46 protein-coding genes (1 of these 46 only partly in view) are annotated in these 57,671 nt (G+C 39.8%); 9 read left to right on the top strand and 37 right to left on the bottom strand.

From position 1 onward, the window contains the following. Window positions 1-75 precede the first annotated feature (75 nt). The gene (locus M8E35_RS16550; RefSeq protein ID WP_252470331.1) at window positions 76-675 is read right to left on the bottom strand and encodes an HPP family protein; all 600 of its coding nucleotides are present in this window, start codon (window positions 673-675) and stop codon (window positions 76-78) included. A 214-nt stretch (window positions 676-889) separates the two neighbouring features. Between M8E35_RS16550 and M8E35_RS16545 the strand changes: the two genes are divergently transcribed. Further along, window positions 890-2,461, top strand: coding sequence for a ClC family H(+)/Cl(-) exchange transporter (locus M8E35_RS16545; protein ID WP_252470330.1), 1,572 nt, complete (start codon window positions 890-892; stop codon window positions 2,459-2,461). Window positions 2,462-2,747: 286 nt separating this feature from the next. On the opposite strand, the gene M8E35_RS16540 is transcribed toward M8E35_RS16545, so the two are convergent. The 17 genes from M8E35_RS16540 to M8E35_RS16460 form a co-directional block, all read right to left on the bottom strand. Further along, the gene (locus M8E35_RS16540; RefSeq protein ID WP_252470329.1) at window positions 2,748-3,854 is read right to left on the bottom strand and encodes a 4Fe-4S dicluster domain-containing protein; all 1,107 of its coding nucleotides are present in this window, start codon (window positions 3,852-3,854) and stop codon (window positions 2,748-2,750) included. Between the two features lie 23 nt (window positions 3,855-3,877). Beyond that, the gene (locus M8E35_RS16535; protein ID WP_252470328.1) at window positions 3,878-5,890 is read right to left on the bottom strand and encodes an oxidoreductase; all 2,013 of its coding nucleotides are present in this window, start codon (window positions 5,888-5,890) and stop codon (window positions 3,878-3,880) included. A gap of 95 nt (window positions 5,891-5,985) precedes the next feature. After that, complete coding sequence (locus tag M8E35_RS16530; protein WP_252470327.1) at window positions 5,986-6,423, bottom strand: MarR family winged helix-turn-helix transcriptional regulator; 438 nt, start codon at window positions 6,421-6,423, stop codon at window positions 5,986-5,988. 215 nt (window positions 6,424-6,638) lie between these two features. Continuing rightward, entirely contained in the window at window positions 6,639-8,534 is a 1,896-nt protein-coding gene (locus M8E35_RS16525; RefSeq protein ID WP_309446478.1) for an ABC transporter ATP-binding protein, read from the bottom strand. Then, window positions 8,531-10,258 (bottom strand): ABC transporter ATP-binding protein, encoded by a 1,728-nt coding sequence (locus tag M8E35_RS16520; RefSeq protein WP_252470326.1) that lies wholly within the window; start codon window positions 10,256-10,258, stop codon window positions 8,531-8,533. The genes M8E35_RS16525 and M8E35_RS16520 overlap by 4 nt, the downstream gene beginning before the upstream one ends. 23 nt (window positions 10,259-10,281) lie before the next feature. Further along, on the bottom strand, window positions 10,282-10,731 hold the full coding sequence (locus M8E35_RS16515) for a MarR family winged helix-turn-helix transcriptional regulator (RefSeq protein ID WP_252470325.1): 450 nt from the start codon (window positions 10,729-10,731) through the stop codon (window positions 10,282-10,284). Window positions 10,732-11,312: 581 nt separating this feature from the next. After that, entirely contained in the window at window positions 11,313-12,437 is a 1,125-nt protein-coding gene (locus M8E35_RS16510) for a toxic anion resistance protein (protein WP_252470323.1), read from the bottom strand. 135 nt (window positions 12,438-12,572) lie between these two features. Further along, window positions 12,573-14,987 carry a YceG family protein gene (locus M8E35_RS16505; protein ID WP_289710880.1) on the bottom strand — a complete coding sequence of 805 codons (2,415 nt, stop codon included), beginning with the start codon at window positions 14,985-14,987 and terminating at the stop codon, window positions 12,573-12,575. Between the two features lie 77 nt (window positions 14,988-15,064). Further along, window positions 15,065-15,406: an arsenate reductase family protein gene (locus M8E35_RS16500; protein WP_252470322.1), complete on the bottom strand. Its 342-nt coding sequence runs from the start codon at window positions 15,404-15,406 to the stop codon at window positions 15,065-15,067. 347 nt (window positions 15,407-15,753) lie between these two features. Beyond that, window positions 15,754-17,208: a TerD family protein gene (locus M8E35_RS16495; protein WP_252470321.1), complete on the bottom strand. Its 1,455-nt coding sequence runs from the start codon at window positions 17,206-17,208 to the stop codon at window positions 15,754-15,756. 389 nt (window positions 17,209-17,597) lie between these two features. Beyond that, complete coding sequence (locus M8E35_RS16490; protein WP_252470320.1) at window positions 17,598-18,146, bottom strand: universal stress protein; 549 nt, start codon at window positions 18,144-18,146, stop codon at window positions 17,598-17,600. Between the two features lie 186 nt (window positions 18,147-18,332). After that, window positions 18,333-18,905 (bottom strand): universal stress protein, encoded by a 573-nt coding sequence (locus M8E35_RS16485; protein WP_252470319.1) that lies wholly within the window; start codon window positions 18,903-18,905, stop codon window positions 18,333-18,335. Window positions 18,906-18,935: 30 nt separating this feature from the next. Continuing rightward, the gene (locus M8E35_RS16480) at window positions 18,936-19,562 is read right to left on the bottom strand and encodes a hypothetical protein (protein WP_252470318.1); all 627 of its coding nucleotides are present in this window, start codon (window positions 19,560-19,562) and stop codon (window positions 18,936-18,938) included. A gap of 219 nt (window positions 19,563-19,781) precedes the next feature. Further along, window positions 19,782-20,495, bottom strand: a complete 714-nt coding sequence (locus M8E35_RS16475; RefSeq protein WP_252470317.1) for a hypothetical protein — start codon at window positions 20,493-20,495, stop codon at window positions 19,782-19,784. Further along, on the bottom strand, window positions 20,492-21,793 hold the full coding sequence (locus tag M8E35_RS16470) for a sulfite exporter TauE/SafE family protein (protein ID WP_252470316.1): 1,302 nt from the start codon (window positions 21,791-21,793) through the stop codon (window positions 20,492-20,494). The genes M8E35_RS16475 and M8E35_RS16470 overlap by 4 nt, the downstream gene beginning before the upstream one ends. Window positions 21,794-22,706: 913 nt before the next feature. Further along, window positions 22,707-23,213, bottom strand: coding sequence for a universal stress protein (locus M8E35_RS16465; RefSeq protein WP_252470315.1), 507 nt, complete (start codon window positions 23,211-23,213; stop codon window positions 22,707-22,709). A gap of 2 nt (window positions 23,214-23,215) precedes the next feature. Continuing rightward, window positions 23,216-23,686 carry a hypothetical protein gene (locus tag M8E35_RS16460; RefSeq protein ID WP_252470314.1) on the bottom strand — a complete coding sequence of 157 codons (471 nt, stop codon included), beginning with the start codon at window positions 23,684-23,686 and terminating at the stop codon, window positions 23,216-23,218. Between the two features lie 341 nt (window positions 23,687-24,027). Between M8E35_RS16460 and M8E35_RS16455 the strand changes: the two genes are divergently transcribed. Next, entirely contained in the window at window positions 24,028-24,267 is a 240-nt protein-coding gene (locus tag M8E35_RS16455; RefSeq protein WP_252470313.1) for a hypothetical protein, read from the top strand. 17 nt (window positions 24,268-24,284) lie between these two features. Here the strand turns inward: M8E35_RS16455 and M8E35_RS16450 are convergent, their stop codons facing one another. The 3 genes from M8E35_RS16450 to M8E35_RS16440 all read right to left on the bottom strand — a co-directional run bounded on the left by M8E35_RS16450 (window position 24,285) and on the right by M8E35_RS16440 (window position 28,829). After that, a complete protein-coding gene (locus M8E35_RS16450; protein WP_289710876.1) occupies window positions 24,285-24,950 on the bottom strand; it encodes a hypothetical protein in 666 nt (221 codons plus the stop codon). 87 nt (window positions 24,951-25,037) lie between these two features. Beyond that, window positions 25,038-26,495, bottom strand: a complete 1,458-nt coding sequence (locus M8E35_RS16445; RefSeq protein ID WP_252470311.1) for an SLC13 family permease — start codon at window positions 26,493-26,495, stop codon at window positions 25,038-25,040. An 816-nt stretch (window positions 26,496-27,311) separates the two neighbouring features. Then, window positions 27,312-28,829 (bottom strand): ATP-binding protein, encoded by a 1,518-nt coding sequence (locus M8E35_RS16440; protein WP_252470309.1) that lies wholly within the window; start codon window positions 28,827-28,829, stop codon window positions 27,312-27,314. Window positions 28,830-29,171: 342 nt separating this feature from the next. Between M8E35_RS16440 and M8E35_RS16435 the strand changes: the two genes are divergently transcribed. The 3 genes from M8E35_RS16435 (at window position 29,172) to M8E35_RS16425 (ending at window position 32,352) form a co-directional block, all read left to right on the top strand. Then, a complete protein-coding gene (locus M8E35_RS16435) occupies window positions 29,172-29,339 on the top strand; it encodes a hypothetical protein (protein WP_252470307.1) in 168 nt (55 codons plus the stop codon). A 146-nt stretch (window positions 29,340-29,485) separates the two neighbouring features. Continuing rightward, a complete protein-coding gene (locus tag M8E35_RS16430; protein WP_252470305.1) occupies window positions 29,486-30,094 on the top strand; it encodes a hypothetical protein in 609 nt (202 codons plus the stop codon). A 533-nt stretch (window positions 30,095-30,627) separates the two neighbouring features. Beyond that, window positions 30,628-32,352: a SulP family inorganic anion transporter gene (locus M8E35_RS16425; protein ID WP_252470304.1), complete on the top strand. Its 1,725-nt coding sequence runs from the start codon at window positions 30,628-30,630 to the stop codon at window positions 32,350-32,352. 153 nt (window positions 32,353-32,505) lie between these two features. Here the strand turns inward: M8E35_RS16425 and M8E35_RS16420 are convergent, their stop codons facing one another. The 15 genes from M8E35_RS16420 to M8E35_RS16350 all read right to left on the bottom strand — a co-directional run bounded on the left by M8E35_RS16420 (window position 32,506) and on the right by M8E35_RS16350 (window position 51,582). Then, window positions 32,506-32,772 carry a hypothetical protein gene (locus tag M8E35_RS16420; protein ID WP_252470302.1) on the bottom strand — a complete coding sequence of 89 codons (267 nt, stop codon included), beginning with the start codon at window positions 32,770-32,772 and terminating at the stop codon, window positions 32,506-32,508. A gap of 87 nt (window positions 32,773-32,859) precedes the next feature. Further along, window positions 32,860-34,215 carry a sigma-54-dependent transcriptional regulator gene (locus tag M8E35_RS16415; RefSeq protein WP_252470300.1) on the bottom strand — a complete coding sequence of 452 codons (1,356 nt, stop codon included), beginning with the start codon at window positions 34,213-34,215 and terminating at the stop codon, window positions 32,860-32,862. Between the two features lie 122 nt (window positions 34,216-34,337). Then, a complete protein-coding gene (locus M8E35_RS16410) occupies window positions 34,338-34,970 on the bottom strand; it encodes a hypothetical protein (RefSeq protein WP_252470298.1) in 633 nt (210 codons plus the stop codon). Between the two features lie 689 nt (window positions 34,971-35,659). Beyond that, window positions 35,660-36,277 carry a hypothetical protein gene (locus M8E35_RS16405; protein ID WP_252470296.1) on the bottom strand — a complete coding sequence of 206 codons (618 nt, stop codon included), beginning with the start codon at window positions 36,275-36,277 and terminating at the stop codon, window positions 35,660-35,662. A gap of 351 nt (window positions 36,278-36,628) precedes the next feature. Next, window positions 36,629-37,168 (bottom strand): universal stress protein, encoded by a 540-nt coding sequence (locus M8E35_RS16400; RefSeq protein WP_252470294.1) that lies wholly within the window; start codon window positions 37,166-37,168, stop codon window positions 36,629-36,631. 37 nt (window positions 37,169-37,205) lie between these two features. After that, window positions 37,206-39,017 carry a SulP family inorganic anion transporter gene (locus M8E35_RS16395; RefSeq protein ID WP_252470293.1) on the bottom strand — a complete coding sequence of 604 codons (1,812 nt, stop codon included), beginning with the start codon at window positions 39,015-39,017 and terminating at the stop codon, window positions 37,206-37,208. A gap of 868 nt (window positions 39,018-39,885) precedes the next feature. Continuing rightward, a complete protein-coding gene (locus M8E35_RS16390) occupies window positions 39,886-40,233 on the bottom strand; it encodes a YlbF/YmcA family competence regulator (RefSeq protein ID WP_073031602.1) in 348 nt (115 codons plus the stop codon). Window positions 40,234-40,464: 231 nt separating this feature from the next. After that, entirely contained in the window at window positions 40,465-42,354 is a 1,890-nt protein-coding gene (gene aprA / locus M8E35_RS16385) for an adenylyl-sulfate reductase subunit alpha (protein WP_252470292.1), read from the bottom strand. 40 nt (window positions 42,355-42,394) lie between these two features. After that, entirely contained in the window at window positions 42,395-42,832 is a 438-nt protein-coding gene (gene aprB / locus M8E35_RS16380; RefSeq protein ID WP_073031598.1) for an adenylyl-sulfate reductase subunit beta, read from the bottom strand. Window positions 42,833-42,911: 79 nt separating this feature from the next. After that, entirely contained in the window at window positions 42,912-44,081 is a 1,170-nt protein-coding gene (gene sat, locus M8E35_RS16375; RefSeq protein WP_073031595.1) for a sulfate adenylyltransferase, read from the bottom strand. Between the two features lie 249 nt (window positions 44,082-44,330). Continuing rightward, window positions 44,331-45,500 (bottom strand): (Fe-S)-binding protein, encoded by a 1,170-nt coding sequence (locus tag M8E35_RS16370; RefSeq protein WP_252470291.1) that lies wholly within the window; start codon window positions 45,498-45,500, stop codon window positions 44,331-44,333. 81 nt (window positions 45,501-45,581) lie between these two features. Beyond that, window positions 45,582-47,804, bottom strand: a complete 2,223-nt coding sequence (locus M8E35_RS16365; protein ID WP_252470290.1) for a hydrogenase iron-sulfur subunit — start codon at window positions 47,802-47,804, stop codon at window positions 45,582-45,584. A gap of 4 nt (window positions 47,805-47,808) precedes the next feature. After that, window positions 47,809-49,050 carry a CoB--CoM heterodisulfide reductase iron-sulfur subunit A family protein gene (locus tag M8E35_RS16360; RefSeq protein WP_252470289.1) on the bottom strand — a complete coding sequence of 414 codons (1,242 nt, stop codon included), beginning with the start codon at window positions 49,048-49,050 and terminating at the stop codon, window positions 47,809-47,811. A 756-nt stretch (window positions 49,051-49,806) separates the two neighbouring features. Next, window positions 49,807-50,697, bottom strand: coding sequence for an NAD(P)-dependent oxidoreductase (locus M8E35_RS16355; RefSeq protein WP_252470288.1), 891 nt, complete (start codon window positions 50,695-50,697; stop codon window positions 49,807-49,809). A gap of 501 nt (window positions 50,698-51,198) precedes the next feature. Beyond that, window positions 51,199-51,582 (bottom strand): desulfoferrodoxin, encoded by a 384-nt coding sequence (locus tag M8E35_RS16350; RefSeq protein WP_252470287.1) that lies wholly within the window; start codon window positions 51,580-51,582, stop codon window positions 51,199-51,201. 242 nt (window positions 51,583-51,824) lie between these two features. Here M8E35_RS16350 and M8E35_RS16345 point away from each other — a divergent pair, with 242 nt between their 5' ends. The 4 genes from M8E35_RS16345 to M8E35_RS16330 all read left to right on the top strand — a co-directional run bounded on the left by M8E35_RS16345 (window position 51,825) and on the right by M8E35_RS16330 (window position 56,996). After that, window positions 51,825-53,540, top strand: a complete 1,716-nt coding sequence (locus M8E35_RS16345) for a long-chain-fatty-acid--CoA ligase (protein WP_252470286.1) — start codon at window positions 51,825-51,827, stop codon at window positions 53,538-53,540. Between the two features lie 160 nt (window positions 53,541-53,700). Then, the gene (locus M8E35_RS16340) at window positions 53,701-54,834 is read left to right on the top strand and encodes a 2-hydroxyacyl-CoA dehydratase family protein (RefSeq protein ID WP_252470285.1); all 1,134 of its coding nucleotides are present in this window, start codon (window positions 53,701-53,703) and stop codon (window positions 54,832-54,834) included. Between the two features lie 15 nt (window positions 54,835-54,849). Continuing rightward, window positions 54,850-56,091, top strand: a complete 1,242-nt coding sequence (locus tag M8E35_RS16335) for a 2-hydroxyacyl-CoA dehydratase subunit D (protein WP_252470284.1) — start codon at window positions 54,850-54,852, stop codon at window positions 56,089-56,091. 125 nt (window positions 56,092-56,216) lie between these two features. Continuing rightward, window positions 56,217-56,996, top strand: coding sequence for an acyl-CoA dehydratase activase (locus tag M8E35_RS16330; RefSeq protein WP_252470282.1), 780 nt, complete (start codon window positions 56,217-56,219; stop codon window positions 56,994-56,996). Window positions 56,997-57,027: 31 nt separating this feature from the next. On the opposite strand, the gene M8E35_RS16325 is transcribed toward M8E35_RS16330, so the two are convergent. Continuing rightward, window positions 57,028-57,671 carry the 3' portion of a M14 family zinc carboxypeptidase gene (locus M8E35_RS16325; RefSeq protein ID WP_252470280.1) on the bottom strand. 409 nt of this gene lie beyond the right edge of the window, so the window shows 644 of its 1,053 coding nt (coding positions 410-1,053); the start codon falls outside the window, past its right edge; its stop codon occupies window positions 57,028-57,030.

The raw sequence follows: 57,671 nt of genomic DNA, 5'->3' as shown, positions 1-57,671 counted from the left end.
AGCTTCAGCTTTCGACTGAGGGCCCAAACAGGACTCTAACTTCAGTACATTCTACGCTCGATCATTAATATCGAGTTAGTACCAATACCTGGGGTAGTTCCTATTGGGAGACAAGTTATTGACAAGAAGTCCGATTATTACCAGTATTACGGCGCCAGCCATAATCGGCGTCAAAATATAGCTCGGTTGGGCTTGACTCAAGATGGCGAATAATGCCGTTGCCCCCCCTGGTGGATGAGTTGTCTTTGTAATAAGCATGATGAGCAATGCCAGTGCTGTGCCTAAGGCAGGTGTCCACCAAGTTAACCCAAACATCAGAAACGTTGCAACGCCCGCTACAGCTGAAAGAGTATGTCCGAAGATAACATTACGGGGTTGGGCCATTGGAGCATCAGGAACACCATAAATTAGAACAGCGGATGCTCCAAACGATGCCACAACAGAAAGGTTATACTTTTGAGCAAAAAATGCTATTGCTATTATCCCAAGAAAAGCACCTAGACATGTAATGATTACATCTAAAGGCGGCGGAGACACAAGGGGAGTTGTCCTTTTGTAGCCTTTCATTTTGCATATGTACCTTATCAGCAGGGATTGTATTTTAGGTATTAAGACATGCTTATTTCTTGGTTCATCCGGATCTGCGTTTTTTTCCAACTTTCTCAATTCATCCATTTTGACTCAACTCCCCGCTTAAATAAATATACCTAATAATAACTCGGTGTCAGTCGGGAAGCTGTGAACAGTATCACACTTTATATTCTTGTACGACCTTAAATTAAGAAGATACTTTACTTTCGCGAATAATTTACGTTATAATTTTGTAGAACAAAATGAAATTTTGACATTTAAGATATGATATTATGAAATAATTAACGGAGGTAATAGTTTGACGAATAAGACATTCGACCATTTAATTCATTGGCGTGACTTTAAACTTAAGGTTTTTTTTGAAGGAATAATTATTGGACTTTTTTCCGGCCTAATAATTGTAGCTTTTAGATACTGTTTAGAACGCGCAGAGTCATTAAGAGAATCTATTTACAACTCAGCAAATATGTACAGTGTCAAGATTATCCTCTTAATTCTTGGACTTGGTCTTATTGCATTCTTATTGAATCTAATTGTCAAGAATGAGCCTCTTGTAAGCGGTAGCGGTATTCCACAAGTCAAAGGCGTTTTAACAGGTCATCTAAAAATGAAATGGTTAAAAGTTCTTTTGCTTAAGTTCGTCGGCGGTATAATTGCCATTGGCGCTGGTTTATCTTTAGGACGTGAAGGGCCTTCTGTACAAATAGGAGCTACAGTAGGTCAAGGCGTAAGTCGAATTTTAGGTCGTTTAAAAATTGAGGAAAAGTTCTTAATAACCAGCGGAGCAAGTGCGGGTCTGGCGGCTGCCTTCAACGCACCTCTATCTGGTGTTATTTTTGCAATGGAAGAACTTAATAAAAACTTTTCCCCAGCTATTTTAATGTCTACCGTTGCAGCCTCCCTTTCGGCAGACTTTATTACGAAACTTTTCTATGGGTCATCTTCAGCCTTTGATTTTCCTGAAATTCCGATTTTACCCGTTAACTACTACTTTTACTTAATTGGACTAGGTTTGATAATTGGCTTGTTCGGTGGTCTTTTCAACCGCTCATTAATGAAAACCCTCGAATATAAGGATAAATTAGTTGGTATTCCCAACACAATAATAATCGCAATTCCTCTATTGATCGCCGGATTATTGGGATTTATTTTACCTGAAGTGCTTGGTGGAGGTAATCAGTTAATAGACTCTTTAAACCAAAATTATTTTCCCATAAGCTTCCTGGTCCTTTTAGTATTAGTAAAGTTCTTTTTCACATTAATCAGCTATGGTTCAGGGGTTCCAGGGGGGATATTTTTACCCATCTTAGTGATCGGCGCATTAACAGGAAATATATATAACGATCTGATCGTAAATCTTTTCCACGTTAGCTCACATTACAGTAATAATTTTATTATCTTCGCTATGGCTGCCTACTTTACAGCCGTTGTAAAAGCGCCCATCACCGGAAGTATACTTATTACAGAAATGACCGGCTCCTTTAGTCACTTATGGGCGCTCATAACTGTTTCTACTGTGGCTTATCTTGCCAGTGACTTATTAAAAACCAAGCCAATTTATGAGGCACTTTATGATCGAATTTTAATGCAAAAACAAAGCCCCATAGACCAAAAAGATACTATGATCCTTATCGAGACTGTCGTTTGTTTAGGGTCTGAAATTAGCGGTAAAAGTGTTAAATATATTATTTGGCCTAAACATTGTTTGTTAGTAAATATTAAACGAGGGGATCAAGAAATAATTCCCCTGGGAGATACGAAGATTTATGCGGGAGACCATATCTTCGCCCTAGTCAACAAGAACCATGCAACGGAAATTGAGCAATCCTTTTGTTCGCTTGCTATGGAATTAAATAATTTGCCTCAATAAATATCTCTAACCATAATTCATTTTAGACTTCTCATCAGTTATACTTTTATCCTCCGTACTTGATCTTATACTTTCGCTGTTTTCGAAATACCCTGGATACAAAGTCATAATAGGCCTGTCTACGTCTGATAAACCGTAGACAGGCTTTCGTTATTGTTCTCGTTCATATCCCAGTCCCCCTGCACCGGAAACTCAAATGAAAAACAAGCCTGTTTCCGTGTGATGGAAACAGGCTTGTTTAGAGCAACTTCTATTCTATACTTTAATAATGAAGAAGTTCTTCTTTTTATCGGCCTTTCTCTAAAGCCATTCTTTTAAATTTTTCCCTGACGTTTTCCGGGGGTACTGACAACACTGATCGGCGAGACATGGTCAGCAATTCGCTTGGACAAGCAGCAGAACACGCTCCACAACCAATACAGACCTCACTATTCAAAACCGGTATTTCACTTCCACCCTCTCTGTCTGACATAGTAATTGCATGGATTTGGCACTTTTCAGCGCAAATACCACAGCCGATGCAACTGTCTAATTCTAGGAGAGGCATGAAGTTACTAGGATGGGTGGCAAAGACTTGTTGTTCATTGATGCCGCGGAGAACTTTGCAACAACAACCACAACAGTTACAAATGTAGGTCGGTTTATTCAGCACGTTATCACACAGATGAACTAAACCCAGTTCCTGCGTTTGCTTAAGTACCTTCAACAGGTCATCGACAGATGCTGGCTTTCCTAGACCTTTGCGTATTATCCATTCGGCTGCACCTCCAAGGGACATACAGACTTCTGTTGGTGCATCACAGGCTGTACCAAGATGAGATGCCTCATGTCGACAAGCGCATATGCTGATAGCACCACCACCGGATTGCCGGATAATTTCTGTAGCCTTCTCATAGTCTAAGACTTCAGTCTCTACTGCCAAAGGTATGACATTTTCATAAATCAGGGTTCTCATGACTTTGGTATCCATACCGGCAATTTCTTTCATCACACCTGGGCTGTGAAAGTAGGTTTCAAATAACTCTGCCAGCTCTTTTAAGTTAACCTTATCCCCCGTCCTCATAAAAGTGTATTCAAAAAAACCAACTAACATCGGGGCTAACATATAATAGAAGGTATCCTTACGTGGAATGTCCAATACCAACCCTTTGTCCGACATTCCATCCAGTATTACTTTCAATTCTGATTCTTCAATGCCGGAAAGAGACGAGATCTTGCTCAAAGGCATCGGTATGGACGAGAATTTGCTGCCCACTAAAGCTTCGCTTTCCGTATAAAGACGATGGAGAATTTCCATGAGATGTTCGTTGATTGGCGCTCCTTCCGGAGTCTTACTTAAGCGTTCGGCTAGTGCAAAGTATATCTCTTCTTTAGCGTTAATAATATGGCCCAAGCTTTATATCCCCCTCCTTTTAACTACTTGATCCCCTCAGCATAAGCCTCATGGATAGCATCGAGGACTTTGCGCGGTTTTGCCGCATCTCCGATAATGCTTAAATTCTCTAACTTACCTTGCAGATTATTGTAGAGTTCATTCTGAGAACAGGAACCTATAGCTAAAACGACGGTGTCCGCCGGAATTACTTTTTGAGTACTGTCACCGGTGCTTTCCACTAACACTCCATCCGCACGTATTTCGAGCACAGTATGATTGTCCAAACAATTGACCTTGTGGCGTTTTAAATCTGCCAACATAGACCAGCGGGTACTAGCACCGATATCTCGTCCAATTCCTTTCACCATCTCTAAAACTGTAATCTTTTTACTTCCTTGTGTCAATAAGCTATAGAGTTCTTGATCTGTTTCTGCGTGTTGCAACATGAGAAAACGTAAAGTTTCACTATTCAGTGTGCCAGCTTCTGCCAGAAGCAGAGCAGTATCCACCCCAACAGCTCCACCGCCAACAATTATAACGTTCTGCCCCGTTTTTTCACGACCTAATAATACATCCCAAGCCTGAAGTACCCTTACTCCTTCTTCTCTTTTGATAGACGGAGTAATGGGTCGGGCTCCGGTAGCAATAACTACCCTGTTAAACCCTTCGTTCTGTACAGCGGTCAGAATCATATCTGAGGTAGCCTTAACATTATACTTAATTGCTACTCCAAGTTTCTGGCAAGCACTGGCCAAGTAATTTGCTAAGTAACCGAAGTCTTGTCGGTCCGGAGGAGCTGCAGCTAGGGCTAATTGTCCCCCCGTCTGTCCACTCTCTTCCCAAATAGTTACCTTATGACCCCCAAGTGTTGCGACTCGTGCAAACTCCATTCCTGCGCATCCAGCCCCAATGACTAGAACTTTCTGAGTTTGAGCAGATTGAGGGATTTGACCTAGTTCGAACTCTCGTCCGGCTTCAGCATTTACTAAACAGCTGACTGGTTTCAGGCGAAATATATTGTCTAAGCACCCTTGATTACACCCTATACAAGGACGAATGCTATCTGTCTCTCCAGTCATGGCTTTATTTGGCAGTTCGGGATCCGCTAGCAACGGTCGGGCCATACCGACAAAATCTGCCAGTCCCTCTTCTAAAATGTTCTCAGCCAATTCAGGCGTGTTTATCCGATTACACGCTATTACAGGAATAGAAACCGCCTGTTTAATGCCATGAGCGAGGTAAGCATAAGCTCCAGGGGGAACATTCATGGTAATTTGAGGAACTTGAGTTTCATGCCATCCCCCAGTTACATTAATTGCATTAACTCCAACCTTTTCGAGAGCTTGGCAAAAGGCACGTGATTCTGTATTCGTGTTGCTGCCTGGAACAAAGTCATTCCCAGCAACCCTAACAATGATAGGAAAGTCAGGTCCGACCGCTTTACGAATTGCCTCTACAACCTCGAGTCCAAAGGTCATCCTAGCTTCAAGGTCTCCACCATAACGATCTGTACGTTTATTAGTAACAGGAGAAAGAAATTGGGATATAAGATAGCCGGCACTCGCTATAATCTCCACACCGTCAAATCCTGCTGTTTGGGCCCTTTTTGCAGCGTTGCTAAAGGAATCTATCACTTCTTTAATCTTTTCCTCGGTAAGCTCTTCAGGAGTCTGCCCTGTTAATTTAGAAGGGATTGGAGAAGGAGCCACGGATGGCTTACCTGTAAGGGCAGAATGTGTATATCGCCCGGCTTGATAAAGCTGAGGCACAATTTTTGCACCCTCAGCGTGTACCGCATCAACTAATTGACGCAATCCCGGAATGTAACGGTCATCATCAATTTGAGTCATTCCAAATGCATTTCCAATCCTGTCGATACCGCACCCGCCAACTATAATTAAGCCAACCCCGCCACGAGCTCGCGCTCGATAAAACTCGATTAGCTGGTCATTAACCTCTCCTTTAGGACTATATCCTAAATGCATAGGTGTCATCACCAGACGGTTGCGAAGTTGGAGTGTGCCTATCTTAGCGGGAGAAAAAAGAATTGACATTATAAAGTCCTCCTCTTAATTAATATTTCTTTAACAAAAATTTAATTATACCTAAACAAATGGTTGAATATTCTAACAGTTAATATTAAAAAAATTTATTCCTGGGATAGTTTTTCAAGTACTCTTTCAAACGTCGCGTACTCTTCTTCCGAAAAACGTTCTTTGATTTCCTGATTAAGCTTTTCCGCCAGACAGGTTATCTCGACAATACTCTGGTTAGCCTTTTTAGTTAGAAAGACCAAGAGTGAACGCCTGTCTTCTGGGTCGTCTCTCCTCTCGAGTAAATCCTGCCGTTCTAACCTGTCAAGAATGGAGGTAAGAGTCGAGCCATCCATCTCTAGGCTTTTAGCAAGGTCTTTAAACTTGACTCCATCATTTTCCCACACTGCGCTAAGTACATAGAATTGAGCAGGAGTAATACCGTATTGTGAAAAGCTGCTTTCGTAATAACGATGGACCTTTCTCATCACCCTGCTGAGTTTGTAGCAGACATACTTTGACGGCCTGCTGCTGTTAGTCTTAATCTCGTTCACTAATTACACCTCAATATTGTTGGTAAGACATTTATTTGTATATCATTAATTGTATACAAACGATTCATGAGTAAATTATATCTCAGTTTCTTTTTTTTGGCAATATGAATTTCTATTCATTCTTTGAATATTTTGACTGTAAGCAAAAAAGATGCTGTCTCTTACCCTGACAGCATCTTTTTTTAATAATGGGCTAATTGGTTGCAACTATATTTTTATACTACATCATTAGCTAAATTCGCTCCAGTGAACTGACTGTTGTAAAGATCTGCATAGAAACCGTTCTTTGCAAGAAGCTCAGCATGATTACCCATTTCAATAATACTTCCTTTGTTCATAACCAAGATCAATTCTGCCTCTCTAATCGTCGAAAGTCTATGGGCAATTACAAAACTGGTTCTTCCTTGCATTAGTTCCGTCATCGCTCTTTGAATATAAACCTCAGTTCGCGAATCAACACTGCTTGTCGCTTCATCCAGAATTAAGATCGCCGGATCTGCCAGGATTGCCCGAGCAATCGTGAGCAGTTGTTTTTGACCCTGAGAAATATTAGACGCTTCCTCATTTAAGAGGGTGTTATAGCCATCAGGCAGTGTTTTAATAAAGTGATGAGCATGAGCAGCTCTGGTTGCTTGTATAACCTCTTCTTCTGTAGCTCCTTCACGACCGTAGGCTATATTCTCCATAATTGTACCGTTAAAGAGCCAGGTATCTTGCAACACCATGCCAAACATACTGCGTAAAGCTCCACGCTTAATATCTCGGATATCAACTCCATCAATCGTGATTTTACCGGCATCTAGTTCATAAAACCGCATTAATAGATTAACAAGAGTCGTTTTACCGGCACCCGTTGGTCCAACGATAGCGATTGTATTTCCCTGTTTGACATCAATATTCACGTTCTTGATCAGTGGTTCTTCTTCTTTATAGCTGAAATCTACATTTTCAAATCTCACTTCTCCCTTAGGGAAAGCAATAATTTTGGCATCAGCACTATCCGGTAATTCTTCGACCTCATCAAGAAGTTCAAACACACGCTCAGCTGACGCCACCGTCGATTGAATAATATTAGCTATATTGGCGGTCTGAACGATTGGCATCGTAAATTGTCTTGAATATTGAATAAAGGCTAGAATATCACCAATAGTAATCGAACCATTAATGGCAAAAAGAGCGCCTACAACACTGACAATCACATACCCCAAATTGCTGACTAATCTCATTAAAGGCATTATTATCCCTGAAATAAACTGTGCTTTATAGCCAGCAGTATATAGGCTGTCATTAATAGCATTAAAGGTTTCGATGGAATCACCTTCACGTCCGAAGGCTTTAACAATTCTATGCCCAGTGTACATTTCTTCAACATGCCCATTAAGTTCTCCCAGTGACTTTTGCTGAGCAGCAAATTGTTTCTGAGAGTGTTTGGCAATATTCATAGTCACTACAACATAAAGTGGCAGAGTTAAAATAACAATAAGTGTTAATATAGGGCTTATTGAAAGCATCATAACAACTACACCGATAATAGTTGCGATAGAAGTTATCAGTTGGGTAAGACTTTGCTGCAACGTTGTTGAGATATTGTCAAAGTCATTAGTTACCCGGCTCAAAATTTCGCCATGTGTTCTGGCATCAAAGAACTTAAGCGGTAAGCGAGAAAGCTTCTCATCAACTTCCTTACGCATATTATAAACGGTTTTTTGGGAAACTCCCGCCATAATATATTGTTGCAAATAACTGAATGCTGCACTAATAAGATATAATCCTAATAGAATTAACGCGATCTGGCCTATATACGTGAAATCCATAGGTGGAACAGGCTGATTCATCTTTTGGGCCATCATTTTACCCGTAAAGCCTTCACCTATTTTTGTAATCGCCTTACCCATGACTTTGGGTCCCACAATACTGAAAATTGTGCTCAGGAGGGCAAAGATAAACACTGCAATGAATTTGGTTCTCTGAGGCTTTAAATATTTCAGCAACCTGAAAAGTGTCCCCTTAAAATTCTTTGCTTTTTCCACCGGTTTTCCCAGAGATCCTGCCGGGCCTCCTGCCTTTCCACCAAACCCTTGAGATTTATCTGCTTTACGTTCTTCGCTCACGCTAATTCCTCCTCTGACAGCTGGGAAGCTACAATCTCTCGATATACCTTACAGGTATTTAGCAGTTCTTTATGCGTTCCAATGCCAGAGATCTCCCCCTCATCTAAGACTATAATTCGATCAGCATCCCGAACTGTTGAGACACTTTGAGCAATAATAAAAACCGTAGAGTTTGCAATTTCAGGTTTAAGCGCCGCCCGCAACTTGGCATCCGTTTTAAAATCCAGGGCGGAAAAACTGTCATCAAAAATATAGATCTCAGCTTTTCTGATTAAAGCACGGGCAATTGAAATCCGTTGCTTCTGTCCACCCGAAACATTAGTACCTCCCTGGGCAATAGGATGATCAAAGCCTGCTTCCAACCCAGTGACGAACTCTGTTGCTTGGGCAACCTGCGCCGCATGTTCAATCTCTTCCTTAGTAGCATCTTGTTTTCCGTATTTTATATTTTCAGCAATGGTACCCGAAAACAGCACGGTTTTTTGAGGAACGAACCCGATCTTGGCACGAAGCGCTTTCTGACTCATTTCCCGAACATCGACTCCATCGACCAAAACACTGCCGCTTTCAACATCGTAGAAACGTGTCATCAAATTAATCAATGTGGATTTACCTGAACCGGTACCTCCAATAATCGCTGTCAGCTCACCTGGTTTGGCACTAAAGGTTATATTGTTAAGAGCTGGTTGGTCTGCACCAGGATATCTAAAGGAAACTTCCTTAAATTCAACAAAACCTCTTTCATCATTCACTTCTTTTGATTTTTCGGGATCAATAATGTCTAGATCCGTATCAAGGACTTCATTGATTCTTACTGCTGAAACCTGAGCACGAGGTACCATAATAAATAACATTACCAGCATGAGCAAGGAGAATAAGATTTGAGTAGCATATTGAATAAAGGCTAAAAGTGACCCAATTTGCATTGATCCCTCGTCGATTCTAAGAGCACCAAACCAAACGAGTGCTACAGTGGTTAAGTTCATAATTAGCATCATAGCCGGCATTAAGACAGCCATAATTAAATTGACCTTGATTGCGTTGTCCATGAGGTCTGCGTTGGCCTCATCAAATCGAACTCTTTCTTTTTCGATGCGATTAAAAGCACGTATAACTCTAATTCCGGTAAGTTTTTCCCGTAGAACAAGATTTAATCTGTCGATCTTTTCCTGCATTACCTTAAATAAAGGCAACCCTCTCTTCAAGGTTAGACCGATAATAGCGAAAAGTATTGGAATTGCAACCACAAGTACCCAAGCTAATGATGTATCCTGTTGCAAAGCCATAATAACTCCCCCAATACAGGTTAAAGGCGCAGTAATCATCATACTAAGGATCAAAACAGATACTTGTTGAATTTGAGTTACATCATTTGTCGTTCTTGTAATCAGTGTGGCAGTTCCTAATTTATCGAACTCATGCAAAGAGAAACTTTCAACTTTAGCGAAAATCTTTTCACGTAAAATCTTGCCAAAACCGACGGCTGTTTTTGAGGAGAGATAGGTCGCGATAATCGCGCATATAGTTCCTCCGGCTGCAATGAACAGCATGAAACCACCAATTTTAATTATATAATTAACATCTTTGTTAGCTAAACCTTTATCAACAATATCAGCCATTAGGGTAGGTAAATAGAGATCTGAAAGTACTTGTACAAAAAGAAGTACAATCACAACTGCTATCTGTACTGTATATTGTTTTAATAATTTAAACAATTTAATCATATCTGTCTCCTCGTCATTTAATGCTATTGATTGTTTTTTCCAGTGTCACTTAAAAGATTTTTTAGGGTATTAAGACCCTTAAAAATCTCATTGAGATCTTCTTGGGTTCCTTGTTTCAAGACTTTTTCAATATTAGACTTCAAATTATTATGCATTTTTTGATGAACGTCCTTAAAGTGGGGAGAAATACTCACATAGACGACTCTCCGGTCCTCTAAACTTCGTTCTCTGACTACCATTTCTTGTTTTTCAAGCCGATCCAGAATCCCTGATAAAGTACTATTAGGCAAGCTAAGTTTACTGCTGAGTTCGGTTATCTTGACCTTTTTTTCCATACTTATAATTCGAAGCACCATACTTTGCAACGCTGTAATTCCTGAATCCTCAAAAACTTTACTCATACTCTGCTTAAAAAGGACCATCACTTCCTGAAAAAGGTTTGCAACTTTAGTGCTTTCATCAAAATTGTCCATTTCTTCTCACTCCTCAAACATTTCGCACACATACATTTCCATCCCGAATATTTCGTTAACGTTTATTTCGCACATGAAGTATATTACTCTCAAAATTATCTATAGTCAACAAAGAAACCCTTTCATCATTTAAGATATTGAATAATTTTACAGATACTATATTTGTCCCTTAAAAAATACTGCTTCATTCCAACAATCGGAAATTAGTGCTTGTTTTCTAATTACCAATTATTTCAATTAAAAGAATTTCTATCACCAAGCCACATGCGGGGTATTGACCTTAATTGTCGTTTATGCGCTGGCGATAACTCGAACAGGACTTCGGGATTATATATGGACTATTACAACAATGACCGTTACCAATGGAACCTATCAAAACGGTACCTAATCAATATGCCACTTACTTGAAAAGCAGTGAGTATTCAATAAAATACAGAAGAATACCCTCACATCATAATTATGACATGAGGGTATTCTTCTGTATTTTAGCCTCTTTTCTAAATTGCCCTTGACACATGGTCCATTTTATAAACAATGTGATTACCCCTATTTTATACTTGTCAGACCCCCGGGCGACTGCGCTATCTTACAATCCCGCGATTAACAAAGTCTTGTTTTAGCACCTCTAATCTTTTTGTTCCATCCAGACGTTTTTGTCTCATTTCTTCTTGGATCGCTTTTGTTTCCTCGATGCCGTTGACGATCGTTTGCCATGATTTCTCAAGGGTTTCAATACTTACAGAACTTCCTGAAGCCAGCTTGGCAACCATCTTTGATTGCAACGCGGTATTTTCAGCATTTCGCAGTAAAAGCTCATTGGTCTTCTCATCTAAGGCACTCATCGCTTTTGCTTGAACGGATTGGCGTTTTAACATTATAGCTTGTACCAAGCATTGCTTAAAGATTGGCATTGTGATCACAAAAGCAGAATTAATCTTGCGAACCAAGTTATAATTACCATATTCAATGGCCTTAATGGTGGGCATGCTTTGGACGGCCACATTTTCAGCAAGTTGTAAATCATAAATTCGTTGTTCCATAATCTCTTGTACCTGCATGAGGTTATTAACCGCAATTTGGTCCAGCCTTTCGCCAGTCTGGTTGGCTTTTGCTTGGGCGGTAGGGATAATATTATTCTTAAGCTCAGCTAGAACGACTTGACCGGCGTATATATATTGCCCTAATTGCTCGTAATACTCGCTATTTTTGTTAAACATATCTTCTAAATGTTTGTTAGCAACGCCAATTTCCGCTTCGTATTTTTTCAGGGTGACAAAAACTTTATCAACTTCATCACCCATTGAGTTGTATTTCTTAAAGAGCGCATCCACTGAATTTTTAGCTTTAGAAAATATTTTTTCTAAAAAGCCGGGAGGTTTATCCTCAAAGTCCTTTATGTCAAACTTTTCCATAATTTTATTGAGTTGAATTAACAGTTCCCCTGAGTCTTCGACTTTAGTCGATTGCATAGAATGAAGAATAGCATCTGAAAACCTCGAAACCTCTTCTGCAGTGTTTTTTCCAAACGTCATAATAGAATTTACATCTTCTATATTAATTTGGCGTACAATAGAGCGAACCTCAGGGCTTTCCATAACTTTAGCCATAACTTCATTTTTCTTCTTTTCAAGATCAAATACTGGAATGGGTGCCGGAACTAAGCTTTTATCCTCAGTTAGTTTCGTTGTAAAACCTTGAATCTCCATTTACGCTCCCCCTTTAATTTAAATTGATTTCATCTGCTAAATCTAATGACCTAAAGATTCGTACACAAAGCTGTAGAAGTTAAGCCAATGGTCTGTCCCAAATCCTGTCTATTAATAATTAGGCAACAGGATTGATCAACGAAGTTTAAAAAGCCGAGATAAAAGCCCGGGTTTCTGGCTGAGAGCCGTCGGAATGTTGTTTAAGGCCGGAAGTACTAAGTCGTATTTTACTTGTGGAAGCTGATACAGATCGAAAAGACTCGGCTTAATGAAATGCTCAATAGTCCTGTAATTAGTTGGGGTAAAGATGAGAATATCAAGGCCGATAAGATTAAAATAGGCAAGCAGAATGGAATCGTTTTCAGTGAAAGATTCTTTTTTATTATCATAGATAATGATTTTGGGTATTTCTTGAGGATAATCAAATACTTCAATGAGTTTGAGCATTTCATCATCCAAGGTTAAAATTGTCATGATTATTTTTAGTTTAAATTTTTCATCTACCGATGTTAAAAACAATCCTGAACAAAATAATTCGTTGATTTTCATAATTAGAAAATGCTGTAGCGGTGCTTTAAGATAGCCAAACTTGTAATGACTGCTCTTTACTGCCTTGAGCTCATCCAAAAGACCCTGTTCGTCCAATAAATAATTTGAGTGATATAGTTCTTGTTTGGTGTAATTGATCTTCGTAAACGGAACATTTTCCATGAGCCTGGTATTAGGAGCTGTGGAAAGTTCTTTTAGGTCTTGCCAATAAGCATTTAGCTCCTCGCTAACTCCATTGATTTTTGCAAATAAATTAGGTACATACACCTTTTTATTCTGAATTTTAAACTCTGGACGAAGTTTAGATGGTTCTCTCCAAAGTATTTTGAGTTCGTCATAGGTGGTTTTAAGGGTAATAGGCTGTGTCACGTAATTTTCAAACTGCCACGGTTTAAAAAGCCCCACCTCTTCACTATAAATCACTTCCTCAATCTCTTTAGAAGCACTATAGGCAATTGTGCTTTTACGAATCAATCTCTCCCCTTTTGGAAAGGGTTCCAAGGGCAAATTATGCTTATTCCTAATAAGATGGGTCAACGTATTCTCCTCATCAAAGATTTGAAACGGCCTGTCTCCATCTTCATCAGAATGCATAAAAAGCACATCGCATCCTAACCTGTGAAAAGCGGTTAGCAGAAAGATTTCATGAGCTTTAATATGTCCATAGAACAAGATTTTGGGGTTATGTTCATAATTAAAGGCCTCGATCCCAGCGTTATTGTTTAGATTACCTTTTGGAAATAGTTGGGGAAGATATCGATTGAACCAGCTAATTATTTTCAACGAGAAATTTAAAACTATAGAAATGTTAACATTTTTGCTCTTCTCTGCAAAAAGATTAACTATCTCAACAAAGGTATTTCTGATTGTATTATCCAATAGCTCATCGTGCGTTTGAGGAAGTATTTTGGCCATAAGAATTTGTTCAATAATCTCAAATCGATTTTGGAACCGATAACATACAAGCCTATTGGGAATCATATCACTTTCCTCTGCACTCGGAGCAGCAATGCCTTCCATGAATTTAAGATAACTGCCCGACATCTGCAATGATCTGTCCAAATTATAAAGACTATTGTAATATTCTGCCTCCCAATCATCTGAAGAGGCGGGTACCCCAATATAACGAACAAAATATGCCGGAAGTATGGGATATGGTTTACCAATATAGCCGCTTCGTTTGCTTAAGGGAACAAGTATCTCCTCCAAAATCGTCTCAGTTCTCTTAAGTTTTACCACTGCTGCCGGATCACTCAAGAAGCTATTATCCAGTTCATTTTGTTGGGTTGGCTGTTCAGTTTTCTTCTTCTCCGATTTAGGCTGGGCAGTCTCAATCTTCACTTTTTCTAGAGTGTTCTGTGCGGGAAAGGCTCCGATCGGAAGTTCATTGGGATATTTAATAATCATGGAAAATTCATTGTATTTATCTATATTATCGAACTTATCTCTTAGAGAGGTATTTAGTACAAGAACATCACACCCTATAAGGGACATTAGGATAAGAAAATAAATTTCATGTTTTTTGGGACTTCCCCAGTAAACCACCTTAGGATTAAAGGGTGATTTCTTGCGAATTTGTTTACCATAATCTCCAAACCAGAGCAAGATTTTAGTACCAAAGTTTACAGCAATACTTAAATTAATCACTTTCTCATTTATTATATAGAGATTAAGAATTATGCCAAATGCATTTTTTATCTTTCGATTAACTTGGCTATCTGAGCTTAATGAGAAATAGCCCTTTGAATCTAACAGATTTAAAAGTGCTCCATTGCTATAATCCTTAAGCGGGACTGGCTCAAACAACTTTCTTGCACGGTCGATTATTTTAGAATCAGTACTGACAGGAATTGATTTTTCAAACAAAATGTAGTTGCCCGTTAATTTTAGTTCTTCATCTAAACTAATAATCTCAGATAGGTACGCTCTCTCGTCATTACATCCAACAATACGATAGAAATAAACATAGGGTTGTGAACCCCTTTCTGTTAAAGGAGACAGTATATCTTTAAAAATATCATTGGATTGTTTTAAGACAGTTCTAGTTTCCTTACTTGTCTCCGTATCTTCTCACTCCTTTATTCTTGCCACGACTCCCAAATCCTCGGTACATAACCTACTGTCGCTTGTTTTCCATTGCGTACGATAGGAGTATTATAAAGACTGGGATTATTCAAGATCATTTCCTCCCTGCCAGACTCAGAAATAATGTGATCCATATTTAACTTTTTGTAATCCTTAGCGTTAAGATTAATCAAATTCTTTAATCCAACAGCGGTTTTGACACTTTGTAGTTCTCCTTTACTCAAGCCTTTCATTGTCAAATCAACAAATTGATATTTTATCTTTCTCTCTTTAAAATAACGTTCAGCTTTTTTAGTGTCAAAACATTTCTTGACTCCAAATATTTGAATGTTCATTCTTAGTTCGTCTAACTCCTCAATTCAATTCTCTAATTAGATTATGGCAATATTCATTCTAAGTAATACTTCATCTCTCTAATTATTCTACAGTAATATATCTAATTCCTTTATATATGTGAGAAAATAAGGTTTTACTGGATAAAATAGCATTAAAATACCCCTAGCCCTTATGGAGGCCAGGGGCACTTTTTGCTATTAAGCTCAATTGTCTATACAGGTTAATTATTGCATGCTAATGGTATTTACTCCCCTGACAGGCATAGTAGCTGCAACCCGTTGCTGCCCAAATCACGGTATCACCGAACTTTTGCACCTTCTGGCTAGAAGCCGAATCCAAGGGAGACCTAAAATATAAACTCCCTAGGGTCTAAGCGAACCTCGTAGCAAATCTCCTCTACAACTTTCTTTTCCACTGGAGCAAATTCCCCGTCGGCAAAACCAATTGCACAGCACAACCGAACCACCAAACGTGCCGCTTCAGGTTTACTCGCTAATTTCCCGATCGCTCTCAAGGCTTCGGCCTTACCTAACATACGATCACTCTGAATTCGTTGTACATAGTAATTAAAACGAGAATCTACTTCATTAATATTAATCCCACGCATTTCCTGACTGGTACGGAAATAATCAATGAGCTTTTCCCTCTCAGAAGGTTCGAGAACCCCGTCCGCTATAGCTACCAATGCGCTGCCGGCAACCAAGGCTTCTGTGAGATCTTTCCCCATATATTTGTTCACAATGCTTTTAGCATTTTCAGTTTGCTTTTGCAACCACTCAGCGGTATTTGTATTACTGCCCGAATTCCAGCGTTCCTTGCAGCTTAAACAGACAAATTCCACATTTTTGCTTCCAATAAACCCAGCCAACAACCCTACTGGACCTAACAAAACACCGCCAATTGCAGCCTTGCCTAGACCAAACCCTTTCTTACCCGCAGTTACCTGATTCGAATGGCAACGGGGACAGGCCATTCCACCTTGATGGCCGGCATTCTGAGCTTGTCCATAGGATTGTGAATTATTCTGGCTAAAGGACTGAGAGTTATTCTGGCCATATGATTGAGGACTGTTTTGTCCATAAGAATTATTTTGGTTGTTTTGGGGACCGCCGTAAGGCACAGCAGAGCTGCCTGTTCCCTGATTTCCAAAGTTAGCATTTCCAGTATTTCCATAACCAGAGTTAACTGAAGGATTAGCACCTGCAGAGGATTTTTGTTCTTCTTCAACCTCCAACCCAAAATTATGGCAAAGAGCAGCTAACCCCCCTTGAAATCCACTTCCAATAGCATTGAATTTCCACTCCCCGGCATGGCGGTAAATTTCAGCGGCAACAATAGCCGTTTCCACGGAGAATTCCTCGCCAAGTTCATATTTGAGCAATAATTCGTTCGTACTGGCATTTAGAATCCTTACATAAGCATTCTTGATATCTCCAAAACTTTGCCGTTTCATTTGCGCGTCATTAATAGTAATAGTAAAAGAAATTCTCTCGATATACGCAGGTACTCCTGACAGATTGATGCGAATCTGCTCGTCATCACCCTCCCCGGAACCCTTCTTATGATCCCCGCTGTGATTTACGGAACCTTGACCGCCAGATGGATTATTATAGAAGACAAAGTCACTTTCATCCTTTACCTTACCATTAGATCCAATCAAAAAAGCCGATGCATCTAAATCAAAATTATAACTACTTGCTGACGGATTTGAAGCCCAACCTAACCCGACAATTATTTCCTTTAAGTTAGGATTGCTTTTTGTAAGGTCTACTTTTTGCCCTTTGCTAAGTCTTACTGCCATTGCTCTTCCACCTTTCTATTCATACCAGTAGTGCTTTAACTTGCACAATAAATGTCCGTATATAAGATTCAAGGTAAAATAAACCCTTCTAACAAGTGCATTTTACCATATTAAGCCAAGCACAAGCAAACTTCGAAGCAAAGACATCTCAGTGCCTGAATTTACATCTTCATATTTCCTTCACTAAATTATTTTGTATGTGTATTTATATCATATAAAATTAACGTGCTTGGTATTAGGAATGGGCTCTTGAAATTCTAGGAATATCTTGACGCGATCAAATAAGCCCAGAAGAGATGCAGTATCTCTCCTGGGCTTATTGACACATAATATAAAAGTCATCTAATACTACTATTAGAATATATATTATTTAAGATTAGCAACATTCGTTACTCATCGTCGACAGAGCGATAATTATCAATAAATTCTTGAGGGAGCTTCTTAATCAATAAGACCGGTATATCCGACTTGTTAAGCACACTGTGAGCCAAACTTCCATAAATCAGACCTTTTAAACTATTAAGTCCTCGCGTTCCCATTATTATTAACTCAAAGTTCTTTTTTGTTGCGTAGCTAAGAATTGCCTCAGTGATATCCGGTATATTGTAATTGGAATAAATCACCTGACGATTGACATTTTGTCCTTGTTTAGAAAAAATATTATTGGTTGTTGCAAGAATTTCAGAGTACTCCCTTCCTTGATCCGAATCTTCATCTATTAAGTGTTCTACCCAATCTGTGTTAGGGTTAGAAGACCAAGTTTCCAATAAATTATAATCTCCTTCAATAGACCCTTGAGCACTTTCATGTATATGCAATATTGTTAATTGCATTTTGGATAAACTAGAAAATAAACTGGCGGCATATACAGTCGCAGAAAAAGAATGCGGTGAACCATCCGCGTAAAGAAGTACCTTTAGAGATTTCGAGTCAGTCATGATAATTCCACCTTTAAAACGATTTAAATTTAATTATATCATAATTTAGTATATGTTATAATAGTAAATTAATGTTATATGCTTGACATAAATCAAGAACGGAACCAAAAATAGCACATACCCTTCGGAATTCCGTAGGCATGTGCTTAATCAGTTCTGATTCTTTATGAGTATTGTTAACAACAATTAATGCTTCATAAAACCTTGGGGGAGCTTCTTTATTAGCATCATTGGTATAGAAGAATTGTTGACTAAACAACCGAAAAGCAAAACTTTTAAAGTGGTAAGTCCCCTTGTACCCATAATAATCAAATTATATGAATTCTTTGCTGCATAATCATAAAGTGCCTCAATAGTATCGGAAATACCTGGATTACAATATATCACAACATGACTGACATCCTCTGCCCTTTCAAAAAATACTTCGTTAGTTTTGGAAAGAATCTCATTATATCTATTCTGAACGGTGGAATCAGCTCCCTCAAAAACTCGATTTATCCAATCCGAGGTTGCGCTTATTGGCCATCGATATTCAGTTCCTTTGACATTGCTTCTTGTCATGGCCCAATTAACCAGGTCCTTTGTATCGATCCAACTATATTCTGTAATCTTAGAATCTTCACAGCCATCTCGTGCTTGCACTACGGTCAAATGCATATTGGGCATATTTCTCAAAAGTGTTGCCGTATGAACAGCCGCATAAAAGGCCTGCTGTGAGTCATCAAAGTAAAGGAGCACATTAAACTTTGAATCATTCATATCAATCACCCCTTCCCTTAAGATGATGCGCTATGGTGCAATGCAGGTGGCATTAATTGAACCTGACGTTTTGTTAATCCAAATATTTAGTTGATCCTTGTTCTCAATAATCTTTGCACCTAATTTAGATCCTACATAACGGTAGTAATTTTCGTCGTCTTTCCTGCAAAAATAATTGTGAGTGTCGATAAAATTAGCACTTGCTCCAACTCGATGGAGCAAAGGAATTATATTGGTTTTGCTAATATCAAAGTTCTCGATGGATCTTTCAAATTCTTCTCCCAGGTTAGCCGTACTCCATGCCTTTGGCCCCTTTTCAGGCTTGATTTCATAGACACGTCTTAGAAATTCATAGGCAAAAGCACCTAAAGAAATTAAGATTCTCGGTTTATATTCTAAGGCAATATCCCTGAACAACTCGATTTCTTTTGCTACTTCAGGTCCCCACCAATTTAGAGTATTAGGAACTATTCTGCTGTCGCTAACGGCATTCCTGAAATAAATATTCGAAGTTTCAATTCTAGTGTTCATTTCTCTATAGACTTTGTCCTGAATTTCATCTAATACAGGTGTCCAATTGTCGTGGCTAATAGGGTGTTTTGGATTAATTAATACCCAAATGGGATAATTTCTATCTCCCGAATCTCTCTTCATCATCTCTCAATCCCCTCATCAACAGAGTTAGGCTATCAAAAATAACGGGATATTAAAATGCCTTTCATGCTAGAAAAATGAAACCTTCTGCTGCAACTAATGAGTTTCCAGTTGTGCTTCTAGTTGCAGCAAAAGGTTAAGTCTCATGAATAACTGAACCGGCAGATCATATCAATAAATCATTCGCCAACAAAAGGACAACTAAAGGTCCACTATTCTGACTCAGGCTTCCTTCTTCTTCGATTTGGCAATAACAATACCAAGACCATCAAAGAGATAATAGAGACCAAAACCATACCACACGGTATATATCAGGTAAAAGCAGAGCAGAAAGGCGAGACTGAATTTATTCTCACTAACCTTTTTGATTTCAACTCCGTAATAATTGTAGGCTGGCTCAAGGGCCTTTTGCTGAACTTTAACCAAGTCAAATTCTTCTTTAAATTGCGATTTAGCTTTCAGTTCTGCGTCAATTTTTTTAAGAGAACTGTTCCAGTTGTAGGTTGCTTCACGACCATTGTAACCATATTTATTTTCTAGTGATTTACTGTCATTGTGATACATGAAGTCGCTGTCAGCCACTACGGCGCCAAGAATTTCACCATAATCTCCATCGATAGTCACCGAAGATTCTTTAACAGTTACAGTTGCACCTGCTGTAGTGTACAACGCACCCCATTTCACAGCATCTTCATGTGATGAAGCTTTAATTGTAAGGTTGATGTTTTTTCCCTTTTGACCATCTGCAACTTTCTGAGCGTCCTCAATAAAATAAGCTGAGCCCTTAGACAAAGAGTTAAACATATCATCAGCGTATTGCAAACCATTTCTGCCATTACCAAAGTTTGGGGACATCATGCCCACATAACATAGTACAAAGCTAAGGAGCATTAAAAGACCAATAGAAAAAGTCTTTTTATTTCGAACTACACTCATTGGGAAACACCTCCTTTGGTGACGATAGCATCATGCTCTTCAGCAGCCTCAGCCCGAAGCTTCGGGATATTTCTGATAAAAGTACTTATTATCCAGAAGGCAAAGATAGATACCAGTCCAAAGAATAACCATACCCCTAATTTGGTAATTAAAGCTCCAGAGGAAGCGGACAAGGTGATATACCCCATCTGAGTTAATTTTTCAGGCAGTGCGAAGAGTCTATTGACAAAGCCTGCCAAAATAGCTAACGCATAGAAAGCCTTGATTTGCGTGCCAGGGACTACTTTAGTCGTAATGGCACCGATTTGGATGCCGAATAACGAACCCAGCAACATACCCATAGCTAAGGTATAAAACACATATCCATAGATGGCATACTGGGCAATAGAACCATATCCAGCTGTAAAAATAATCTGGAATATATCTGTTCCGACAGTGGTTGCTGTGGAAATTCCCAGTCCGTATACAAACATAGGGAAGGTCACAAAACCGCCGCCAACACCTAGTATAGAAGCTAGAAAGCCCGTCGCTGCGCCGCATATTGCAACAAAGAAACCAGAAATCCTTCTCCCGCCAGGGACTACGTGACTATCAAATTTAATCATCGGAGCTAGGTTAATCGATTGGAGTTTAGCTCCAAGCGCTGTAATTTTTTCTGGGCCGCCATGTGCATCTCCACCAGCTTTAGGAGCGCTTTTTCTCATAGTTAGATACTCGCTCATAGCAAAGATGCCAAGGAATCCAAGTAGAATCACGTAGATAGAACTTATTACAAAGTCGCTCATTATGGGGTTGAAATTATACAATGCACGATTTATCATACCGCCGCCTGTAACCCCTAGTCCAGAACCAACCAGAAAGGCGATGGCTAGACCAGCATGGACGTTACCCATTTTCTTATGCAGGGTTGTTCCCATGATAGCCTTAGCAAAGATGTGAAACATATCAGTACCTACTGCTAATATCCCTTTTACTCCCAAGCTCATCAGTGCCGGAGTAATTACAAAGCCTCCGCCAGCCCCTATACAACCAGTAATAAGGCCTGCAATAACGCCCACGGCAATAGAGCCGTAAAACGTAGAGGGTGAAAAAAAGGACGGACCGAAGGCGGCTTTACCACCGATAAAGGCAGGCAGAGTTGCTGCCGCATGAGCCATCGCCGGAATGAGTAAGGGCAGAGCCATTACGAACAATATCAATAGCTTCTTCCGGTTTTTTATAATGTTAAATGAAGTCTCAATCTCCCACTGGGCATGGGCCCTGGCTGCGTACATTAAAGAGTTATATAAATTTTTCATAGTCGTCTTTTCCTCCTCCATTGATCTTCACTTTCGATCGGAGCTTAGAATTTTAGTGATTATTCACCCTCACTTTTTCGAAATTTGTGATATAATTACTATAAGAAAATTTCTTTTGCGGCCTTTTATAGGCTGCTTTTTTTCTTGAAGAGGTATCACTTTACATCGTAGTGGGACTGATTGATAGTCACTCACAATCTTTTATCTTTCGGAACAATACTTAGATTACCCACTGCGAAATGCAGACAATGTTATTCGATCCTCTTCAATTATATTGATAATCCCAAATTCAAAAGCTGTTTACTTACCTCTCCTTTCTTTAAGATTGCTTTCACAAGTAAAGAGTAGCATTGCATGAGAAAGGTGTCTATAGTGTATCCATATCCCTATAATCAGTCATTCTTATATCAAGACTGCTTAATAACCATAAAGATGTTGAAATTGTGCTTTTTTGAAATACTGACAAGCTCAGTTACTATTTGATTGATATTTTGACAATAGCAATATTAATGCTATTTCTTCATGAGCTTTTATGTCTTTACATATATCAAAGTTCTTCCTGCGAGTTAGGCCTTCATGTCTAAAACATGATAAGATACGCCACGTCAGGCACATAGTTAATATCCCAATGACTTTTTACACAAAGAATTGGATGCACGATTCTCGATAAAGAAGAATTTTCATACACTAGTTTATTAAATACAGAAAACAATTCATTGTAATTAAAATTCCCAATATAAACCCTGTACAATTTTAGAATTTAATTAGTAAAACAAGTAGCACCGTTCATTTGCTTCTCTTAATTTGCTTGTGATTTCTTACAGCAGCCGAACTATTCGTGTATAATTTTCTTGACACAAAAAAGAAGTGCAGCAATGCCACACTTCTGTAAAGCTCGAATTTCTGTATTGTTTCATTTCTGAACAATCTTCAGAATTGGTTTTGATCTATAAATATCTAGAAGATCTTGAGGAAGGCTCTTTACCATTAGTACTGGTATTGGAGACCTGTCTTGTAAAGAACTGGCTAAACTTCCAAAAATCAAACCCTTTATAGTTCTAAGTTCTCCGGTACCTATGACTATTAGCTCTATTGACTTCTTTCTTACATACTCGAGAAGTGCCTCTACCGTATCGGGAATATTCGGGTTACAATAGATTACCTGATGATGAACGTCCACTGCTCTGCTTTTAAATATATCCATAACATCCTGCATCCAGTCCAAGTTTTGATAGATTGGCCCAGAATTTAGCCAGTTATTTTCGCTTTCCATTGAGCCATTATTGCTTTCTTTTAACCTCACAACGGTTAAATGCATATTGGGTATATTTACCATCAGAATAGCTGAGTATATAACTCCAAAATAAGCAAACTGGGACTCATCCAAATAAAGAAGCACCTTAAACTTTGCTTCATTCATCTCTAGTACCCTGAAGACATCGCTAAGGCATTGTTGGAAAAAATATTGTACTGATTAAGATCAATTACTCCACTCATCCACAATTCTGAAATTACTTTATCTTTCTCTTCGTCTGAATTATTTCTAATCGGGCAAGTTATTTTAATGATAAACTCTTCTTCTGAAGGGTTGCCTCCTAACTCCCGAAACATTAGCGTGGCAATGTCAGTTGGTAAATCGCTTAATTCTTCTTGGCTAAATGGCACATCCGGTCTGATCTCCAAAGTAGCATGAAATGATCGTTTAAACATACCTTCTCTGATTATTGTACCTACACTTGTAACAAGAGTTGCTACAGGTCGTTTAGCCCTGACTCGATTATTATAGATTTCAAACTTAAAATTACGGTCAGCCTTAGATTGATACACTGGGACAACATTTAAAAACTTGCCTCTAGTAAACCTTACCCCATAATCAAGAGATTCCTCTCCCATAATTAACCCTCCTTCAAGATGGAGTGAACTGTTAACTGCAAATGAAAACGATTAAATTTCTTAGCGACCTTTCTAGGCAGCTTTTTATTATTTTCAAAACAAAAATACAAATAGTTTTAATTTTGCTATAAGTCTGTGCAAGTTTGAATTCTTTCCTCCTTCAAAATCCTGCATAAATACTTACAATAAAAGATTATCATTAGATTTAAATTACGTATATAGCAAAACAAAATGCCCATAATCAATTAATGCAATATCTAGAATTCGAATCCGTTATAATATCTTTAAAATTTGGGGAAACTGGGCCCATCTGGACATCTTGTTATAGGAGGAAAAGATGCATGGAAAACGCAAACGAATCTTTAGAATTCCTTTTAGAATTTGAAAAAAAGTACTGCAACTCAAAGTTAGCGAATTCTCAGATGATGTATTGGTATTACAAAATTTTAGGTGATAATTCATGGAAAACAGCTATTCCAGAAATCGACAACTGGGTTTATCACTATGAGCAATTCTTAAACCACGGTGGAGATCCTTACCAGTTGAAACAAGCAGGTACTTTTCTGGGACAGTACTTTTAAAGAAATAACAGACATCTTTATTTCATCCATATTTTTAAACTATTCTTGTTCTGAATAATCCTTTCAGATATCTTTGTTCCTGCATATTGAAAGTATTGCTCAGAGTCATAATGGTTGAAATAAACCGGTGTTTCTATGGACTTTTCATTAGGAACAACTCGACGAAGCAAGGGGATAAGATTGGTATGGTTCACATCGAAACTTTTAATTGATTTATCAAACTCACCTCTTAAAATCGAGGAGTTCCAATATTTAGGTCCTTTTTGAGGTTTAATCTCAAAGACCCGTCTCAAAAACTCAAATGGAAACCCACCAAAAGAAATCAGTATTTTGGGATTGTATTCAAGGATAATTTTCCTTAACGACTCTATTTCCGATGCAACCTCATTCCCCCACCAATTGAGAGAATTAGGAACTATTCCACAATCACCAACTACACTCCTAATATAAATATTATTAGTATCAATTCTAGAGTGTATTTCCCTATAAACTTTGTCCTGCATTTCATCTAAAACATGTCTCCAAATGTCGTTGATAACGGAAGGATATTTTGGATTTATTAAAAGCCAGATTGGATAGGTTATATCTCCAGAATCCCTTTCGACTAGAGGTATATATTTATCTCGTGCTAAGCCGACAACGAATCTCTCCTTTCTTATTTTGTTTACATTCGATCCGCCCAAAAGCGTTTTTAAGAACGTGACAACGAATTGCCAATGTTTAGTGGATATGCCAAGATCAATGATCCCGGCATATCCATTTTTAGATTACTACTTTAGTAGTGCAGGCATTCCAACTATAGGCCAATAGGTAAAGGTCATTATTACTAATAGGCCCATGATAACTGCACTGGCAGGGATACCGCTTACGAAGAATTCACCCGTAGTAAACTGCTTGGATTCATAAGCCATGGCATTAGGGGCCGCACCAATTAATAGTAAGAAAGGCATTCCGGCCATTGCTACTGCACCGTACATAACAAGCTCTGGGTTTACCCCTAAATACTGCGCCATAACAAGGGCAACTGGCAAGGTAATGGCTATAGCTGCTACATTCATAATGAAGTTCGTCATAAGCAACACTAGGAAACAAACTGCTAATAAGAACACCAACCAGTGTGCACCGGCGATCATTGCTAACCACTTAATAGCAATCCACTGAGCAGCTCCTGTTTGCCATAAGCAGAAACCAATACTCATAGCACCCGAAAACAGCAACACAATATTCCAAGGAATTTTCTTTTCTAAATCCTCTACTGTCAAGACATTAGAGAGGAAGAACAGTATTCCGGCGAGCAGTAATGGAACAGAGCGGTCCATGGTCTTTAAAGCCGGAATAACTGCTTGCAAAACGAGCATGACTAGAGCTAAGGCGACAACAACACTAACAAATATTTCCTTGCTGTTAATTGGTCCGAGTTTTGCATACTCTGATCTGGCCTTATTGCGCAGCCCAGGAATCTTGGTTTTTTCCGGTTTGTAAATGATCATTAACAATGCCCAAATGAGAAATACACTTGCCCAACCAAAGGGAGCCAAATGGATGGAAAAGTCAACAAAAGAGACTTCTTTACCTGTAAACTCTGTATAAAATCCTACAGCAGCTGGATTTCGAGCACCGCCCAAAAGAGTACAAATACTTCCAGCGCCAGCAGTGTAGGCCATTCCAATGAATAAAGCCTTACCAAACTTAGTAGGTTTGCCATCAGAGTTGTCTCCATTATACAGGGCTAAAATAGTCACTAAAATTGGAAACATAGTGGCTGCTACGGCTGTATGAGCCATTATATGGGTTAATAATGCCGTTACAATAAATACCCCTAATAATATCTTTCTTGTGTCTTCGCCCACCACATCTAACATCTTATAGGCTATCCTTTTTGTAATTCCTGACTTAGTAAAAGCTAACCCTATGAGCAGTGATCCCAGAATAAACATTACCGTGGGATCCATAAAATCCCGGAAAGCTTCCTTTGCCGGACGGATAAGGAATAAGGCTTGAGCGACCCCTATCATGAGACTGGTAACACCAATAGGAGTTACCTCGAACACCCACCAAATACTGGCTAAGAAAAACAGACCAATTGCTGCTTTCCCTTGTTGACTTAGTTCAAAGGATTTACCTGAAGGATCTACCGCAGGTCCAAACTGTGGAGCGTAAAAAAATATTAAAAATATACCAATTCCAAGCAAAATAAAGAAGATTCGTTTTGCATTATTACTGTTCATTAACCCACACCCTCTTTCATTTTTTAAGGTGCTTATTTATTCATGTTTTCGTTCATTAACAACCACCTACAAAAATTTTAAACGCTTCTCACATCATCCGGATTTTGTGTTATAATGATCCTACGATTAAATTTCTTAGCGGCCTTTAAGGCTGCTTTTTTTATTTTCTAAAACACTTTTAGCTATTCGACTTTCATACCTTGTTTTGTTCAATTCATCCCTCCCAATCACTAAAGGCCTATACATCCATAAAGGTTAGAAATTTCTTGAGCATTCTTATGATTATGATCAATCCTCCCTTCTTTTATGTGACTATACTCACAAGTAAAGAGTATCATTGTGATAGTATTGCGTCTATAGCAAATCAAAATACTCTTAATCGTTTTAACCTATTGCAAAACCGGGAGTTCGTCAGATATTACAACAGTAATTACCTGAACTTATTAATATCGATGATCCGTAGGGGCCGTAACGAAACTTGAGATTTTTTCAAGCTGGTGGTGCGTTATCCCAAAATAGAGGACTGTACACCTTTGAAGTGGTGAACAGTCCTCTAATATTAAGGGGATTACAAATAGAGCGGGGATGTAATAAACTGGAAAACAAGTTTCGTTACATCCCCTACAAGATAGGTGTCTCCTTCCAAACCTTCTCCTTCGCAATTAACAAGGGCTATAAATATACCCGTCTAAATCTTTCTTAATTAAACAAATCTATTACAAAAAATACTCCAAGGAGAAAACTAGTTTTCTCCTTGGAGTATTTTTTGAAGCAAGAGCAGCAATCCTTATCCCATGTCTAATAGGGCAAATCATCTTATATTGTAAGCAGGTTCGATTTCGGTATACTCACAGCCATAGTAGTTCCTTCAGCGGAAGTTTCCAAAACCCAAATCCTGCCCATGTGCATGTGAATAATTTGATAACTGATAGACAATCCTAACCCAGCACCATCATCCCTAGTCGTGTAAAACGGATCAAAAACACGTGAAAGATCGTTAGGCTCGATCCCAGTACCCGAATCGGTGAAAATTACTTCAATGGTCTCTTCCTTGACGATCGATTCAATGATCAGTTTACCTCCGCCCTCCATTGCTTGAATAGCATTAATAATTAAATTGACAAAAACCTGTTTCATCCTATCCATATCGATGTTTACTAAAGGAAGGTTTGGTTCAAATTTTTTCTCCAACTCAATTTTATTTTGCCGTAGCATCGGGAAGGTAAAGATAAGAACGGATTCCAGTAAATGGTTCAACTCAGTTGGACTAACGATTGGTTTACAAGGACGACCAAAGTCCAGCAACTCTTTAATAACAAGATTTCCTCGATCAACTTGCTCACAAATCACCTTCGTATATTCCCTCAACCCTTGTTGTGTTTTGAACTCTCCTTCCATAACTTGGACAGTGGCTTTAACAATCGCCAAGGGATTCCTCAACTCATGTGCTACCCCTGTAACAAGTCGACCCAATGCCACCAGTCTTTCCGACCGCCTCAATTCTTCTTCTAGTCGTTCCTTTTCCTTTAAGTTATCGGCCATGTTGTTAATGGCTTGGACAACTTCCCCGATTTCCCCAGGCATCGCAGGCAGCCTCTTTTCACTGTCTTCCTGCATACTCAAGATTCCATTTTTAATCACTTGCACCTCAGCGGCCAAGTTATGAATGACATAAAGAGCAGTTCCCAGGCCAAATATCAGTCCTAAAAGCGTCATGTATCGAGTGATCAGACTGAATTGCCTGCTCTGTGCAAATACCGGATGAACCTGTTCGTCTGCCCAGGCTATAGCGATCAGTTTTCCTTGTTGCATCACCGGCATTAAATATTCAAAGGCTTGGTTTCCTTGAGAACCTGCGATACGGGAAAGCGGCTCTTTAGTTGCATTAACAGCTACTAGTCCTGAGGAAGCTTCGTCTAAAATTCGATACTCTCTCGCCTTTATTTCCTCGGGCGTTTGAGGCCGATATTGATGGAGAAAACCATAGACGAACAGATCATTCGTTTCTGGAATGTACAAACCCAAGCGTACTCCCGGGTTCCCGTCTGACAATGGTTTGGCAATTATATCAAAGGCATTGGCGATTGTATTTATATCCTTCTTAGAGAGCAGGGAATTGTACTCTAGGTTCGAACGGTCCAAAACTTCAGTTAAACTCTGAACTGTGGCATTAACCATAGTCCCTAAACGCTCTTCCTTGGTTTTTAATAGCATTTCATCTTTGGCACCAGAAAAAAAGATATCATACGTCATCACTAGTATGGGGATCAGCAAAATGGCTGAAACAGTGAACATTATTTGAGAAGCGAAAGATTTATTTTTTAGTCTTAACAAGCAAACACTCCCTTAGTGTGAATTCAGACAATTCACTTGTGACTGTTCAAAAACAAACAGAAGCAGAATGCCTGGTAATAAAGAGCACGATAAGAAGCATTAGAAGTTCTTCAGGTGCATTCAAACTCTTAGTGTTTGCTCTACTGTAGATTCACATGTCTGAAAACATACAAAACTCAACTGGAAAACGAGTAAAATGGCTGGCACTATAATTGCAAGAGTAATTACTAAGTTACACTGAGAAAATGAAATGAAAGGTAAGTATGTATTGTATTTATGCAGGTATACCAACCAATGGTTCGCTGGGCTTTTAAATATATTTCATATTAGGAGGTAATTCTCATGACTACAAATCAATTCACTGCATGGGTTCAAGAATTGTTTGATACTTGCAATATTCATAATGAGATTGAAACGAGCAAGCTTATTGTGGAAGTAATGCGGAAATTCCGCACTCTAAATCAGGACAAAATCCAAGAGCAAGTAACAACAGAATGTGTTAGAAATTAGCTTATTAAAAGCCAAACCTCTTTCCCACATAATCAAAGCATAACATATGAGATTATTCAGTCTATAGCAAACCGAAACATTCATAATCAATATACTCTATGTAAAGCATAAATTTTCAATATTATTCACTGAAAGGCGGGATTCGTTTGCCAAGCTTAGTACTCGATAATTATTCAATTTCTGTTGATAGTATGATGAAAGAATCCGGAGATAGATCTTTTCCGATTTGGCTCTTAGTTAATCCCAAATATCCCACTGACGTTCTTAATATTTGGAATCCTATAATGTATGAAATTCAGGACAAAGTATATCGCAAACTTCATGCAAGAATTAATAGTAGAAATATTTATATTAAGAATGCAATAAGCAATATTGGAAGAGTCTCTCATACCTCAAGTGAGGCGGAAGTAAACAATAACATTACAATGCTAAAGAAAAGTGTCTTAGAATATCAGCCTAAACTTATAATTACTTTTGGAACCATTACAACTGAGTTTGTGAGGCGCGTCTTCGATGTTAGACCTGAAAAAGAGCCTAATCATTGGAGTACTAGTAACTTAGGATATGAATTTGAACGATCTATTGCAAACTTCGACATAACTCAAACAAATTGGATTCCCTTAAATCGTCGAACAATGAGGGCTACCACTAACATTAAGGATTGGGAAGAAGGCAAAGGTCACTATCAAGACGTTGCAACAAAGATGGCCGATCTGTTCATTGAAAACAAAGACAGTCTGGAAATATGGATTTGATAAGCGACACTTATCAGAGGACCAAACGATCAAAGGAAAGGATGATAAATTATGGATGCATTAAAATTTATTTGGGGGTTTTTGGCTTTCTTCGGTGATTGGCTCTGGCATGATGATCAAACATTATACAAATGCTAAATTGACTATGATCTATATTAAAGAAGACGATTCAAATTTTTTTCTTAAATTTGAGTCGTCTTTTTAATAAAACACTTGACTGCAGCCTGAATTCAGACAATACAATTGTAACTGTTTAAAAACAAACAGAAAGAGAATTCCTACTCTAAAGAGCAATAATTTAAGAAATTACAGGTTCTTCAGTTCTTTTGAATCCTAGTAATTGCTAGCTAACAGATTTATATGTCTAAAATAATACAAACATCTGGATGAATTGACGTAATATTGCTGGCATGATAATTGCATCAATAACTAAATGAGTGCACTAAGATAAATGGAAAGTGGTTTTTGGACGTCAGAAAATCGCCTTAAAACGCACCTTGTTTCACAAGACTTTTGTTGGGGGGGCAATAATTATGAACATTGTTAAATTTATCCCGATTATAGATACCTTAATCAATTATGATAAAAGAAATTTTAGATTTGATTTGATTGCTGCACTAACAGTTGCCGTAGTTGCTTTACCACAAACTATGGCTTATGCAATGATCGCAGGGGTTCACCCGGCATACGGCCTCTACTCCGGTATTGTGCTAACAATCATCGCATCATCCTTTGGAAGTTCCAATCAGTTAGCCACGGGGCCTACTAACGCTATCTGTCTCTTAATAGCATCCTACATGATACCCTTTGCTGGAAGCGAGAATTTTTTTGGCAACTTATTTCTTCTAACATTTTTAGTGGGAGCCATTCAGCTTACAATGGGTGTTCTGAGACTAGGCTCTCTAGTCAACTACGTTTCCCATGCAGTAATCGTTGGCTTTACCGCCGGGGCGGGTATTATCATCGCTATGGGGCAACTTAATAACTTAATGGGTATTACGCTGACAAATGGACACCTTTCAAGTATTGGCAAGGTTATAGCATGTTTTCAAAGTATTGATAAAATTAATTATCACGCCTTTAGTATCGGGATCTTTACTATGGCAGTAATAATAGTACTTAAAGGAATTAATAAAAATTTACCTGGAGCTCTATTAGGGGTTATTTTGTCAGTACTTTTAGTAATGATTTTGGGGTTGGAGAAATATGGAGTTAAGGTTGTAGGTCAAATACCTCAAGCCATCCCGCCTTTAAGTATACCTAATTTCACTCTCTCGGCTATCGGTGATTTGGGAACAGGGGCAGTTGTCATAGCTATAATTGGTCTGGTAGAAGCAGTATCGATCTCCAAGGCCATCGCGTCTAAAACACATCAAAAAATAGATCCAAATCAGGAATTTATAGGGCAGGGAATGGCTAATTTAGGAGGTTCATTTTTTAGCAGTATAGCAGGTTCCGGTTCCTTTACTCGTTCGGCTATTACTTATCAAAATGGGGGGAAAACTAGAGTAACCGGGGTACTGGTAGGTCTGATAATACTCATAGTTTTGGTTTTCTTTGCACCCTTTGCGAGGTATATTCCAAATGCGAGTTTAGCTGGGGTTATCATGCTGGTTGCCTACTCCATGATTGATAAAAAAGCATTAGCAAAAGTATTAACAACCAACCGCAATGATGCCGCGGTATTGCTTGTAACCATGTTGACTACCGTCTTCGCACCTCATTTAGAACAAGCAATATATGCAGGAGTTGCAATTTCATTATTACTCTATCTCAAAGATTCGGGTGTAGCAACTGTCAGAACCCTTGAACCGGTCAGGGGGAATGATGGGCAATTTGTAGAGCAAATCGGCAATGGGCAAGACACATCTATCTCAATTCTTCAACTAGAAGGAAATTTATATTTTGGTTCCTCGGCCGATCTAGACAAGAAGTTGAGTGACTCTTACTCCAACTCTAAGGTCTTCCTTATTCGTTTCAAAAGTGTATTAATAATCGATATTACTGCATTGGAAGTTATCGAGGGATTTATTAACCGTGCTTTAGAGGAAGAAAAGAGAGTTATTCTATCTGGAGTTACACCTAAAATATTACGTATGTTAGATAAAATGCATATTGTCAATCATGTCGGGCAAGAGAATATCTTCATGGAAGACGATGAGGTATTTGCCACATCCGGGAAGGCGCTGGACGAAGCAAGTTCGTTTGTCCGGAACGTAAGTTATAAGACCGAAAAGAGATCTGCTCAAGCATATTAAGACGTTTTGTATATTAACTGTGTGAGGTAATCAAACATTCCCCCTCAAAGATAGTTTATCTCTAAGGGGGAATGTTTGAAATAACGAATTATTAATAATACTCTCCTCGCTTCGTACATAATTGAATGACATGAAAGCGAAACAAAGAACCCATCATACAGCAGCAGTTGCCATCATTCTCCTAAATGTGAATAAACGCCCACGTTTTTCAGCCGGCTCATGACGGCATTGATAATTTTCGCACCGGGTTGGGATAATCGAAATGTCTGTAAGGATCATATAGTCTATCTCTTTGGGTGACAATTCTTGAATATCAGCTTCCGATTTTTTAATTACTTCCTGAATTATCTTGTTAAGATTAGAGCGAATATGGCATGATTCCTTATTAATACATCGGCTACACTTAGAGGTATTGTTCATGATATTATCCCTCCCTAAGATATAACTCGTTAACGTACAATTTTCTGCAAAGCAGCTTTAAATTACTTATTAGAATACCGTGATTCGTTATAACCTTACTTGGTACTTTTGAGCCCTATATAGAAGCGCCGACCGAGTAAGGCCTAAAAGTTGAGCCGCTTTAGTTTGATTTCCCCTACTTTTCTCAAGAGCCTTAAGAATCAGTTCTCTTTCAACCTCATCAAAGGATATCCCCTTGTCTGGGAAATTTAGAATCAAACCTTTATCCAACTCGTTTTTTCTTAAATCAGCTTTTTGAATTTCCTTTGGTAAATGCTGCACCTTAATCTCATTCCCCTGAGATAGGATAACAGACCTTTCAATGACGTTTTGCAACTCACGGATGTTCCCAGGCCACTCATAGTTCATTAATAATCCCATCGCATCTGAAGAGATCATTTGTTCCTGAGCAGGGTTAAATTTTTGAAGAAAGTGCATAGTCAATAGGGATATATCTTCTGATCTTTGTCTTAAGGGGGGAATGTGAATCGGCAATACATTTAATCGGTAGTACAGATCCTCCCGAAAAGTGCCTTGTTTAACACAGTCTAAAGGGTCCCGATTAGTTGCTGCTATAACCCTTACATCTATTTTTATGCTTTCTGTTCCTCCGACCCTTTCAAACTGTCTTTCCTGAAGAACTCTTAGCAGTTTTACTTGCATAGACAGAGGCATTTCAGTAACCTCATCTAAGAATAGCGTTCCTTTATCAGCTAATTCAAAGCGGCCTAATTTTCTGACTACAGCACCAGTAAAGGCTCCCTTTTCATGTCCAAACAATTCACTCTCCAGTAACGACTCAGGCAGTGCTGCACAGTTAATAGGCACATAGGATTTTTCCCTGCGATAGCTTAGATTGTGAATCGAAAGCGCAGTTACCTCTTTGCCAGTCCCGCTTTCTCCTGTAATAAATACAGTAGCATTACTGTCAGCGACCCTTTCTACAAGAGTGTTAACTTCTTGAATAGCAGGACTGTTGCCAAGAATTCTAGGGTGTTTTTTGTTCAGTTCAGAGCGTAAAAATACAACTTCTTCCCTTAGATGGCTTACCATTAAGGCCTTTTTCACAACTATCTTGAGTTCGTCTAGGTCAAAAGGTTTGGCAATATAGTCAATTGCCCCAAGCTTCATAGCTTCGATAGCAGTGTCTATTGAACCGTGAGCAGTTATCATAATTACCGGAAGCTTTGGGATGAGGTCTTTAGCCTTAACCAATACCTCTAGCCCATCCATTTCGGGCATTTTGAGATCAAGTATGACCAAGGAAGGTGTTTCATTCTGAATTAGTTCCAGGCCTTCTTTCCCCCGCGTGGAGGTTATCACCTGATATCCTTCCTGACGGAGGCCTTTCTCAAGAGCCCAACATAGATGCTCTTCATCATCGATGATAAGGATCTTATTCAAGAAAAACACCTCCTTTAATTAACTTAAAATGAGTTACAAATTCTAACTGACCTTTTAACGTCCACACATTGATTCCGGTGGTTTGAATAAAATTCCTTTACTCTGCTTTTTGCTATTGAGGTTTACTTAATCCAAATATCCAGATAATCCTTATTTGCAATTATCTTTTCAGCAATTTTTGAGCCAACGTGTTGAAAGTAAGTCTCCCTATCTGTCTGGGACAAAAAATTGCTTGTTTCTATGAACTTATCAGTAGCAATGACCCTGCGCAATAAAGGAATTCTGTTAGTTTTATTTATATCAAAATTATTCATTGAATTTTCAAATTCATCTTTTAGAATAGATGAGCTCCAAGCCTTAGGTCCTTTTTCTGGTTTGACTTCGTAGACGCGCCTGGCAAATTCAAATGGAAATGCACCAAAAGAAATTAGCATTTTTGGTTTGTGAATATGAGCAATCTCTCTGTAAAACTCGATCTCTTTTGCTACTTCCTTACCCCACCAATTTAGAGTATTAGGAACTATTCCTCCATCGCTTACAGCACTCCTGATATAAATATTCGAGGTATCTATTCTTGTATGCAATTCCCTGAATACTCTGTCCTGGATCTCGTCTAATACTGGTCTCCAGATGTCATGGCGAACTGCAGGGTATTTTGGATTGATTAACAGCCATATAGGATAAGCTCTTTCTCCTAATTCTCTTTTCGTATTCTCACCATCAGACTGAGAGTCATTTAAAGTAAAGCAGGACAAATCAACCCCCACCTTTCATTTTCTGTGTTGCCACAGCCAGCGAAAGAATTCGCTCCCTGTTTTGTAAGGTTCACTGAGAATGCTCGTAAATTTTCACTGTTTAGATTTTAATACTACGATCAAATTTCTTAGCGGCCTTTCAAGGCGGCTTTATAATTATATCGTAAGAGGAGGTAACATTGATGAGCGAGCTATTAAGAACTAAATTATCCCAACTCCTTTCTCTAATTGTGTTTTTTCTCACAATTAGAGATTATCATTATGACACAATCGTGTCTAGTGGAAAACAATATGCTCATAATTAATATACTTAATATCAAGCATATAATTATTTATCATTCAACCTTGTACCGCAAAAAATTGACCTACAAGTATCAATAACCTGAAAGTAAATATGACTTGAAGCATTTGTGTATTTTTCAAAACCAGCTTATTTCCTGAAAAATATCTCTTTAACTCCCTCTGACCACCGTTAAATTGTGTCTATTTACAATGTTTAGATATAAATCTCCTTGTGCCGTAATTACAAATAATCATTATGTTCGTTTTATCCACTCCAAAACTATTTCTTCATAATCCATTTATATTATTATGGTTATATGGTATTTTTGAGAAAATTAAAAGCCCCGACGTTATGCTTATCATTCGGGGCTAAAATTTCATTGAATTATAAACAAGACTCTATAGGTTTAGTCCATCCATATCTTAAGACTTTCTTTATTCTCAATAATCTTATCCGCTATCTTTGTTCCAACATAATGAAAGTAATTCTCGGAATAACTGGGATCTTCTATAAACTTATCACTTGAAACTACTCTTCGTAGTAATGGAACTATATTGGTTTTATTTATATCGAAATTTTCCATTGATTTTCCGAATTCATCCCCTAAGTTAGTTGTTCCCCAAGACTTAGGTCCTTTTTCAGGTTTTATCTCGTAAACACGTCTTACAAATTCAAACGGAAAGGCCCCAAAGGAAATAAGAACCTTTGGTTCATGCTCAAGAGCAATATCTCTAAACTGTTGTATCTCGGCAGCTACTTTAGGATCCCACCAATTTAGAGTATTGGGAACTATTCTACTATCATTAACAGCGCTCCTAATATATATCTTTGAGGCATCTATCCTTGTACGCAGTTCTCTATATACTCTGTCCTGTATTTCTGCTAATACGGGTGTCCAAATATAGTGACGAACACCAGGATGTTTCGGATTAAATAATAGCCAAATTGGATTGGTTCTTTCACCTGACTCCCTCTTCATCTTATCGACCAAAGGCATATCTTCATTAAGTGTTATACCGGACAACCCCATCCCACCTTTCTGTTTGAAGGATTACTACAACATACGAAACGTCTCATGAATGTGATTGCTAGGCAACTATTATATAAACAGGTTACATTGTCTACACTTTCAAATTTCGTAATTTAAATATATTATTCACTAAAACTTTGTTTCTAAATCGATGGCTTTAAATTAAATATGTGAATGATATAATAACTAAGATGGATTAAGCAGATTTGTTTATAAAACCTATAAAGCCCCGCTGAGACAATTTCTCTGCGGGGCCAATTGTTTTGCGGACAGACTAATCACAAGACGAATTTGCACACACAAAGCTAATTCTTACAATTGATAAATACACTTTAGACAGCAAAATCAGGTGTCTGAGCAATAGCTGTCAATAAAGTCTTGAGGTAACTTCTTAATCAGTAACACAGGTATGGGAGATCTGTTAAGGACGTTGTGCGCAATACAACCAAAAATTAATCCTTTTAACGTAGTAAGTCCTCGTGTACCCATTATAATTAATTTAAAATGTTTCTTTTCTGCATACTCGAGGAGAGCGTCTACAGTATCTGTAATACTCGGATTACAGTATATTACATGGTGATTGACGTCCTTGACTCTGTCTGTAAATATTCCATCAGTCGTAGTTAGTATATCATTGTACAGATTTCTAACATTCGTATCAGATTCAATAACGCGTTTCATCCATTCCGAGGTAGGACTGACTGGCCAAGTATCAATCCAACTATACTCTACCCCCATCGAACCTTCATCACTTTCTTGAACCTGTACAATAGTTAATTGCATATTCGGCATTTTTTTTAGTAGGTTGGCAGAATAAACAGCCGCAGAAAAAGCCTGTTGAGACCCATCAGAATAAAGAAGTACATTAAACTTTGAATCACTCATGCCAAAAACCTCCTTCACTATTTACACTGCTTCCTATTTATAAGGAAGCGGTGTTCTTATTTATAACACTTGGGCCTGCATTAGCAGCAGTTTCGGATTCCAGCAGAGTACACGCAACAGATTTATCTTTATCATCACTAACTTCACAACTTAAAACAGTTCTTGCTCTTTCTAAGGCATTGGTTGAAGAGGCAAAAATTTCATTCTCAGACATAAAGATGTTGTCTTCTCCTATATCTGAAGTAACATTCGAATTCGTCAGTAATGAATTGAATTCCGATTTTACACCACTAAAGATAATAATTCCTCCGGATTCTTTGACAGTTCTAATAAATACCTTCAAAGCGCCTAAGGCCGTCAAATCTATTGTTGCAACATACTTCATCCTGAGGATAAAGACCTTAGATTTATCAACTAAGTCATCCAGCTTGGTCTGAAGGTCTTCCGCCGAGCCAAAGAAGAGATTTCCTTCCGGCTGAATAATTACAATATCAATTTTTTCCTTAAGAGCCCTTACTTCTTTTTCAATGATGTGTCCATTTTTCTCTTGCGATGGAACGAGTATTTTCAACGGAGCCTTGTTAGTATCTTTCAGGTACAAAGCGATGGATAGTGCTATGCCCGTATATATTGCAACGTCAAGATGAGGCATCAGGATTGTTGCGATACAGGTTGCCCACATTGCAAGGGAATCAGACTTGAATCTGCCTGCTTTGACTATATGCTTTATTTCCTTTTTATCCACCATGTTATAGGCGATAACTAAAATCACTCCTGCGAGACATGGATTGGGAATAAACTGGGCAAATCGAGCAAAAAACACAAGGACTATGGCTACTATCACACCTGACAGCATCCCCGCGATTCTGGTAACTGCACCACTTTGGTAATTGATCGCAGAACGTGTGAATGAACCTGAACCAGCAAAGCACTGAAAGAATGAAGCGCCGGCGTTTGCTAAACCTTGTGCTATAAATTCTTGGTTGGCATCAATTTTCTGTCGTGAGGTAGTCGCTATGGATTTAGCAATTGCTATGGCTTCAACTAATCCGATAATGGCTATTGCTATTGCCCCACCGAAAAGATTCTGCATAGCAGTAATGTCGAATTGTATCATTTTGAATGGTGGCAATGAAGATGGAATAACGCCAGTTAGTTTTACACCCTTCTGATCTAAAGCAAAAATAACAATAAAAATAATTGGGATTACAATTCCGATTAAAGCACCAGGGAGTTTCTTATTGATCTTTTTACAAATTATAATAATCGCCATCGTCATAACCCCAAGTCCAAGGGCATATAAATTGGTTTCACTTAGGTGAGTCATAACATAATAAAATTTTTGAATGGTTGACATATGAGCTGAATCTTTAATGGATATACTTAACAGTGTGCTCAGTTGGCCGAGTCCAATTAATACACCCGCACCAGCTGTAAAACCGATAACTACAGAATGAGACACAAAATTGATTACTTTACCCAGTTTAATGACACCAAAAAGTATCTGTAAGATACCCACCATAAAAGTCATCAAAAAAAGCATTTGATAGACGTTTTCCTGTCCCATATAGCTGCCCAGGCTGCCTGCCACAAGCAGCGCAATTGCATTAGTCGGTCCAGCAATGATGTGATTAGAGCTTCCAAAAGCTGAAGCAATAATAGTCGATACGATAGCCGTATACAGACCGTAAACTGGATTAACACCCGCAATCAATGCATAGGCCATAGACTGTGGAATAACTACTACGGCTACTGTCAAAGCAGCAACTAAATCCTTACTAAAATATTCCTTTTTGTAGTTTCCAATCGTTCCAATTAAAGGAATATATTTAAATCGTGTTAAGTACAAGTGAATTCCACCTTTCAGTACGAATATTTTCCACCTGATCCACATAACTTTTGAATACTTTCATCATCCATATATCTTTTAATTATTATTCGAATTCTTAATACCAAAGATTTTTTAGGGGATAAAAAATACCCTCCATCCTCTCTTGAAAGGGTGTATCTAATTTAATCAACCATTTTATTTAATGAAGATATCATAAGAGCACAAACACTATTAAAGATATGATCGAAATTATTAGATAATTGCAAAAGATTTTTTTCACTAATTACCAAAAAATCTACTTTTTTCTTAATATAACGGCCATCCCACCTTGATTATTTAGACCCCTGCGTTCCGTGAAGTCCTTGTGGGAGTGAGCCCTTACATTCCACCTCCAGTGCACCAATTTCATATATTTACATACCTATTTTAATGCCTGTATGGATGAAGTATAGATAAACGTAATATTTTGCACAAGCTATTCTGCTATTAACTCATAACTATCTATCAAGAGTAGATTAGCATTGATAGTATATCAAGTCAATATTACCGCAATCAGTATATCCTATTGCAATCCATATATTGATTGTAAACTTTATAACGCCAAAAAATGGCAAACATCTAACGCAAGATATTATGTCATCGCGTTTATGTGTCGCCATTTTTAATGTAGAAAGATATTTATTTTTCACCAGTTTTTACCCATTGATGGATTCAAGGTACACCGAAAAACCAATTATCTCATTTATAAATTAAGGTTTGTAGCGTGCCACCTCCAACAATGGCTCATCCGGTGTAATATTCATGGACTTTAATACCCCCTGAGGTCATCGCACTATCTAAGCAAATGGGGGGTGGTATGCTGGGAATTAGTTATCTGTATCGTCATTTATTTATCGACGCTTTTAATCCCATTTTTTATATTGCTGGATATCTGCTCCATAAACTCCTGGAACCTTGTGTTAGCCTCGTTCGAAGACAACACTTGACGATTACGTATACATGTTTGTTCTAATTCTTTTAGTTCTTCCTGTTCTGCTTCAGTTAACACAATACCGGCCATCATCTTACCACGATGTTCTTGCTTCATTTTTTGCAGATCTTCTACTAACTTTCGTGCTTCACCATTTTGAAAAAGATCATACTCAGCCTTCTTAAATTCCTTGTACACATCTGTTTGAGCAATGGCTTTACCTAGTTCGATGCTCTTTTGCATAAGTTCTTCTACTTGATCCATATCATATTTCCTCCTTTAAATTAGTTCAACAAAGTAAGTTCTTAGCTTATAAATTATAACTGATTACCACAAAATCTTAAAGGAAGAATTTAGATTTGTGCTAAATAAATGGGGGATGAATACAAATTCCGAGATATTACGAAAATTTGCACCCATCCCCTCTTGTAATCAGTTTTGGAATAGATCATAATTTAAGATCTGATCTATTATACCAACTGACCTAATTTAGTCTTACTCAACGCCAAACATATCGATAACTGGCTTTTTGAAGACTGACCATTCGTTTGTGTTAGGATCCCACTTCATGTTAACAAAGCAGTGCCAGTTCTCTTCGTCAAGGGTTGGCTTATCTGTTCTGAAGTAGTATCCAGGCCAACGAGTTTCTTCACGGAAGGTTACGGCGCGAAGGTGAGATTCAGCTTGCCATAATCTGTGTTTATTTTCCCAAGCTCTCAACAGTTCATAAAGATCTCTAGCGGCTAGTTTTTGGGAGTCCTCTTTAAGGAACTCGAATAATTCAGCTGCGCGAGTCAGAGAAGCTTCGTTCATGTTGAAGAATACGTTAGCTCCGCCAACATACTCGTCCATGAGCTTTTGTAAGCGATACATGAACTGTTTAGGCATAATGTAGTTAGGGTTAACTTCAGGATCTGTGCTGAAGCCACTGTGTGCTTCGAAGATTTCGAGAGGTTTAACGATCTCTGCTTTAACAGCTTCAATAACTGCAGGATCTGCTTCAGTCAGAGTGTTATTCTCTAAGATATATTTGATAGCTGATTTAGCTGCGATACGACCTTCAGCATGAGTTCCTGAGGAGAACTTGTGTGGGCAAGCTCCGGTAGCGTCTCCAGCAGCGAAGAGTGCAGGTACTGTGGTCATTTGAGCATAACCCCAGAAATAGTCTGTTCCAGCGGAAAGGTCTTCTGGTCCAGATACCCAAGCGCCTGATGATCCAGAGTGAGAACTGATGAAGTATGGCTCTGTAGCAGCGATTTCAGAAGATCTAACTTCTGGCTCGACATTGGTAGCAGCCCATAGTAAAGCTTGAGCAATTGTCATATCGAGGAAATCTTCCCATGCTTCATTCTCGAGCTCTTTCATCTTTTTCTTGAAGGCTTTAGCATCGTCTTCATATTTTTTGGCAAGGTTAGCGATAGCTTCCTCTGTACGCATGTAGAGAGGTCCTTTACCTTCTTTGATGTCTAACAAGCCAAGGTGGTTACGCAGATTGGCTGGGATCGGCTTAGCTGATCCGTATTTGCCCCAGTTTTTCAGTTCATCAGCACGGGTTTCCATATAGTTTTCGCCCAATGCATTGGTTGCGCGAGATTTGAAGAGTAAGAACCAAGCTCCAACCGGACCATAAGCATCTTTAAAACGGATTGGCACGAAACGAACTTCTTGACAGGTCATTTCTGCTCCGGCCTTCATGGTGAAGTATGCGGAAGAACCTGTGGAGAACGGAGGGTACCAAGAACGGCCAGCGCCTTCACCAGTGGATTTAGGTTTGAATACTCCAACAGTACCACCCATAGCACATAAAGTAGCTTTAGCTTTGAAGACATAGATTTTGTTCTCACGAACACTGAATCCTACAGCTCCTACGCATTTGCCATCTTTCAACAGTGGCTCAGTGATGAAAACTCTCTCATAGATATTCTCTTCACCCAAAGCATTCTTTGCGGCTTCAGCAACGATGACTTTATAAGATTCACCGCTGATCATAAGTTGCCATTTACCCTCGTGTACATATCCGCCATTCTCATCTTTCCATAAAGGAAGGCCCCATTTTTCGAACATATGAACGGAGCTGTCAACGTGACGGGCAATGTTAGCGACTAAGTCGTCACGGGCTACCCCCATCATGTCAGTTTTTACGTATCTGACATAGTCTTGAACAGTGTTATTGCCTTCAGCAAGTCCCACATATAAGTTAATAGCGGACAATCCCATTCCAACTGCACCGGAACGTGGCATTGATGCCTTGTCAACTAAGGTTACTTTAAGTCCATGTTTTTTGCCCCAATAGGCTGCTTCAACAGCTGCACCACAGGACCCCATTCCGCCTCCAATGATGAGAAGGTCGGTTGTTACTTCTACTGTTTCAAAGTTCATTGGCATTGATTTAAACCTCCCTATTTATTCCCTTATTAATAAGAGCTTACTTTTTATAAGTCCATACTGGCATATGCATTGAAGCAGGTTCGGTATACAGTTCGTGGCTGTTGATGTCAGTGGTAATTTCATAACCGGCATCTGGAACAGCTGATCCTTCTTCGGTTGTACGAATAGGGAATTTGAAGCGTTTGGTCATGCCGTTACGGAATTTAACAGTCCACATGATGCTGTCAGAGCTACGAAGAGGTGTAACTGAAGCACCTAGTGGAACAAAGTCAGCATAGCCGCGGACGTCCATTGCTTGTTGAGGACAAGCCTTAACACAGCAGAGACACTCCCAGCATTGGCTAGGATCCAGGTTTGTAGCCTTCATTACATCTTTGTTTAACATCATCAGGTCATTTGGGCATGCATACATGCAAGCTGTTTTGTCTTGCCCTTTACATCCGTCACATTTTTCTGCAATTACAAAACTTGGCATTCGTTTAACCTCCATCATTCATATATTTTTTGAAACTAAACAAGAGAATATATTCTCTTGTTTAGTTTTCAACCAACGGTTACTTCTTCGAAGCGTAGTATTTGAGTAGGATTTTTAAGACTTCTGGACGACTGAAATTGCCTGGTGGAAGCTCTCCAGCTGCTAACATTGCTCTTAACTTTGTTCCACTGATTTTGAGATGATCTTCCTTACCGTGCGGGCAAGTTTTTTCTGTAGTCATACCATCGCATTTTGTGCAATACATAGCTGCAGTAACTTTGATAGGCTGACAAAGAAGTTCACCTGGTTTGAATAAGTCAAAGATTTCTTGAGCTTGATAAGCGGAATAATAGTCGCCTACACCTGCGTGGTCACGACCCACTAAAATGTGGCTGCAACCAAAGTTTTGGCGGAAGATGGAGTGAAGAATAGCTTCGCTAGGTCCTGCATAACGCATTTCCATAGGATAAACTTTCATCACTGCATTCTTTTCATTGAAATAATTCTTTAAGAGAACTTCATAGCATTCCAGACGTGTCTCAGCAGGAATATCGCCCTCTTTGAGTTTTCCTACGATTGGGTGAATGAACAGTCCATCACAAATTTCATTTCCCATCTTGCATAGGAATTCATGGGAACGATGTAACGGATTCCGAGTTTGGAAAGCTGCAACAGTTGCCCAGCCCTTTTCATCGAATAATGCTCTGGTTTGCGCTGGGGTAGCATAGTAATCACCATATTTGGAAGCGTAGCCAAGTTGGCTGAATGTTACTAACTCACCGCCGACATTGATACTACCTTGAGCCATAACTTTTACAACACCGTCGTGTGCAGCGTCATCTGTGAAGAAAACTGCCTTGCACTCTTTGACTTTGTCATACTCATATTTATCGCTAACCGTAAGAATACCGCAATAGGTATCGGTTTCATCATCTACTAAAGCGACTTCCATGCCCACTTTGAGAGTTTCAGCCTGTTCAGGAGTAACGGACAAAGTGATCGGAAGCGGCCATGCCAAGCCATTAGTTAAGTGCTTTGTTTCAACAACACTCTCATAATTAGCTTTGTCCATGAACCCTGTTAATGGGCTGAATGCACCCATTCCAATCATTAATAGGTCCGAGGTTTCTCTGGAAGACATGCGAATCACTGGTAATGTTTTAGCCTTTGCTAAAGCATCTGCTCTTTGTGATTCAGGGAGTAATACCGGTGTTAACTTTCCACCATGTGGTGGTACTAGTTTCGACATCGTCTTATCCTCCTTTAATTAATTTTATAATGAATGTGAGTCTACTGCAGAAACAAGTGTTTAAGATGCCCACAGTCATAAGTAATTCCGTCTGAAGAGGCACCGTTAAAACAGAGTTTCTGGCATCCCCCCTTTCACTTATACTTTGTAGCTTTTTTCACCATATCAGTTAGCTAACCTCATAATTCGTATCAAAATATTGATTATGAGGTTAGCTGAACATCTAAATACAGGTAACTGTGTCAAGGTCTATTTCTCAAGCGATTCACAAAGGAATTCGGACATTTCCATGACTTTCAATACATCGCCCTTTTCTAACCCTGCACAGGCGTCATCAAGCATTGTTATGCAGTAAGGACAAGCAGTGACTATAATATCTGCATTTTGCTTAACAGCATCGTTGATTCGCAATTCACCAAAGCGCTCCCCAAAAGGTACTTCAGCCCAAATCCGTCCGCCTCCGCCTGAGCAACAAAGGCTCTTATTCTTAGCACGATCCAATTCAACGAATTCTGCCCCCGGTACAGCTTGGAGAAGTTCTCTTGGTGCATCATAAACTAAATTGTGTCGTCCTAAATAGCAAGGATCATGGAATGTGACTTTTTTAGCTTGTTCCCCTGGTAAAGAAAGCTTGCCATCTTTCAAAAGATTACCAAGAAGTTCCGAATAATGCATCACTTCATACTCTCCGCCCAGTTCTGGGTAGTCTGTTTTGAAGGCATACAGGCAATGAGGTGAGGTTGTAATAATTTTCTTGACACCTTTTCCGTTGAACAGCTTAATATTTGATTCTGCCAGTTTTGTGAAGAGATCCTCATCCCCGATTTTACGAATCGTCTCACCACAGCAGTTCTCTTCAGCCGTTAAGACTCCAAAACTAACTCCAGCTTGTTGTAAGAGTTTCACAACGCTTTTGGCAATCTTTTGACTGCGAGTGTCATAACACGAAGTACAGCAGACATAGAGCAGATATTCCATATCTTCGGTATAAGCCGGAACATTTAAGCCTTCTAACCAATCGGCTCTCTTCTCTTGAGGTCCAGTCCATGGGTTACCATTAGCATGAAGACTTCCTGCAACAGGCCGTAAATGTCCAGGCAAGATGCCAGCTCCAACTATAGTATTACGCATGGAACGTACATTTTTTATAATTTCTACACTTCTTGGACAGTTTGATTGACACATGCCACAGGTAACACAAGCAAAAAGAACTTCTTCATCATCGAATCCTTCTAAGCCGAGTTGGCCTTGACGTTGCATTTTTCGAATGTTAAATACTTCGCTCAGCTCGCCAGGTACCTGTCGGTAAGGACATAGATTGGTGCAGAGACCGCACTGCATACACCAGTTGAGCGTATCGGCGCCTGAAGAAATAATATATTCTCTCATCTCCAGAGATACTTCTTTTATTTCATCCATCATAATGCTCCTTTGCTATCTAATGGGGACATACCTCCTGCCCGGAGCCTAACTCATCACTAGGAGGTGACCTTAGATCACTTAGAACCCTTTGTAGGGGTTAGGGCCCAGTTCATCCAGTCTCTTGGCAAAGTCATCCAATAGAGCCGGTATCTTGTCATAATCCGTAATGGAGACTTGATCCATTCGCACTCGATCAGAGTCCAGATCCAGCCTGTCTAAGGTTTCCGACACTTTTGATAGCCTGATTTCGGCCAGCTCACTTCCTTTGATGAAGTGGCACTGATAATCATCGCCATGCTTACATCCTAAGAGGAAGATTCCATCGATACCAGCTGACATTGAATCGGCAATCCAAACTAAGCTCAATGAACCCAGACATCTTAGAGGGATAACACGAACCCAAGCATTATATTTGAGTCGATTAATACCCGCCATATCCAAAGCAGGGTAAGCATCATTTTCACAAGCGAAGACGAGGATTCTTGGTTTTTCTTCATCTTCATCAGGAACTTCGATAGATTTAATAAGATTGCCAATCATTGGGACTGAGTAGTTTTTAAACGTAATAATCCGTTCAGGACAAGCGCCCATACAAATTCCACATCTGCGACAACGTGTAGGATTTGGCAACGGATTGAATTTATCATCTTCGTTAATAGCACCGAAGGGACATTCCACTGTACAACGTTTACATTGTGTACATCTCGACATTGCAAAGTCTGGGAAAGACATATCCCCGACACGAGGATGTACAGCAACGCCTTGTGCGCTTGATTCCATGCATTGGATAGCTTTTAACGCTGCTCCAGCAGCATCTTCAACCGAAGATAACTCATCCATCGGAGCTCTAACGCTACCAGCGGCATAAATACCAGTTCGGCGAGTTTCATAAGGGAAGCAGATAAAATGAGAATCTGCATAACCGTATTTTAACGTAGGCATCTCTGGACCTTGGCGATAGGCCAAGTTTAAAAGATTCGACTTGCGAATAATTTCCGGCTTAGGACCATCATCTTCTTTACAGTCTTCTTCAGTATCAGCCTTGGCTGCGATATCCTCTCCTAAGGCTGTGGTGGGCACCATACCATTTGCCAAAACCACCATATCTACGCCTTCAGTAGTAATCGTTGCCCCTGATAGAACATCCGTTGCTTCAATAAGCAGATTCTTTTCGCCATCCTCAGTGATACCATTGATTTCTCCTCTGACGAAAATACCTCCATCTTTTTGCACTTGTTGATAAAGACGTTCATACTGACCGGATGCTCTCATGTCTTTGTAGAAAATAAAGACGTTTGCTTCCGGATTTTGTTCTTTTAGATAAGTCGCTTGTTTCAAAGATTCTACACAGCATGTTGCAGAGCAATAAGGCAAGTGTTCCTGATCGCGAGATCCAGCGCATTGAATAAAGGCAATACTCTGTACTTCTTTGCCGTCTGGGCGTAGAATTTTACCCTTGGAAGCTAACTCTTCCATTTTTTGACTAGTAATTACGTTTTCATATTTACCATAACCAAGATAGTCTAACTTAGCAGGATCATAGGGCACGGCCCCAGTAGCAAGAACTACCGAACCGACTCTTTCCTTAACAGTCGTACCATTTTGGTTAATAGAAGCATCGAACATGCCAGGTGCACCGGCAATTTCCAAGATTTCAGCACCTGTGTATACTGTAACATCAGGGTTGGCTTCAACTTGACTAACAAGCTCTGCGATATCAACTGCTTCAGGTGTTGTAAAAGGCGCCTTGCGAGGAGCTTGTTTAAATAGGCCATTCATCCATCCGCCCAGTACTGGGCTTTTCTCTACTAAAACAGCCTTGTATCCAGCTTTGGCAGCTTCTAACGCCGCTGTCATTCCTGTCAAGCCACCGCCTACTACCAGTAAGGTTTTAACCATATTTTCACCTTGATAAGGCTCCGGCAGATCGATATGCTTCACTTTGGCAAGACCCATTCTCAGATAATCCTCAGCCATCATCTGGGTATCCTCATCATTGGCTGGTTGACTCCAGATAACCTGTTCTCTAATGTTTACTCTCTCCATGATACATGAAGAGTCAAATTCAAAAACATCATAATTGACACGGGGTGAGCATGCAGCTATTAGAAGTGTATTAACGCCCTCAGTCTCAATGTCATTCTTGATTAGCGCCACCCCTTCAGGTCCACAGAGAAAGGGGTGTGTTTTACAAACCGGAACCTTGCCCTCCTTGGTGGCAACCTTGGACAGGCTCTCTATTTCCAGAGATTCTCCGATACTACATCCAGTGCAGATATAAACACCTGTTTTTTTATCCATTGGGCTACCTCCTCACCGTAGATTGAATGGCCTTAAGAGCAGCAGAAGTAGAATCTTTAACCGATGAGGAAACATCCAAAGGCTTCTTAACGCATCCTGCGCCATAAATCCCTAATTGTTGCGGATTGGAAACAACGAAACCATCCTCATCATAGGCAATTGCATCCGGTACATTCGAAGTAGCCGGTACCATACCTGTCGCCAGTACAACCATGTCAACAGTTTCCTTCATGATCTCCCCGGTCAACTGATTCTCTACTTGAACGATCAAATCTTTGGTCACGGGATCTTCTGAAATCTCTCCAACTTTTCCCTTGATCATGGTGATATCATCTTGAACTTTGGTATAAAAATCTTCATGTTTACCCATCGCCCTGACATCTATATAAAACATATAAACCTTAGAATCTGAATTCATTGCTTTAACGTATGTGGCTTGTTTTAGTGAAGCCATACAGCAAACTCCAGAACAATAGGGCAGATGATTTTCGTCTCGAGAACCAGCGCACTGGACAAAAGCAACCGATTTAACTTCTTTGCCGTCTGAAGGACGAACAATTTTTCCGGCTGTAGGGCCATTTGAGGCCGCTAATCTTTCCATTATGACGTTTGTAATAACATTTTCATGCTTTCCATAACCATAATAATCAACTTTCTTGGCATCGTAGGGCTGCCAACCTGTAGCCCAAACAATAGCTCCAACATTTAAATTGAAGCTTTTTGCCGACATGTCCAATTCGATAGCGCCATACTGACAGGCAGCAACGCACTTTCCGCATTCAGCCCCCAGACAAGCTTGATCGTCGATCACATACTTCATAGGGAAAGCAAACTCATGAGCTCTATAGATAGCCTGAGTTTTATCCATTCCATAATTAAATTCGTTTGACCTCTGCGCAGGACATACTTCAGAGCACTTACCACACGCTGTGCAGTTCTGATTTACATAACGGGGATTTGACTTAACAGTTACTGTATAATCTCCTTCTACACCGTCGATTTTTTCAATTTCGGCCAAAGTGAAGAATTTGATCCGGGGATTTTGCTTAATCCTTTTAAAATTAATCTCCAACCCGCAGTTCGGGGGGCATAACTTGGGAAAATACTGGTTCATCTGGGCAACTCTGCCACCTAAATAGGATTTCTGTTCAACCAGATAGACCTCGCTTCCTGCTTCGGAAGCTTCAATAGCGGCTGTAAGTCCGCTTACTCCCCCTCCGACTACTAAAATACTCTTATGCGCCATCCTTCTACCTCCCTTATATGTCAATAAACTCTCAGCTTCCGCCGAGGCGGTTGGAACAAAGATATCCTTGAAACCAACCTTATAGCATTCCTCCTATGTTAATAGGAGATATTTGCTTTCTATAGTACTTTTGGGATAAATATAGAGACTCTGGCTCGTCATAGTATAAATCGAGTTTTTAGCCTTCAACTAAACTCTCTAAGTAACAATAGGGAATATGATTTCTTTCACATATAATATAAGGAACTTGCCTCATGGCAATGAATCCAAGTTAAACGTAACAAAATGCACAATCTATTTTAAAAAAATTTGTATTTGCAAACTAAGACTAGCACTGTGGTCGTAATTAGTCAATATGGCGATAATTAAGAAATCGTATGGTAAAATTGTAATTATCCTACATTTATGGTTCTGGGCGAACAATAAATGTAAAGTAATCCTGTCAGTTCGACTTTAGTTGCGAGCAATTTACGTGTTTAATCCCCTATTACAACATACTGTCTGAAAGTTCTTTTTAGTTTATCAATCTCTAAGCAAAACTGAATTACCTCAAATATTCATATTAATTCCAATTCAGAGCATTCTTTCCTTGTATCTTTCATCTCTTCCACATTCACCCTTAGAATTCCTTCTATTGGTAAATAATTTGTCCCTAGAGAGAAAGCTGGCAATAGAAAAACTTCATATGAATCTATTCTAATAACAGGGGGAGAGTGGTGCAGTTGCGTCACTCTCCCCCTGTTATTCAGTTTATAATTAGCTCTTGCATTCTTGATAAAGTTTATATAATGCCTGAGTTCCACTGTTTTCTTCTCCTTGATCTGCTAACTTCTCATATAGTGTTTTAGCTAACGCCAAACCCGGGGTAAGCAGACCCATTTGTTGCGCGGAATCCAAAGCAATCGTCATATCCTTAATAAAATGTTTAACATAGAAGCCTGGGGCAAAATTATTGGCTAGCATACGTGGAGCCAAGTTACTCAAGGAAAAACTGGCAGCTGCACCTGTTTCGATGCTTTTTAAAACATTTTCTGGATTCAATCCGGCTTTTTGCGCATAGGCCATCGCTTCACAAACCCCAATCATATTGGAAGCGATAGCAATTTGGTTACACATTTTCGTATATTGCCCGGAACCGGCACTTCCTTGTAAAACAATATTCTTTCCTAGGCAATTGAAAATAGGAAGCATTGCTTTATACGCTTCTTCTTCTCCGCCAACCATTATAGCCAAACGAGCTTCTTTTGCACCTACATCCCCACCGGATACAGGAGCATCGAGCGCATACATTCCCAAGTCCAGAGCTTCTTTATAAATATTCTTCGCCAAGTCTGGGGCTGAGGTTGTCATATCTATTAAATAACTCCCCGCCTTAGCATGCTTTATAATTCCATCTGCTCCTAAGTAAACTTCTTCAACATCCTTCGGATAACCCACCATGGTGATGACAACATTACTTCGTTCAGCCAATTCAGCAATTGTATCTTGCCAAACCGCCCCCATTTCAATTAAATCTTCAGCACTTGTCTTCGTTCGGTTGTAAACAACTACTGGATAACCTGCCTTCAATAAATGTCCAGCCATACTCTTACCCATAACACCCGTGCCAACAAAGCCAATGATAATATCCTCTTTAGTAAGTGTCATTGATCCATTTCCCCCTTCAATTAACCCATCAGAAAATACTATAGAATATCGAGAAAAGAGTGTCAAGCAACCCCTTTCCATATGACAGGAATCCAGTTGCGAAGTTCTTTAATCCGTAAGTGCTTCGGAAGACGTACAAATAATCTTGCATAGTTCTATGGAAATAAATCAAATCTCTCCGAGTGAACTCGTTCAGCTAAAGCTGAACATCGAGACTTCTGTGACGTAAGTCTCCAATACGATAGTCTCCGGTGGAGATTATCGCCGAAAGCGCACGACCCGTAACGAATACAATTGCGCTGAGGATAGACTTATGCCGAAGGGGCATTTCCACTGACGAATACATTCGCACCGTAGGATGGAGTCTACCCACCGAAGTAGAATGAGGAACACCCACTTACAAGAAGTGGGAGTCTCAGAATTGATGAATCCTCTAAAAGACTTTTTCATGATAAAGATAGGCAGGATAAAATCCTGCCTACCTCTATATTTTCTAATAAATTACTTACCGGCCTTCCAAAGACCGTGAATATTGCAATATTCTCTTACTTCGACAACGTCGTCTGCCGAGACTAGGAAAGATGCTTCGGGTGCTTGGCCTGGTTCAAGTTCTGCTCTAAGAACCTGATCCTTAGTAAGAACTTCAATAAATCGGATTGAATGCTTTTCCTCCATGGGGTGCGCGACACTGCCCACTTTAACTTTGATTCCCCCGTTTATCTCTTCAATAACAGGTACATGTTTTTCAAGACTGGCATCTTTAGTGCCTGCCTCTAATTTTTCCATTGGTTTGTTACAACAGACCAATGCAGACGCTCCCGAATTAACAACCTCAATCACATTTCCACAAATACTGCATACATATAGTTCTCTTAGATTTGTCATGTACAAGCCTCCACTTCTTTTTTTACTTGTAATTAGTATTCTCCAGAAAAAGTTGTTTTCCTCCTTATAAACATTACTTTTTTATAATAATCATTAAAAACGCAATCTATTATTTATTTACGCATTGAATCCGGATTCATGAATAAAATTCTTCTAACATAATTTTCTGTCTAATCTAAATATTACAATTAATCTTTTTGCCTAGGTTAATTTCACCTTAACGTGAAAAAGGAGGGCAAGTAATGAACAACATCTCGACCAATGAAAAACTCCTTCCTTGGACTAACCATTACGATCTTGAAGTCCCCATTACACTTAATTATCCGAACGTCAGGCTGGATGAATTATTCCATCGAAGTGTCAAAGACCACTCGGAGGCTATCGCCTTAATTTTTTTCGGTCGAGAGATACGTTACAAGCAATTGGGCCACTGGGTAAACAGCTTAGCTGGTGCGATGCAAGAAATGGGCATACATCAAGGAGACCGAATTGGGCTTCTACTGCCTAATTGTCCTCAATATGTGATGTCTTATTATGCCATTTTAAGCATTGGAGCAGTGGTCGTCCCTGTTAATCCCCTCAGCACGGAATCTGAACTCCTGCATATTTTTCGAGATGGGTTGATCCGGGTTGTCATCAGCTTAGATCTCTTAGCAGGACGGTTAGAAAATGTTCGAGATACTTGTCACAATAGCGGAGAACACCATATCCTAGAACACACTTTTTATACTTCTTTAAACGAATTTATGCCTCTCCCAATTAAGCTTTTATACCCATTGTCTCGGAAATTATCTGCCGAAACTAAAGCTCGTTTACCTCAATGCAAGTGGTTAAAACACCTGCTCCAACAAGAATCTCAGCCAATCATCCCAATTAATATTGATCTCACTCAAGACATTGCACTCCTAATTTATACAGGAGGAACAACTGGCAAACCCAAAGGAGTCATGCTCTCGCATAAAGCTCTAGTTGCTAACGCCGCCCAAGGAGCCTCTTGGGTCCAAATGCGAAAGGATGACCGTTTATTAGCGGTTCTCCCAATATTTCATGGCTTTGGCATGTCTGTTTGTATGAATGCACCTCTGATTTCAGGATCTTCTTGTGTTCTTATTCCACGCTTCAATGGAGATGACATTCTCAAAGGAATTCACCGCTTTAACCCTACTCTCTTTGCTGGAGTACCCACCATGTATATAGGTCTCATTAACCATCCTCGTTTAGCACGCTATAACCTTTCCTCTTTGCGCGGATGTTTTGTCGGAGCCGCGCCTTTAGCCCCAGAAGTTAAGCGCCAGTTTGAAGAACTCACTCAAAGCAGACTGATGGAAGGCTATGGTCTTACTGAAGCTGTCACAGCACTCTGTGCCAATCCCTATAACGGCGTAAATAAAGCAGGCAGTATTGGTATACCCTTTGCTGATGTCATTATGCAAGTCAGAGATATTGAGACCGGGGAAAAACTCCTTCTGCCCCTAGAAATTGGAGAAATCGTGCTTACTGGTCCGGAGATCATGCTCGGATACTATAATCAGCCTCAAGAAACTAGTTCGGCAATCCGGGATGGTTGGCTCTACACCGGAGATATTGGCTACATGGATGAAGAGGGTTATTTCTATATTGTAGACCGCAAGAAAGATATGATTATTACTGGCGGGTTCAATGTTTATCCACGCGAAGTAGAAGATGTCCTCTATCAGCACCCAGCTGTGAAAGAGGCATGCGTTATAGGCATCCCTGACGATTATAAGGGAGAACGTGTAAAGGCATTTATCACCTTAAAAACAGATGTGATGGTCGAAGAGCAAGAGATTATCACCTTCTGCCGACAGCATCTCTTGCCTTATAAAGCTCCCCAACTCGTTGAGATTCGCCCAGACCTCCCTATGACAGCTATTGGAAAAATTCTAAAACGCACTCTGCGGGAGCCATCCTCCCCTGCTCCAACAGAAACTCAGTGAACTCGTTCAGCTAAAGCTGAACATCGAGACTTCGGTGACGATAGTCTCCAGTGGAGATTATCGCCGAAAGCGCACGGCCCGCAACGAATTCATTTGCGCTGAGGATTGGAACACCGTTACCCGATTAATTATTAAACGCCTAAGGAGATGAACTGCCTAAATGGTTGAAACTTTTAACCCGACAGATTCTAAGGAATCATTGAAACTGCTTATTGAAGAGGCCTCTCTCAAAGGCGCCGATCGCCTAAACCGGTACCCCAAGTACAGGTTTTTTGGTTATTTCTGTTCCTATTTTCCTGAAGAACTAATTATAGCGGCAGGTTTACACCCCTTGCGCCTTTTACCGGATTCAGAGAACTCAACTCCAGTTGAACTCCCCGCCTATTGTTGTTCTTTAGCCAGGGGAACTCTAGACATGGAAGTAAGAGAGAAGTGGCGCGACCTTGTCGGTATCGGGTTTACTCATACCTGTGACACGATGCAATGTCTAAGCGGAATCTGGGCAGCCAGCGGTCAGAGCAAAACTGTTGACATTGTTCCGCCAGTTATGTTAAAAGCCCCGGGAGCTTCCCGCTATTATCATGCCGAACTGCATACTCTCTTAAGTAAACTAACGGACCTGACTAAACAAAAAATCGAAGCCGAGGCTATCAGAAATGCCCTAATCTTATGTGCAAATACGCGAAAATTAGCTGCTGAACTTGATGTCCTTCGTCCTAACCTTCCTTCCCCTTTGATTTTCTCCCTGCTCAGAGCCGGACAGCTAATGCCGCGTTCTGAGTATACCCACGCTCTTGTAAACAGCTTTCCGGCGTTAAAAGAAATGGCCGAAGAACCTCATAACAAAGCAAAGGTTCTTGTCAGCAGCGCCGTGCTGGAAAATGACAGCCTTTTCGAAATGATCGAAGAATTGGGAGGCAGAGTCGTTGCGGATGATACATGCACCGGGTTTCGACACTTCTCAGGAGTCACAGTGAGCGGATCGGAAGACCCTCTTTTAGACATCGTCCGAAGGTACTCTGAAATGCCCCCCTGCCCGTGTAAAAACCGCAGTCTGAACGAAAGAATTTCCTATTTAACTACTCTAGCTAAACAACGACATGCTCAAGGCGCCATTATTATCGTCAGAAAATATTGCGAACCCCATGCTTGGGATGCCGCTACACTCTCCGAGAGTTTGCGCAAGAACGGCATTCGCACTCTGACGCTTGAACTGGAAGGGGCAAATGCAGGAGGACAAGAAAGAACTCGACTTCAGGCCTTCCTAGAGAGTTTGCTAGGCTATGAATTATAAAGGAGAAAGATTAAGATGCATACAACAAAAGAGAAACGCCGCAATTACCGGCCTCTAGTCAGCAACAAAGCACTCCAACAAACTATGGGCAGCTACTATGCTTTGACAAGCTGGCATCGTTACTGGGGCAAATTCTTACGACGTCCTTTGGCCTGGGTCACCAGCGGTGCCCCGGTCGAACTCCTGCGCGCTTTTAATATTCATTGCGCTTATCCGGAACAATATGCGGCTATATACAGTGCGCGCAAAGCCACTGTCGACCTTTGCGAAGTTGCTGAAGCGGCTGGTTATTCCCAAGACCTCTGTTCCTATGCCCGGTCAAATATCGGTGGAGTCCTTCGGCCAGACCTGGCCCCTTTGGGCGGGATGCCGAAACCCGACCTCTTGGTAGCCTGCAATAATATTTGCGGAACAGTGTTAAAGTGGTATGAAGTTTTAGCACGTCACTTTAATGTACCACTATTAGTTCTAGATACACCATTTCTGACTGACCAACTAACCCCGCAGGTCAAAGACTTCGTCTTAGAACAATTATATGCTATGGCAGCAGATTTGGAAGAAATCACCGGTCGGCGCTTCAATGAAAAAAAATTAGCTGAACAAATGAACTTGAGTCGAAAAATCACCTCTCTCTGGATAGAAACCCGACAATATTGTCAAGCCAGTCCCTCTCCCCTCAACGCTCCCGATCTCTTCATCAACATGGCACCTATTGTAGTCTTAAGAGGCTCACAGAAAGGAATTGATTTTTACCGCAAACTCAAAGACGAAGTCAAAGAACGAGTTGAACTTACTCAGGGAGCAATCGAAAATGAGCGAATTCGCTTAGTCTGGGACAACATCGCCATCTGGCCGCAATTGTTTAGTTTTTACAAAATGTTTTCTGAAAAAGGGGCATGTTTTGTGACTGACACCTATAGTGGGGGTTGGGCTGTCGAGCAAGCTCCCGGTACTCCGATGGAAAGCATGGCGACGACTTACACTGAAGTTTTTCTCAACCGTTCCCCTAAGTTCCGTGCCAATCAATTAATTAATCTGATCAAGGAGTACAGAGCCGATGGTTTCGTAATGCATTCAAATCGTTCCTGTAAACCTTATTCTTTAGTTCAAGAAGTGATTCGCAAAGAAGTAATGCGTGAAACAGGGGTGCCTGGGTTAATGATTGAAGCGGACATGGCAGATCCCAGAGCCTATGCAGAAGAACCCGTCCGCAATCGAGTCCAAGCTTTCTTAGAAACATTTGATGATCTAAAATAATCGAGACCGCAGCACAAGGTTGAGGTTGTAAGTTCGAAATAATTCCTCACAAAAATATAGGGCAAGGATTTATATTCTATGTTTAGTGTCTGATCGTACCGTGAATCGAATAAGGAGGACTGTTCATGTCAAACTACTATGTCGGAGTAGATATTGGATCTCTTACTGTAAAAGTGGTTCTAATAAACAATGATTTAGAAATTCTCGGACAGGCAAAAATCCGCGCAGGCTATCATGGGCGTGAAGTCGCCATACGCCTTGAAGAGCAACTTCTCGCTGATTTCGGTTTAACTATTAAGCAGGTCACTGCCACGGTTGCAACCGGTTATGGCCGAGTCACCTTCCCCTCTGATCGGGAACTGTCTGAAATTACCTGTCAAGCTAAAGGAATTAGTCATCTTTTTCCAAGTTCTCGAACCATTATCGATATAGGGGGGCAAGATAGCAAAGTAATTAAATTATTTCCAAATGGCAAAGTCGCAGACTTTACAATGAATGACAAATGCGCTGCAGGTACAGGTAGGTTCTTAGAAGTGATGGCCACGGCTCTGGAAATAGAATGGCATGAGATTGGGGAATTGGTTTCATCCTCTGAAAACCCCACAAAGATTTCCTCGTTTTGTACTGTTTTCGCTGAATCCGAAATTATTTCCCAGGTATCCGCAGGAGCATTGAAATCAGATATTTTAGCGGGGGTTTGTGATTCGGTAGCCAGCCGAGTAGCCTCTATGACTCGGCGAACCGGATTGGAAACGGATATTGTGTTTACGGGCGGAGTAGCCCTCAATCGAGGCGTGGTTAATGCCCTAACCAAGCAGCTGGGCTACCCCCTTCTCGTATTTCAAGAACCTGTTATTACAGCCGCGTTGGGCGCAGCTTTACTGGCCAGGGAGATCAGCAAATAGTAAACTTGTTCAAAGAGAAAACGCTCAAATTTTATACATACATACCCATTAAGAATATCCCAATTACCTTGCCCCATATCTCCCAAAACTGAGATATCGGCAGAGGATTAATTCCGTGACCACATTCGACTGTAAAGCCAGGTCGTCTCCATTCTTGAATAAACCAATCCTTATACCCTGCGTCACTTTCCACATACCGTACTGCTTCGTATCCGCTAACTTCTATGAACCGATTCACGATCTGTTGTGATTCATTGGGTTCAAACCCCCTGTACCCCCAATAAATCTCCTCTCCCTGAGTATGAAAAGCACTCACCAAGCGAAAGTTATGGGCCCTTGTAAACTCCGCCATCGCTCTAGCTTCCGGCTCGGAGAGAGGTGCCGTCCCTGTATAATCCCGGGGAGACGGGCCAGAAGATGCTCGTCTGGACACTTCAGTCTCCCAGTAGGCCGGAAACTGATCATTTAAATCTACCCCTCGAATGTTGGCCTTCCAACCACTGAAATCTCGTGATCCACGATTGATCCGCAGTGCGTTTGCAAAGGTTGAAGAATTCGTATCGATTTTCCCCTGTACCAGTTGCACTCCATCAGGATTGACCATAGGAACAACCCACAAGGAAACACTGTCAAATAGGCTTTTGATATTAAAGGTTCCAATTTTTTTCCCTGAAA

Origin of the sequence: Desulfosporosinus nitroreducens (assembly GCF_023897015.1) — a bacterium.
Lineage (GTDB): Bacteria > Bacillota > Desulfitobacteriia > Desulfitobacteriales > Desulfitobacteriaceae > Desulfosporosinus > Desulfosporosinus nitroreducens.
This window is presented reverse-complemented; position numbering and strand designations above follow the sequence as displayed.

Bases quoted from the DNA above. Each gene is read 5' to 3' on its own strand.
- M8E35_RS16550 (WP_252470331.1), bottom strand. From the start codon at position 675: ATGGATGAATTGAGAAAGTTGGAAAAAAACGCAGATCCGGATGAACCA.
- M8E35_RS16535 (WP_252470328.1), bottom strand. From the start codon at position 5,890: ATGTCAATTCTTTTTTCTCCCGCTAAGATAGGCACACTCCAACTTCGC.
- M8E35_RS16520 (WP_252470326.1), bottom strand. From the start codon at position 10,258: ATGATTAAATTGTTTAAATTATTAAAACAATATACAGTACAGATAGCA.
- M8E35_RS16515 (WP_252470325.1), bottom strand. From the start codon at position 10,731: ATGGACAATTTTGATGAAAGCACTAAAGTTGCAAACCTTTTTCAGGAA.
- M8E35_RS16510 (WP_252470323.1), bottom strand. From the start codon at position 12,437: ATGGAGATTCAAGGTTTTACAACGAAACTAACTGAGGATAAAAGCTTA.
- M8E35_RS16500 (WP_252470322.1), bottom strand. From the start codon at position 15,406: ATGAACATTCAAATATTTGGAGTCAAGAAATGTTTTGACACTAAAAAA.
- M8E35_RS16495 (WP_252470321.1), bottom strand. From the start codon at position 17,208: ATGGCAGTAAGACTTAGCAAAGGGCAAAAAGTAGACCTTACAAAAAGC.
- M8E35_RS16490 (WP_252470320.1), bottom strand. From the start codon at position 18,146: ATGACTGACTCGAAATCTCTAAAGGTACTTCTTTACGCGGATGGTTCA.
- M8E35_RS16485 (WP_252470319.1), bottom strand. From the start codon at position 18,905: ATGAATGATTCAAAGTTTAATGTGCTCCTTTACTTTGATGACTCACAG.
- M8E35_RS16480 (WP_252470318.1), bottom strand. From the start codon at position 19,562: ATGATGAAGAGAGATTCGGGAGATAGAAATTATCCCATTTGGGTATTA.
- M8E35_RS16475 (WP_252470317.1), bottom strand. From the start codon at position 20,495: ATGAGTGTAGTTCGAAATAAAAAGACTTTTTCTATTGGTCTTTTAATG.
- M8E35_RS16470 (WP_252470316.1), bottom strand. From the start codon at position 21,793: ATGAAAAATTTATATAACTCTTTAATGTACGCAGCCAGGGCCCATGCC.
- M8E35_RS16465 (WP_252470315.1), bottom strand. From the start codon at position 23,213: ATGAATGAAGCAAAGTTTAAGGTGCTTCTTTATTTGGATGAGTCCCAG.
- M8E35_RS16460 (WP_252470314.1), bottom strand. From the start codon at position 23,686: ATGGGAGAGGAATCTCTTGATTATGGGGTAAGGTTTACTAGAGGCAAG.
- M8E35_RS16455 (WP_252470313.1), top strand. From the start codon at position 24,028: ATGGAAAACGCAAACGAATCTTTAGAATTCCTTTTAGAATTTGAAAAA.
- M8E35_RS16445 (WP_252470311.1), bottom strand. From the start codon at position 26,495: ATGAACAGTAATAATGCAAAACGAATCTTCTTTATTTTGCTTGGAATT.
- M8E35_RS16435 (WP_252470307.1), top strand. From the start codon at position 29,172: ATGACTACAAATCAATTCACTGCATGGGTTCAAGAATTGTTTGATACT.
- M8E35_RS16425 (WP_252470304.1), top strand. From the start codon at position 30,628: ATGAACATTGTTAAATTTATCCCGATTATAGATACCTTAATCAATTAT.
- M8E35_RS16420 (WP_252470302.1), bottom strand. From the start codon at position 32,772: ATGAACAATACCTCTAAGTGTAGCCGATGTATTAATAAGGAATCATGC.
- M8E35_RS16400 (WP_252470294.1), bottom strand. From the start codon at position 37,168: ATGAGTGATTCAAAGTTTAATGTACTTCTTTATTCTGATGGGTCTCAA.
- M8E35_RS16390 (WP_073031602.1), bottom strand. From the start codon at position 40,233: ATGGATCAAGTAGAAGAACTTATGCAAAAGAGCATCGAACTAGGTAAA.
- aprA (WP_252470292.1), bottom strand. From the start codon at position 42,354: ATGCCAATGAACTTTGAAACAGTAGAAGTAACAACCGACCTTCTCATC.
- aprB (WP_073031598.1), bottom strand. From the start codon at position 42,832: ATGCCAAGTTTTGTAATTGCAGAAAAATGTGACGGATGTAAAGGGCAA.
- sat (WP_073031595.1), bottom strand. From the start codon at position 44,081: ATGTCGAAACTAGTACCACCACATGGTGGAAAGTTAACACCGGTATTA.
- M8E35_RS16370 (WP_252470291.1), bottom strand. From the start codon at position 45,500: ATGGATGAAATAAAAGAAGTATCTCTGGAGATGAGAGAATATATTATT.
- M8E35_RS16365 (WP_252470290.1), bottom strand. From the start codon at position 47,804: ATGGATAAAAAAACAGGTGTTTATATCTGCACTGGATGTAGTATCGGA.
- M8E35_RS16360 (WP_252470289.1), bottom strand. From the start codon at position 49,050: ATGGCGCATAAGAGTATTTTAGTAGTCGGAGGGGGAGTAAGCGGACTT.
- M8E35_RS16355 (WP_252470288.1), bottom strand. From the start codon at position 50,697: ATGACACTTACTAAAGAGGATATTATCATTGGCTTTGTTGGCACGGGT.
- M8E35_RS16350 (WP_252470287.1), bottom strand. From the start codon at position 51,582: ATGACAAATCTAAGAGAACTATATGTATGCAGTATTTGTGGAAATGTG.
- M8E35_RS16345 (WP_252470286.1), top strand. From the start codon at position 51,825: ATGAACAACATCTCGACCAATGAAAAACTCCTTCCTTGGACTAACCAT.
- M8E35_RS16340 (WP_252470285.1), top strand. From the start codon at position 53,701: ATGGTTGAAACTTTTAACCCGACAGATTCTAAGGAATCATTGAAACTG.
- M8E35_RS16335 (WP_252470284.1), top strand. From the start codon at position 54,850: ATGCATACAACAAAAGAGAAACGCCGCAATTACCGGCCTCTAGTCAGC.
- M8E35_RS16330 (WP_252470282.1), top strand. From the start codon at position 56,217: ATGTCAAACTACTATGTCGGAGTAGATATTGGATCTCTTACTGTAAAA.